The 57,671-nt window shown below is 40.5% G+C and carries 47 protein-coding genes and 1 pseudogene (2 of these 48 only partly in view); 28 read left to right on the forward strand and 20 right to left on the reverse strand.

What is annotated here, in order from left to right:
• On the forward strand, positions 1-532 hold the final stretch of the coding sequence (locus DY109_RS11865) for a type ISP restriction/modification enzyme (RefSeq protein ID WP_244916629.1). It extends 3,617 nt beyond the left edge of the window; only the last 532 of its 4,149 coding nucleotides appear in the window; the start codon falls outside the window, past its left edge; its stop codon occupies positions 530-532.
• Positions 533-714: 182 nt separating this feature from the next.
• Here DY109_RS11865 and DY109_RS03340 read toward each other — a convergent pair whose 3' ends face one another.
• From DY109_RS03340 to DY109_RS03365, 6 genes are all read right to left on the reverse strand, one after another.
• Positions 715-1,812 (reverse strand): DUF354 domain-containing protein, encoded by a 1,098-nt coding sequence (locus tag DY109_RS03340; RefSeq protein WP_023949276.1) that lies wholly within the window; start codon positions 1,810-1,812, stop codon positions 715-717.
• Positions 1,813-1,848: 36 nt separating this feature from the next.
• Positions 1,849-2,925, reverse strand: coding sequence for a type I glyceraldehyde-3-phosphate dehydrogenase (gene gap, locus DY109_RS03345; protein ID WP_023949274.1), 1,077 nt, complete (start codon positions 2,923-2,925; stop codon positions 1,849-1,851).
• 220 nt (positions 2,926-3,145) lie between these two features.
• Positions 3,146-4,294 carry a cbb3-type cytochrome oxidase assembly protein CcoS gene (ccoS, locus tag DY109_RS03350; RefSeq protein WP_023949271.1) on the reverse strand — a complete coding sequence of 383 codons (1,149 nt, stop codon included), beginning with the start codon at positions 4,292-4,294 and terminating at the stop codon, positions 3,146-3,148.
• Positions 4,291-4,848 carry a septum formation inhibitor Maf gene (gene maf / locus DY109_RS03355; RefSeq protein ID WP_023949270.1) on the reverse strand — a complete coding sequence of 186 codons (558 nt, stop codon included), beginning with the start codon at positions 4,846-4,848 and terminating at the stop codon, positions 4,291-4,293. The genes ccoS and maf overlap by 4 nt, the downstream gene beginning before the upstream one ends.
• Before the next feature lie 21 nt (positions 4,849-4,869).
• Positions 4,870-5,952 carry a 4-hydroxythreonine-4-phosphate dehydrogenase gene (gene pdxA, locus DY109_RS03360; RefSeq protein ID WP_244916630.1) on the reverse strand — a complete coding sequence of 361 codons (1,083 nt, stop codon included), beginning with the start codon at positions 5,950-5,952 and terminating at the stop codon, positions 4,870-4,872.
• Positions 5,952-7,136, reverse strand: coding sequence for a type II secretion system F family protein (locus DY109_RS03365; protein WP_158413031.1), 1,185 nt, complete (start codon positions 7,134-7,136; stop codon positions 5,952-5,954). The genes pdxA and DY109_RS03365 overlap by 1 nt, the downstream gene beginning before the upstream one ends.
• Before the next feature lie 84 nt (positions 7,137-7,220).
• Here DY109_RS03365 and DY109_RS03370 point away from each other — a divergent pair, with 84 nt between their 5' ends.
• Positions 7,221-7,661 carry a hypothetical protein gene (locus tag DY109_RS03370; protein WP_023949267.1) on the forward strand — a complete coding sequence of 147 codons (441 nt, stop codon included), beginning with the start codon at positions 7,221-7,223 and terminating at the stop codon, positions 7,659-7,661.
• A gap of 7 nt (positions 7,662-7,668) precedes the next feature.
• Here the strand turns inward: DY109_RS03370 and DY109_RS03375 are convergent, their stop codons facing one another.
• From DY109_RS03375 to thrC, 8 genes are all read right to left on the reverse strand, one after another.
• The gene (locus DY109_RS03375; RefSeq protein ID WP_023949266.1) at positions 7,669-8,223 is read right to left on the reverse strand and encodes an outer membrane beta-barrel protein; all 555 of its coding nucleotides are present in this window, start codon (positions 8,221-8,223) and stop codon (positions 7,669-7,671) included.
• Complete coding sequence (locus tag DY109_RS03380; protein WP_023949264.1) at positions 8,220-11,291, reverse strand: efflux RND transporter permease subunit; 3,072 nt, start codon at positions 11,289-11,291, stop codon at positions 8,220-8,222. Before DY109_RS03380 ends, DY109_RS03375 begins: the two co-directional genes overlap by 4 nt.
• A gap of 20 nt (positions 11,292-11,311) precedes the next feature.
• Positions 11,312-12,016 (reverse strand): efflux RND transporter periplasmic adaptor subunit, encoded by a 705-nt coding sequence (locus DY109_RS03385; protein WP_023949262.1) that lies wholly within the window; start codon positions 12,014-12,016, stop codon positions 11,312-11,314.
• A 10-nt stretch (positions 12,017-12,026) separates the two neighbouring features.
• On the reverse strand, positions 12,027-13,463 hold the full coding sequence (locus DY109_RS03390) for a TolC family protein (RefSeq protein ID WP_023949260.1): 1,437 nt from the start codon (positions 13,461-13,463) through the stop codon (positions 12,027-12,029).
• A gap of 209 nt (positions 13,464-13,672) precedes the next feature.
• Positions 13,673-14,902, reverse strand: a complete 1,230-nt coding sequence (locus DY109_RS03395) for an ATP-binding protein (RefSeq protein ID WP_034550177.1) — start codon at positions 14,900-14,902, stop codon at positions 13,673-13,675.
• Entirely contained in the window at positions 14,902-15,570 is a 669-nt protein-coding gene (locus DY109_RS03400; protein WP_023949253.1) for a response regulator transcription factor, read from the reverse strand. Before DY109_RS03400 ends, DY109_RS03395 begins: the two co-directional genes overlap by 1 nt.
• Before the next feature lie 87 nt (positions 15,571-15,657).
• On the reverse strand, positions 15,658-16,398 hold the full coding sequence (locus DY109_RS03405) for a glycosyltransferase family 25 protein (protein ID WP_023949252.1): 741 nt from the start codon (positions 16,396-16,398) through the stop codon (positions 15,658-15,660).
• Between the two features lie 44 nt (positions 16,399-16,442).
• Positions 16,443-17,960 carry a threonine synthase gene (thrC, locus tag DY109_RS03410; RefSeq protein WP_023949251.1) on the reverse strand — a complete coding sequence of 506 codons (1,518 nt, stop codon included), beginning with the start codon at positions 17,958-17,960 and terminating at the stop codon, positions 16,443-16,445.
• A 178-nt stretch (positions 17,961-18,138) separates the two neighbouring features.
• Between thrC and DY109_RS03415 the strand changes: the two genes are divergently transcribed.
• From DY109_RS03415 to DY109_RS03425, 3 genes are all read left to right on the forward strand, one after another.
• On the forward strand, positions 18,139-18,351 hold the full coding sequence (locus tag DY109_RS03415) for a hypothetical protein (protein ID WP_023949249.1): 213 nt from the start codon (positions 18,139-18,141) through the stop codon (positions 18,349-18,351).
• 410 nt (positions 18,352-18,761) lie between these two features.
• Positions 18,762-20,198: a type I glutamate--ammonia ligase gene (gene glnA / locus DY109_RS03420; RefSeq protein ID WP_023949248.1), complete on the forward strand. Its 1,437-nt coding sequence runs from the start codon at positions 18,762-18,764 to the stop codon at positions 20,196-20,198.
• 64 nt (positions 20,199-20,262) lie between these two features.
• A complete protein-coding gene (locus DY109_RS03425; protein WP_023949247.1) occupies positions 20,263-22,698 on the forward strand; it encodes a DNA methyltransferase in 2,436 nt (811 codons plus the stop codon).
• Positions 22,699-22,950: 252 nt separating this feature from the next.
• Here the strand turns inward: DY109_RS03425 and DY109_RS03430 are convergent, their stop codons facing one another.
• Positions 22,951-23,541: a flavin reductase family protein gene (locus DY109_RS03430; RefSeq protein WP_023949245.1), complete on the reverse strand. Its 591-nt coding sequence runs from the start codon at positions 23,539-23,541 to the stop codon at positions 22,951-22,953.
• Between the two features lie 212 nt (positions 23,542-23,753).
• Between DY109_RS03430 and hisS the strand changes: the two genes are divergently transcribed.
• From hisS to DY109_RS03455, 5 genes are all read left to right on the forward strand, one after another.
• On the forward strand, positions 23,754-25,073 hold the full coding sequence (gene hisS / locus DY109_RS03435; RefSeq protein WP_034550218.1) for a histidine--tRNA ligase: 1,320 nt from the start codon (positions 23,754-23,756) through the stop codon (positions 25,071-25,073).
• Between the two features lie 3 nt (positions 25,074-25,076).
• The gene (locus DY109_RS03440) at positions 25,077-26,660 is read left to right on the forward strand and encodes a CapA family protein (RefSeq protein ID WP_081714929.1); all 1,584 of its coding nucleotides are present in this window, start codon (positions 25,077-25,079) and stop codon (positions 26,658-26,660) included.
• A gap of 107 nt (positions 26,661-26,767) precedes the next feature.
• The gene (locus DY109_RS03445) at positions 26,768-27,478 is read left to right on the forward strand and encodes a cytochrome c biogenesis CcdA family protein (RefSeq protein WP_023949241.1); all 711 of its coding nucleotides are present in this window, start codon (positions 26,768-26,770) and stop codon (positions 27,476-27,478) included.
• A 29-nt stretch (positions 27,479-27,507) separates the two neighbouring features.
• Positions 27,508-28,731 carry an amidohydrolase family protein gene (locus tag DY109_RS03450; RefSeq protein WP_023949240.1) on the forward strand — a complete coding sequence of 408 codons (1,224 nt, stop codon included), beginning with the start codon at positions 27,508-27,510 and terminating at the stop codon, positions 28,729-28,731.
• 146 nt (positions 28,732-28,877) lie between these two features.
• Positions 28,878-29,693, forward strand: a complete 816-nt coding sequence (locus tag DY109_RS03455) for a mechanosensitive ion channel family protein (RefSeq protein WP_023949239.1) — start codon at positions 28,878-28,880, stop codon at positions 29,691-29,693.
• A 267-nt stretch (positions 29,694-29,960) separates the two neighbouring features.
• Here DY109_RS03455 and DY109_RS03460 read toward each other — a convergent pair whose 3' ends face one another.
• Complete coding sequence (locus DY109_RS03460) at positions 29,961-30,755, reverse strand: DUF815 domain-containing protein (protein ID WP_023949236.1); 795 nt, start codon at positions 30,753-30,755, stop codon at positions 29,961-29,963.
• Positions 30,756-30,810: 55 nt separating this feature from the next.
• Positions 30,811-32,985 (reverse strand): M99 family carboxypeptidase catalytic domain-containing protein, encoded by a 2,175-nt coding sequence (locus tag DY109_RS03465; RefSeq protein WP_115737765.1) that lies wholly within the window; start codon positions 32,983-32,985, stop codon positions 30,811-30,813.
• 100 nt (positions 32,986-33,085) lie between these two features.
• On the opposite strand from DY109_RS03465, the gene DY109_RS03470 reads away from it, so the two are divergent.
• Positions 33,086-33,682: a flagellar FLiS export co-chaperone gene (locus DY109_RS03470; RefSeq protein ID WP_023949232.1), complete on the forward strand. Its 597-nt coding sequence runs from the start codon at positions 33,086-33,088 to the stop codon at positions 33,680-33,682.
• Positions 33,683-33,950: 268 nt separating this feature from the next.
• On the opposite strand, the gene lpxD is transcribed toward DY109_RS03470, so the two are convergent.
• Both lpxD and DY109_RS03480 read right to left on the reverse strand, forming a co-directional pair.
• Positions 33,951-34,940 carry a UDP-3-O-(3-hydroxymyristoyl)glucosamine N-acyltransferase gene (gene lpxD, locus DY109_RS03475; protein ID WP_023949230.1) on the reverse strand — a complete coding sequence of 330 codons (990 nt, stop codon included), beginning with the start codon at positions 34,938-34,940 and terminating at the stop codon, positions 33,951-33,953.
• A gap of 19 nt (positions 34,941-34,959) precedes the next feature.
• Complete coding sequence (locus DY109_RS03480) at positions 34,960-35,670, reverse strand: triose-phosphate isomerase (RefSeq protein ID WP_023949228.1); 711 nt, start codon at positions 35,668-35,670, stop codon at positions 34,960-34,962.
• Positions 35,671-35,929: 259 nt separating this feature from the next.
• Between DY109_RS03480 and cmoA the strand changes: the two genes are divergently transcribed.
• The 10 genes from cmoA to DY109_RS03530 all read left to right on the forward strand — a co-directional run bounded on the left by cmoA (position 35,930) and on the right by DY109_RS03530 (position 46,599).
• The gene (cmoA, locus tag DY109_RS03485) at positions 35,930-36,673 is read left to right on the forward strand and encodes a carboxy-S-adenosyl-L-methionine synthase CmoA (protein ID WP_023949224.1); all 744 of its coding nucleotides are present in this window, start codon (positions 35,930-35,932) and stop codon (positions 36,671-36,673) included.
• Between the two features lie 82 nt (positions 36,674-36,755).
• Positions 36,756-38,210 carry an MBOAT family O-acyltransferase gene (locus DY109_RS03490; RefSeq protein ID WP_023949222.1) on the forward strand — a complete coding sequence of 485 codons (1,455 nt, stop codon included), beginning with the start codon at positions 36,756-36,758 and terminating at the stop codon, positions 38,208-38,210.
• Positions 38,211-39,581 (forward strand): SGNH/GDSL hydrolase family protein, encoded by a 1,371-nt coding sequence (locus tag DY109_RS03495; protein WP_023949220.1) that lies wholly within the window; start codon positions 38,211-38,213, stop codon positions 39,579-39,581.
• A gap of 9 nt (positions 39,582-39,590) precedes the next feature.
• Positions 39,591-41,297, forward strand: a complete 1,707-nt coding sequence (locus DY109_RS03500; protein WP_023949218.1) for a GDSL-type esterase/lipase family protein — start codon at positions 39,591-39,593, stop codon at positions 41,295-41,297.
• Between the two features lie 106 nt (positions 41,298-41,403).
• Positions 41,404-42,126 carry a hydrogenase nickel incorporation protein HypB gene (gene hypB, locus DY109_RS03505; protein ID WP_023949216.1) on the forward strand — a complete coding sequence of 241 codons (723 nt, stop codon included), beginning with the start codon at positions 41,404-41,406 and terminating at the stop codon, positions 42,124-42,126.
• 9 nt (positions 42,127-42,135) lie between these two features.
• Entirely contained in the window at positions 42,136-42,393 is a 258-nt protein-coding gene (locus DY109_RS03510; RefSeq protein ID WP_023949215.1) for a HypC/HybG/HupF family hydrogenase formation chaperone, read from the forward strand.
• Positions 42,390-42,905, forward strand: a complete 516-nt coding sequence (locus DY109_RS03515) for a DUF2147 domain-containing protein (RefSeq protein ID WP_023949214.1) — start codon at positions 42,390-42,392, stop codon at positions 42,903-42,905. The genes DY109_RS03510 and DY109_RS03515 overlap by 4 nt, the downstream gene beginning before the upstream one ends.
• Positions 42,906-43,056: 151 nt before the next feature.
• Positions 43,057-44,232: a hydrogenase formation protein HypD gene (gene hypD / locus DY109_RS03520; protein ID WP_023949213.1), complete on the forward strand. Its 1,176-nt coding sequence runs from the start codon at positions 43,057-43,059 to the stop codon at positions 44,230-44,232.
• Between the two features lie 331 nt (positions 44,233-44,563).
• A complete protein-coding gene (locus DY109_RS03525) occupies positions 44,564-45,571 on the forward strand; it encodes a glycosyltransferase family 4 protein (protein ID WP_023949212.1) in 1,008 nt (335 codons plus the stop codon).
• Positions 45,572-45,672: 101 nt separating this feature from the next.
• Complete coding sequence (locus tag DY109_RS03530; protein ID WP_023949211.1) at positions 45,673-46,599, forward strand: AEC family transporter; 927 nt, start codon at positions 45,673-45,675, stop codon at positions 46,597-46,599.
• Between the two features lie 163 nt (positions 46,600-46,762).
• Here the strand turns inward: DY109_RS03530 and DY109_RS03535 are convergent, their stop codons facing one another.
• The gene (locus tag DY109_RS03535; RefSeq protein WP_023949209.1) at positions 46,763-47,974 is read right to left on the reverse strand and encodes a 2,3,4,5-tetrahydropyridine-2,6-carboxylate N-succinyltransferase; all 1,212 of its coding nucleotides are present in this window, start codon (positions 47,972-47,974) and stop codon (positions 46,763-46,765) included.
• Positions 47,975-48,279: 305 nt separating this feature from the next.
• Here DY109_RS03535 and gltB point away from each other — a divergent pair, with 305 nt between their 5' ends.
• From gltB to recA, 7 genes and pseudogenes are all read left to right on the forward strand, one after another.
• A complete protein-coding gene (gltB, locus tag DY109_RS03540; RefSeq protein ID WP_023949207.1) occupies positions 48,280-52,899 on the forward strand; it encodes a glutamate synthase large subunit in 4,620 nt (1,539 codons plus the stop codon).
• Between the two features lie 2 nt (positions 52,900-52,901).
• Positions 52,902-53,102, forward strand: a pseudogene (locus DY109_RS03545) (DNA modification methylase); the annotation flags it as partial.
• A gap of 2 nt (positions 53,103-53,104) precedes the next feature.
• Complete coding sequence (locus DY109_RS03550; RefSeq protein WP_023949202.1) at positions 53,105-54,247, forward strand: N-6 DNA methylase; 1,143 nt, start codon at positions 53,105-53,107, stop codon at positions 54,245-54,247.
• Entirely contained in the window at positions 54,237-54,479 is a 243-nt protein-coding gene (locus DY109_RS03555) for a R.Pab1 family restriction endonuclease (RefSeq protein ID WP_023949200.1), read from the forward strand. Before DY109_RS03550 ends, DY109_RS03555 begins: the two co-directional genes overlap by 11 nt.
• On the forward strand, positions 54,479-56,026 hold the full coding sequence (locus DY109_RS03560; RefSeq protein WP_023949198.1) for a glutamate synthase subunit beta: 1,548 nt from the start codon (positions 54,479-54,481) through the stop codon (positions 56,024-56,026). The genes DY109_RS03555 and DY109_RS03560 overlap by 1 nt, the downstream gene beginning before the upstream one ends.
• A 225-nt stretch (positions 56,027-56,251) precedes the next feature.
• The gene (locus DY109_RS03565) at positions 56,252-56,614 is read left to right on the forward strand and encodes a hypothetical protein (RefSeq protein ID WP_023949195.1); all 363 of its coding nucleotides are present in this window, start codon (positions 56,252-56,254) and stop codon (positions 56,612-56,614) included.
• 109 nt (positions 56,615-56,723) lie between these two features.
• A protein-coding gene (gene recA, locus DY109_RS03570) for a recombinase RecA (RefSeq protein ID WP_023949193.1) crosses the window boundary here: on the forward strand, positions 56,724-57,671 show its 5' portion. It continues 93 nt past the right edge of the window; the window shows 948 of its 1,041 coding nt (coding positions 1-948); the start codon lies at positions 56,724-56,726; its stop codon lies beyond the right edge, outside the window.

The following is a 57,671-nucleotide window of genomic DNA, read 5'->3' on the forward strand; positions in this document are numbered from 1 at the left end:
AGCAGGTAGAGAGCTAGCAGAGCTTCATCTTAATTATGAAAGCTATGTGGCAGAATCTAGCGCGATTTTGACACTGCGAAGCGAGATAGATAATATCGAGCAAGCGCTCAAGGGCAGTTTATTTGAGAGAGATTCTCTCTTTAGAGTAAAAGCACAGATAGAAGCACTCAGTGATGAGGATTTCTATATCAAAAAGCTTGCCTTTGGCAAAGATGGCAAAAAAGTGCAAAAAAATAGAATCTATCTCAATGAAAAGCTTGCTATCATCAATATCCCACAAAGCGCACACGAATACATCGTAAATGGCAGAAGTGCTATCGAATGGATAATTGATAGGTATCAAATCAAAATCTACACAAACAGCCAGATTGAAAATAATCCAAATGAATATGAAGCTGAGAATGGCGCATTAAAAGGGCTTAAAGGTGGGCGATATGTGGCTTCGCTCCTCCTTAGCGTGATAGAAATGAGTGCGCGCACAATGGAGATTTTAGACGCCATGCCAGAATATAAGAGCTTAGATTCTCACTGATTTTCACTCGATTCTCATTTGTGGATTCTAGAATAGATTCTGGTTTGATTCCCTCTGAATTCTTCGGCAAGCCTAAATATGACGAGGGTGGCAAAATATTTTGTCCTAGATTCTAGAATCTAAGCTTTTTTGCTTATTTACAAAATCTAAACAAACTAAAATAAAATGCGCAAGAATCACTCTTAATAATAAAATCTTTTTTTGATTTCATTGATAATTGTTGTGATGTTTGGGGTTTTGTGATGTTTGCGATATTTGTGAAAGAAAAATTTTTTATTATCTGTGCGTTTGAAATTCTTTTTTTCAAATTCCAAAAACGTTTGCATAACCTCATCTACGCTCACACAATGTTTCATAAGGTGATTGTCAATGAGGTATTTATCATGATAGAGCCACAAAGAGCGCGTAGAAATCGTAGGAATCCCCAAAAAGCAAGCCTCTAAATTCATCGTGCCACCGCCACCAATAAGCATATCAATATATGGATAAAACTCCTCGACAAAAAGCTTTTCTTTGAGGATAGTGATACGATGAAAGTGATGAAATCTTTGTATATCGCTTTCATAGCGCGGAATGATAATAATATTTGCCTTATTGTTTGTCGCTAAACTCTCAAGCGCATCATAGAGCACACTAAGATGTTGCTTGACATAATGCGCTTTGTATTCTTCCTCTCTAGCAAGGATTATGGGTTTTTCATCAAAGCCAAACTTTAGTCGCAGAGGGTTTTTGGATTCTGTCTTTGGTGGAATTTGCGTAAGCCACAACGCGACATCGATAAAATCATACGAGATGATATTTTTAGATTCTATGCCAAATGCTTTATAGACAGATTTTGGCACTACAAAAGGGTGAAAAATAAGCGTCGAGAGCGGAAGTGTTAGTCTTGAGAGAATAGTTATATCGCTTGGCTTAAATCGATATGAAGCAATCGGCGTATCAGAAAAATGCACGATTGGGATACCAAGCCCAAAGGCACTTTGCGCCCCATCAGCACTTGCACCTGTGATAAACAACTTTGGCAATCCAATTTTTTCAAAAAGCTTTAAAAACTCCTCTTGGCGCGCAAGTCGTGCTTTGAATTTATCTTTGATGTCCTTTCCGCCATATCCGCCGATACACAATGCTTTGATATTAAATTTTTGTAATAAAATCGCGCATTCTTCATAGCCTTGACTTTTGCGGGTTGTGATGATGAGAGAATCTAGGGTTTTGAGATGAGGAATGAGCTCACGAAAAAATAGCGCGTATTTTGGGTCGGTGATGTCAATCCAAATCATTTCTACTCTTTTTGTTTTGTATTGTCTTATTTTGGTTTATTCTTGCGAGAGGATAAATTGCGCCATTTCGACAATGCGGTTTGAATACCCCCATTCATTATCATACCAAGCCATAATTTTTGCCATATTATCTAGGCTAAATGTCAAATCTTTGGCGACAATTGCACTTCGGCTATCGCCCACAAAATCACTACTCACGCCAAATTCCTCATCAATGCCTAAGATTCCTTTGAGTGCGCCTTTGGATTCTGCGATAAAGAGATCATTGAGTGTTTTTGCATCGACACTTTTAGCAAGATAAGCATTTAAATCCACCATAGAAACATCGGCTATGGGGACTCTAAGGCTGTGTCCGTGGATTTTATCTTTGAGTGAGGGGATAACCTTATAAAGTGCTTTTGCCACGCCTGTGCTTGTAGGTATGATATTAATCGCTGCGGCACGTGATCGTCGTTTGTCGCTATGATGAGGGACATCTAAGAGATTCTGATCGTTTGTGTAGCTGTGAATCGTGCTTAAAGTGGCTTTTTGGATTCCAAATTCTCGCTCCAAAATCATAGCAATTGGCGCAAGGCAGTTTGTCGTGCAGGAGGCATTGGAGATGATACGCTCACCTTTATAATCCTGCGCATTCACGCCAAGCACAAATGTTTTGGTATCATCAATAGCTGGGGCTGATATGATAACTTTTTTGACGCCTTTTTGGAGATGATGCGCACTTGAAGCAGAATCTAAAAATTTACCACTTGATTCTATCACGACATCAGCTCCCAAACTTCCAAAATCAAGCTCATTTGGATTGGCGCACGCAAATAAAGGAATGCGCTGCGGTTGCAGTTGTGATTGTGCGCGTGAGTGTGTATGATGCGTATGATGTAGATTCTGCGGATTTGGCGATGTGATCGGTGTATTTGGCGCGATATGAAGCATTTGTCCCTCGCACCAGACTTTGGCATCAAGTGCTCCATGCATAGAATCTTTTTGAAAAAGATAGGCTAGATTCTGATGATTAGCAATGTCATTAATGCCGACAATCTCAATGCCTTCTTTTTGAAGAATCACACGCGCTATACATCTGCCTAATCTTCCAAATCCATTGATAGCGACTTTCATTCTTTAGACTCCTTGCCCTTGCGTTCAAAATATCGCAAAAGTATCAAAAATTTGTGGCATTTTACATTATTTATACACAAAAAGCGCGCCATATACAAAAACCTTTCACATTGCTTTGTTGCTTGTATTGATTTAATGCTCGGCTCAATACAAACGTAATCACAACGCAATCCTTAAAGCCACACAAAACCATAATAGCAGATTTGTGCGGATTTGTGATTTATTTGATTGACTTGATGTATTGGATAATTTTATGAGTTTGTGCAATCGCTGTGGCAATCGATGCGCCGGATTTAAATAAAATATCTCCAGCTACAAAAATACCTTGTATTGAGGTTTCAAAGTTTTCATTGACTATTGGAATGCTGTTTTCATCAGTTTGGATATTGCATTTTTTCAAAAAATCAACCGGCGAAGAACCGCCAATAGCATAAATCGCGCGATCAAAAACTTCACTTGTCCCATCAGTAAAATGAACTTTTATCCTGCCATTTTCATCGCTAAGCTCGGTGATGTCAATCCCTAATTTTGCTTTGAGCTTGCCACTTTCAAGCTGTTTTTTGAGCTCAATATCATTGGTTTCGTTGATTCTGCTAAAGCTCTCGCGACGATAGTTTAGTGTTGTATCATGCGTGTTGGCTAATTCGCATGCGTATTCCACAGCGGAGTTTCCACCACCTACAACGAGAATCTTTTCGCCCTCTTGCAAGCTTGAGAGATTATAATTGACTTTGCGTAAAAGCGTTGAGGGTATTTTGTAGATTGGTTTATTTGGCTGACCCATTTTGCCTATGGTAACGATCACAAAGCGCGCATAATATGTGCGATTACCCCCTGTTTGTATCAAAAACTCACCATTTGCTTCTTTTTTGATACTCTCAACATCACTTTCATACGCGACATCAATCTTATGCTCTGTAAGGAGATTCTCAAACAATTCAAGCGTGAGTTCTTTATTGCTATCTTGAAACTCAATCGTGCCTTCTAGCTCTACGCGCGTCCCTTTGTAATCCCTATCCACGCGCTTTCCATCTTTATAAAACTTTCGCAAAGTCGCATTGTGTTGTGCGGTTTTTTCAAACAAAATAATATTGTCAATTCCTCCCACCTTTGCCTCCACACAAGCTCCTATACCACCCGGACCAGCTCCTATAATTGCAACATCGTAAATATGTTTCATTTCTTCTCCTTTTAATGACATTTTGTATGCAAAATTGAGATCTTCCTCATTATCAAAAAGTGCCCCATGTGTCATTTTGACAGCATCGTCAAATTGCCCACTTTTAAGTCCCCATAAAAACACAACCAACCCTATAAGCCCGATAATAATCGAAACAATTAGCATAATGGTTAGAATTGGCGTATTCATATTATTCCTAAAAATGGTAAAAATTTTTCGATACTTAAGCCTAGCGCGCTAGATTCTAGCCCTTTTTGAAAAAGAATATATTTTTTATGGAATCCCTCAACCATAACACAACCAGCTTTTCCTTGCCATTGCATAGAATCTAAATAAGCTTGCATATCATTTTTGTCAAAATGTTTAAGTTTGAAACTTGTCTCACTCAAGTCATAAAACTCACCCTTATGGCTTTTGTATCCCATAGCTGTAAAAATATATAGAATCTTTCCGCTTTGAAATTCTAGCATATCTTTGGCAAGCTTGAGATTTTTAGCTTTGCGCTGCATCACTCCATCGACACATACCACACTATCAGCAGCCATGATCCCTCGCGCAAGCCCTGCTTGCCCCAGATTCTCACAAGCACACAAAAGCTTTCCTATGCACGCCTGCCAGACAAATGATTTGGGCTTATCACAAATGATAGAATCCTCATCAAATCCGCTTTCGACTTGTTTAAATTCTATATGATGCTGTCGCAAAATCTCTGCGCGCACGCTTGAAGTGCTTGCTAAAATCATTTCTTTATGCCTTTTTTGTGTCTATTTTTTTTCTTTTTTGGAATTGCTTTTTGTCGCCTTATTTTTGGCTTGCTTTTGTATAAGCTCTAAAGCCATACACACTGCATTTTTGTAGCTTTGGGTATTGCAAATGCCTTTATATGCCAAATCATACGCAACCCCATGATCGACTGATGTGCGAATAATTGGAAGATTGAGGCTGATATTAATACTAGAATCAAAATAAAGTGCTTTGAGTGTAGCAAGCCCAATGTCATGATATGGCGCGACAAATACCTTAAACTCATTCCGTAAATGCGGTATAAAAGCAGTATCTGGCGGATATGGACCGACAAATATTTCTTGTGCTGTTTTGGCGCGTGTTTTTTGTGCGTTTGTTTTTTGGATTTTTTGTTTTTGGGCTTCTTGTGTGAGGCGAGCATTGACTTTTTGAATGGCTTTTTTGATCACGCTATCTTCTTTGCCGCCAATTGCGCCATTATCTCCACAATGCGGATTAAACCCAAGCACTAAAGCTTTTTCACACTGCAAGCTCTGAAAAAGTAGCAGTAAAAATTTTTCATAAGCACTTGCTGTGATTTTTTGGCTTACTTTTTTGAGCGGAATATGATCGCTAAAAAGCCCAACAAGCATTTTTTGATTGCCAAGTGCCATTATGGCTTTTTTGTCATAGCGAGCAGAGAGCACTTCTGTGTGCCCGACAAAATCAATGCCTGCTTTTTTCCAAGCGGCTTTGTGTATGGGTAGAGTAATGATTGCTTGAGCTTGCGCGCTATCAAGCAAATCAAGCCCCGTGATAAAACTCTCAAAACTATATGCACCACTTTTTTTTGAGATTTTGGCGATGTGGATTGTCGGGATTTTGGCTTTTGGTGGGGCAAATACCATATCATTTGGGAATGCAACACCAAGCAGTTGCGCGGCATTTTGCATAAGCTCTTTATGGACGCAATACAAAGGCTCACACAATGTTTTGATAAAGCTATGCTCCCTTAATGCAATTTCTGCCCCAACGCCATTAATATCGCCTATGGAGATAGCGACATGAGGCTTTGTGTGGGGTTTTTTGCGTGAATGCATACCGCGTAAATTTGATTTTTTCATCACAAACTCATACCTCCAAGCTCCCAAATAGGCAAAAATATACCAAACGCAAGCCATGCCACCACAACTGCCATAAGAATCGTAGCCATCGGCTCTGTGAGGGCTAGAATCTTATCCATAAGGTGCTGATAGGCTACATAATAATGCTTTGCGCAAAGTGTAAGCATTTGATCGAGATTGCCACCTTTTTGGGCTGTGGAGATAAAGTTTTTGATATTAAGATCAAAAAAATCAATCTCATCAAACGCAGAATCTAAAGGCACACCTTGCTGTATGGAGGATTGGATTTTGGCGATTTCTTTGTGTAAGATAGGATTTGAGATACTTTGTGCGGCTGTGCGTAGTGTAATGTCAAAATCAATTCCTGATTCATACAGATAAGCAAACGAAGTAAAATACGCCCAAAAATCTTTATACATAACCAACTGCGAAACAAGAGGCATATACAAAGCGAGTGTATGCAATGTCTTATACGCAAAGCCTCTTTTGATATAACTCCACACAATAACGCCACCACATACAATCACACTAAACAACATTATCAAACCATAATCCACAACCACATCTGAAATAAATATAAGGCTTTGTGTGCTTAGAGGCAAGGCGACATCAAATGAACTAAAAAGCTCTATAAATTGTGGAATCACAAACCACGCGATCAATACAAATGCTGCAATTACGCTTACAATGATAAAAATCGGATAAAACAATGCCTTAAAAAATTTTGCCCTCAAACTCGCACTTGACTCAAAATAATCACTCAAAACACAAAGAATCTGCGCTAATTTACCGCTTTGCACCCCACAATCAATCAGTGCCATACCCATTGGCGTAAAGATTTTGGCAAATGGCATCAACGCTGTGCTAAGGCTTTTGCCTTGATGAATAGAATCTAAAATCTCGCCATACATTTTGCGTAGATACGCATTTGCGCTTGCGATTTTGAGGCTCTCTAAGATGTCATTTATCGGAAGTGCAGATTCTAGCATAATTGAGAATTGACGCAGATCTTGAGCAAGTTCAATGGGTTTTGGGGATTTAAGATAGGTGCTAAAGTCTTCTTTGATATGTGTAATGGCTATGCCAAGAAGTTTGGCTTTTGTTTGGGCTTGTGCGAAAGATTTGGCATTGAGTTTGATTTGGATCTGTTTGGCGTTTTGGATACCTGTGATAATAAATCTCACAATTCTTTTTCCTTTGAGTAGAAAATCACTTCTGTTTTTTGGCATAATTGCAAGCATTATCTTAGCAAATTACAAAGGTAAGTTATGTATTTTATAGCAAAAACGATACATATTTTAAGCGCGTGTGTTGTTATTGGATATTTGGTGTATGATGTTTTTATCCTTTCTACACTTAAAAAAACTCGCTCGCCTCAAGAATTTAGAGAGCTAAAACTACAAATGCTTCAATCAAGCGCGCTTATTATGGGGATTGGATTCTTGTTGCTTATAAGTAGTGGAATCTATCTAGGGAGCTATTATTTGGGCGGGGATTTAGGGTTTTTGCAAAACACATTTCAAAAAATGCTCTGGATAAAAATCGCCCTTGTCGCAAGCCTTTTTATTCTTACGCCATTTTCTTTGTATTTTGTCCTTGTGCTTAAAAAGCCTGATCCATTCAGGCAATATTATCATCATATCGCCCTTGTGATTTGTATCTTAGCTGTAATTGTGATAAATTTTGCGCTTAGCGGAAATTTTGTTTGATTTGGGGCTAAAACATATAATCATATAGCACAAACGAATACCAATCCGTATAAACTGAAGAAGGGTATTGTAGCGTGTATGTGGGAATCTTTAATCCTAGCTCAATGCGGTGATTTTGCATAATCAAACTTGAGAATCCAAAATTTAAAAGCGTGTGAAAACTTTGCAAAGATGGCGGATCATCAGATGAAGTCATCGCTACCTTAGAGTGTTCATTATAGCCTAGCCCAACCCCCAAAAATCCACCGAGTTTAAAATGCTCTATGATAGAAAAAAGCACGACAATATCTGCATTTAGCGCAAGCTGTGAGGTCGTAGCTGTCTCAAGTCCGACAGGGCGGATACTCATCGCATAATCCAAATACCCCCGCACACTGCTAAAAAATTTAGGCATACTATATTCATACCCAGCACGGACAATATAATCAAACGCGCCTTTGAGTTCAGTTGGCGTCTCATGCATAGCGATTCCAAATCCACCACCTGCAAAAATATGCGATTGGGCGCATAGGGGATTGCTCCAAAATAACGCAAAACAAAGACTACAAAGAGCTACCCTCAAGAGAGTCGCTCGCTTTTTGCTACTCTATAAAATCTCTTGATGCGATCATCAATAGGAGCTAAGAATCTATAAAAAATAGGCACGATAAGCAAACTCAAAAACATCGACACAATAAGCCCGCCGATCATACAAATTCCGATAGCTGACTTCATCGCTGAACCTTGCCCTGTGGCTATGGCTAAAGGAAGCATTCCAAACACCATAGCAATGGTTGTCATCAAAATAGGGCGCAATCGTAGCTCCCCAGCAAGTAAAATCGCCTCTGATATACTAAACCCTTCTTCACGTTTTTCATTTGCCACATCAATAAGCAAGGTCGCGTTTTTGCCGACCATTCCTATCAATAATATCAGCCCCATAAGCGAGAACATACTAAGTGGCTGCCCTGCTAGCCCAAGCCCAAAAAACGCCCCAGAGAAGCTTAGAGGCATGGTTACCATAATGATGATTGGCTCAAGGATTGACTCATACAATGCCGCTAAGATTAAATATATCAGCACAAATGCCGTTGCCACTGCGATTCCGAAGGCTTCTTGCGTTTCTGTGAGGTTATCAGCCTCTCCGGAGAATGTATATCCTGCACCCTCGACAAGCCATTGTGATTTGTTTTCTTCGATTGTGCGCAGAATCTGATCAAGTGCCATACCGCCTGATTTGTCAGGATTTGCATAAATCGTAACGCTTCGTTGTCTGTTGTAGCGGTTGATGGTTGATGGGGTTTGTGTTTGCTCGATTTCAATAAGCCCGTCAATAAACATCATATCGCCATTTTTGTTTTTGATTTGGATTTTTTTGATGTCATCAACAGAGATTCTTTTGTCATCAGGCACGCGGAGTGTGATTTTGTATTCTTTGCCGACTTCTTTGTAGTAGGCGACTTGTGTCTCACCAGAAAATGCAGCACTAATGGCATTTCCTATATCTTGCGCGGTAATTCCGTATTGATTAGCGTTTTGGCGCAAAATATTTAAGCGGTATTCAGGCTGCATATCAGATACAGAAGTGTGATAATCCGTAACCTTGCCTTTTAGTGTGCCCTCAAGCAAAAAATGCTTTAAGTTTGCCATGCTTTCATCGACAAGCTCTTGTTGTGGTGAGTAGATATAGACTTGAAGTGCTGAATTATCCCCACCACCAATGAGTGGCACTTCAGCAGGAATGATGACTAAGCCTTTAGATTCTGGAATAGCATAAAGCTTTTTTGTCATTTCTTTCATCCATTCAAACTGCCCGATATTGCGATCCTTTCTTTCTTTGAGCTTTACATAGATTTTGGATTTATTTGTGTTTTGGGTTTTGCCATAGGCAACTTGCATGGAAACATAATCCACGCTAGGATCTGCTTTGATCGCACTTTGCAAGACTTCGGTTTTTTTACGCATTTCATAAATGCTAATTCCGGGCTGTGTTTGCACCCAAAAATACGCTTGAGAGCGATCCTCTTGAAGCATAAATTCCATTCCGATTCTGCCAAGCACAAAAACGGAGCCGATAAATACGCCAAATACAAGAATCGAGACGATTATTTTTTGATTGAGCACGACAGTGAGCGTTTTTGCATACGCAGTTTGTAGCTTTTGAAAAAACGGCTCACTCCAATGGTAGAATCTTGATTGCTTAGGATTGACAATAAGTGAGCTCACCATAGGAATAACCGTCATCACCACGATATATGAAACGCCAATCGCAAGAGCAACTGTAATCCCAAAACTTTGAAAAAATTTACCAATGATTCCTGTCATATTTCCCACAGGAATAAACACAGACAATAGCATCGCAGAAATCGCAAAAATCGCAAACGCAATCTCACGCACGCCTTCATACGCTGCTTCTCGCTTGCCAAGCCCAGCTTCAAGCTTTTTATGGATATTTTCTATCACGACAATCGCATCATCGATGATAATCCCAATCGAAAGCGTAATCGCCATCATCGTAAGCATATTGAGCGTATAGCCCATCATCTGCACGAGCGCAAAAGTCCCTAGCACAGAAATCGGAATCGAAATCGCTGAGACAAGCGTAATGGTTACATTGCGTAAAAACACAAACACAATCGACACAGCCAAGATTCCGCCTAGAATCAAGTCAAACTCAATATCATGCAAGGATTCTCGGATATAATCAGTCGTATCCAAAAATGTACGCACATTATATCCCGGGCTTACAGCTTTGATCGTTGGCAGAGCTTCATACACGCCATCAGCGATAGTTATATCATTTGCTCCGGCGATTTTTTGCACCTCAAAAATCACACCCGGCTCATTATCAAAAGACGCAAAGGTTTTGTATTCTTCAAGTCCATCTTCAATCACAGCAATATCGCCTAAGCGGATATTTGAAGTGAGCTGAATATCAGCGGTATCTTTGAGGCTCTTTGAGTTTGCGTCAGTGGTTATCCAAAAAACCTGCGTGCTATTGACGATTCTACCGCCATCAATCTCGGTATTTTCCTGTCCTAGCATATTTGAGATTTGGTTATATGTGATGCCATATTTATTCATCAAAGTCGGATCGGGATAGATTCTGATTTGTCGCTCTCGATAGCCATTAAGCTGGACATTTCCTACGCCTGAGATTTTTTGTAAAAGTGGCTTGACAATGTTTTCTGAATGCTTCATAAGCTCAGATTCTGGAATCGTATCGCTACTTAAGAAAAGCGAAATAATAGCCTGTCCGTTTGTATCAAACTTATCGATAGAGGGTTTGTAGATATTTGGATCAGTAAATGTTACACCAGAGACTTTATTGATGACATCGCTTACAGCCTGATCCATTGGCTTTTCAAGCTGAAACTGCACGATGACAAGGCTGACATTACGCACACTCATTGAGGTTACATTTTTTAGCCCATCAATTCCTAGCACCTTTTCTTCGATTTTGTCAGTCACTTTACTTTCAATAGTAAGCGGGCTTGCTCCCGGATAAGTTGTGCTAACAAGAATGATTGGAAAGTCAATGTTTGGAAACAATGCGGTGGGAAGTTTTTTGAGTCCTAGAACCCCAAAAAAGATGATCCCCAAAGAAAACATAAGGGTTGTTATGGGGCGATTAATTGCAAATTTATACATTTTTTATCCTTAAGAGAATCCTATTTTGTTTTGATGTAGCCATCGCCAAATAATCCGGGCTTCAAAGAGCTTTCAACGGCGGCTTCTGCGGTTACTTTTCTTGTGCTTTCATCAATGGTTGGATAGATTTTGGTGATTGTGGCTGTTTTTTTGGTGCCTGCTCCATCAATGGAGAATTCATACAAATTGCCCACTTGGACTTTGCTAAGATATTTAGAATCAAATTGTAAAACGATTTTTTTATTCTCACTCACAAGTCGAAACAATGTCGTATTATTGGCATTCACACCATCTCCTAGCTCGACTTTTTTCTCGGCAATGACTCCATTAAATGGCGCGCGCAAAATCGTTTTGTCAAGTAACGATTGATAATAATTATAATCAGCCTCTAGCTTTTTGTAGTTTGAGTGGTATTGATCAAGTGTGTTTTTATCGACGACATCACCACTTTTATTGTATCGCTCATATTGTTTTTTGGCGAAGAGATATTGCTCTTTGATCGCCTGAAACTGCGCTTCTTTGTCTTTATTGTAAATCACAAGTAATTGATCGCCTTTTTTGACTACGCTATCAACATCAACAAAGATTTTATCAATGATCCCAGTAGAATCTATCGCGAGGCTAGAATCCTGCACCGCTTTGATATTAAAAATCGCATAAACATCATCGCTCCACGCGATCTCTACCATACCCAAAGTCAAAAGTCCTATTAAAAATTTTTTCATCGTGTCTCCTTTATTGTTTTATGTAGTCTTGGATTTGCTGACCGCTATAAAAAATATAATTTGCTTTTTGTAATTCATAATTATTCAAGCTTTGATTATATGTTGCTTCAGCGTCATACCTTGTGCTTAATGCTCGCAAATAATCCGTGAAATTGACAAGCTGATTTGTGTATTTTTTGTGGATATTTTCAAATGAAATAACCGCGGATTTCAAGCTTGCTTCTGCGGATTGGATTTGGCTTTGTGCGACTTCAAGCCGTTTGCGATAGAGGGCTTCATCTTTTGTTTTTTCTGATTGTTTATAGGCGAGTTGCTTTTCTTGCGCGAGTTGATTGATTTTCATATATTGTTTTTGAAGGCTTAAGCCTATATCATCAAATATCTTCAATGTCGCTGTTACGCTTATGACATTTGTATGTGTTGGAAACATAATCGCATAAAATCCGCCACCGCTTGCGTAGCCGGGCTTTTGGATCTGATATGTGTAAGTATCAGAAAGTGTTATTGTCGGATAATAATTATATTGTTTGTTTTGATAAGAGAGAGATTTTACCTGTTCTTTGAGTGCGACTATATCTTGTCTTTCTATGTCAGTTTTTATTGCTGGGGTCAAAAGCTCTTCGCGTGTAAGCCCGTCAAATTCTAAATTTGTAAGGTATTTGAGCATAAGGATATTTTCCTCTACGCTTAGCTTCATATCAGCGATTTGATATTGGGAATTTGCAGCTTGGGATTTGAGTGATTCAAGATCATCGATTGTAGAAAGTCCGGCATTATAGAGTTTTTCAACGCGCTTTAAATCCGATAGCACTTCTTCGTATTTGCGCTTGAGCGATAAAAGCTGTGAAAGATTGTTAAAAAAACTATAATACTGCTGAATCACTTGAAGATAAATCTGCTGTTTTGTGTATTCTGCGTCTGCTATTGAGGAGCGGTGCGTGGCTTGTCGCTCTTTGATGAGATTGAGCGTGCTAAATCCACTAAACAAATCAAGCGAAAATTTTGCATTTGCAGCTTGCGCTTGATAATTTCCATGCTGTCCAAAAGACATAATATCCACACCCGGCGTCATTGATATGCCATTTAACGCTTTGTAATTGTATTGATACGAATAATCCACATCAAATCGTGGCAAAAAGCTTGCTTTTGCGACAAATACATTTTTCTTATTGGCTTGGACTTCAAGCATTTTTGCTTGCAAAGAATAATTGTTTTGCGCAGCATTGAGTAATTCTTTTAAACCAACTTTATTTTTTGAATCTTTTGTAAGCTCTTCAATTTGAGAAATGAGATCTTGTGATGTCTCTTGAAGGTCAAATTGTGAGGGAGTTTGGGTATTTTGTATTGTATTTTGTGGATTATCTCGTAGTGGCTCCTCTCGTGATAGCGCATAAAGCGAATGTAACGTTGCAAGCCCTATGACAAGCCAAATAGTAAAAAACCTCATAAAATCTCCTACATTGCGATAAATTGTGTATTGCGATAAATTGCGACAAAAAGTAAAACTAAAAAGACCTTATTTGTCAATTTATAAGGCAGAATTGTAGCATAAAAAGTAAATAAATTGTATATACAACTATGTTTTTTAGATTCTGGAATGTAATTTCCATAGAATCCAAACTCCTGCAAAATCGCTTAAAAGCTAGGATTTAGATTCTAATTTTTAAAAATCATAGAAAAATAATGTTTCCCGTCTTTATATTCATACTCAAGGCAAAAATGATGCAGATTCAAAATGTCATTGACAATTGGCAGTCCAAGCCCATGTCCGGGCATTGTTTCGTGATTAGCATCGCGGACAAATGGCTCAAGATAAAACGAAAATGCGCGATTAAGCGGTGGAGATTCTGAAATGACGCAGATTCTGTGTTGCGCGATTGTGATTGTAATAGAATCTGCTTGATTGTATTTGAGCGCGTTGTCTATGAGGTTTTTAAACGCAATGCTAAGAAGCCTCAAATCACCTTGAATCGAGAAATTATCCTTAAAGTCAAGCAGAATCTTATCTTGAGATTTATCAAAGGATTCAAGGGCTTTGAGTGCGAGTGTTTCAGCGGAGAAAGTTTGGAGATTAAGCTTTGTTTTGTCGCTACTTAGCCTTCCGTATTCTAAGAGATTATCAATGAGTTGCTGCAAATCATTTACAAAGTCCAAAAATTTTGATGCTGAAGGGTTGCCGTTTTGTTTTTCTACCTCGACAAAAAGCTTCATTTTTGCAAGCGGGGTTTTGAGCTCATGCCCGATACTACGCAACAAAAGCTGCTTTGTCAAAAGCACATTTGAGACTTTTTGGCTCATTGCGTTAAATGATTGTGCCAAATCGCCAATCTCATCATCGCGCTTGATATGCAGATAAATAGCTTGATTGGCGTGCTGTGAAAAGTTTTTGATAGCATTTTGGATCTGCCTAAGCGGATACAAGAGTCGCAAAACAATCAGCCCTAGCGCAATAATCACAGAGATAAAAAATCCTAGAAAAAACCATAATTGCCCCCTTCCGATAAAGCCATATTCAATCGGTCGTTGCGCGATGATTGAGTATGTTTTGTGCGTGATTTGAAATCCAATGGAATCTTGGGTATTAAAAATCAATATATGAGGCGCGTTTTGGGAGTTTTCGTTGTTTTCATACAGAATCTCATAGCCTTTTGGAAGGGCTGAAATGCGCTCAAACCCAAATTGATCGATTGCAAATTTCACAGAGACAAAATGATTAATGATGATATTTGGCGTAATCGTGCGGACAAGATAGATGATTTCGGATTTGGAGTGGATAATCTCATTTTTACGCATGATTTTATCGACTTGATACGAAAAAAAAGTCGCAAAACAGATCGCCAAACAAAATAAAAAAACAACCTTTGCTTGCAGGCTTTTAAAAGGCATTAGAGACAAAATTTATATCCTATGCCCCAGACAGATTGCAAAAACTTCGGCTCTTTGGCGTTATCATTAAGCTTTATGCGGAGATTATGCATATGTGTATCAATACTTCGCAGTGAGCTATCATCATGAATGGCTGAAATTGTGTTTGCGATCGCTTCTCGCGAAATCGGGTGGAGGCGGTTTTCTATCAAAAGCGCGAGTATATCAAACTCTGCATTTGTCAAATCCACAAGTGCATTATCAAGATACACTTCTCGTTTTTGGGTATTGATGACAAGATTATCAAAAGTTGTTTCTTTGGGCTTGAGTCTGCGTAGCATTGCCTCAAGCCTTGCGATAAGCTCAACAGGCTCATACGGCTTTGCAAGGTAATCATCAGCACCTTTGTCAAAGCCTTGGATTTTGTTGTAAATATCACCACGCGCGCTTGAGATGATGATAGGGATTTTAGTGAGTTGTCGGATTTTTTTGCAAAGCTCTAAGCCGTCCATTTCAGGTAATCCAAGATCAAGGATAATCAAATCAATGCGATTTTTTTGATCTTTGAGAATCTCAAGTGCTTGAGTCGGTGAATGCGTGGTTACAACCTCAAATTTCGCTTGCTCAAGATATACTTTGATGAGTCCTTGCATTTCCAAATCATCTTCGATTAAAAGTAGCTTTACCATTGCTTATCCTTTTGGTAGAGTTTGATAGATTGTAAGTGAGTATTGTAGCTTATTTTATGCGTTTAGTTGCCATAGATTCTGATTTGCTTATAAGCAATGAAGCAATCGCCTAAGTTTGCGCCATAATCGAAAGCACTCGCGCGTTATTTTAAACACAGAAAAAGGCTGTTTGATACGCCCAGAAATTGTGGATTCTAGCTCTGCTGGTGCGATGAGATAGGGCTTATAGAGGATATTTCCAACCTTATGTATAAAAAAACAATCCATATAATCATCAACAGGCATACAGAAGCTATGGAGTTTGGCGATAAATTTTTTGGCAGCATTTGGCGTGAGATAATAGCCTTGTGTTCCTGCGATTTGATCGGTTGTTTTGAAAAAATGTTGCGTCTTGGTGGTGGATTCTGCGAGTTTGGATTCTGCGGATTTTGTCTTTATTGGTTCTATTTTGACATCAAAAAGCCCCATAAGCCGCACATACTCAAAGCCACTTTGATCTATTTCTTGCAAGCCTTGCATAAAAAATGACTCTAATTTCACATCATCTTCAAGCACTATGATTGGGGCATTGAGCTCAATACATTTCTCCCACAAACTATAATGCGACCCAAAGCACCCAAGCTCACTTATGCTTAGCTCTCTTCCCCAATAGATTCTATTCCATAGTGGCTTGATTTTGGAGTTTAGCGCAGGGTATGCATTTGTCCGAAAATCTATCGCATCAAAAAAATGCACCTGACATATACCTCTATCTAAATGCGTGCATTGCTCCTGCATAAATGCCCTTCTTGGCGAGTTTTGAAGTGAGATGATAAAAATATGAAACATTGTTTAGCCTTTTTGGATTCTAGCTTATATTTTTTGTATTGCTTTTACTTTTTATCGCTTTGAATCCAGCGTAAAATCTCATGTTTTATCTCGCTAGAATGTATGACTTGTTTGTGAATGATTGGCTTGTCAAACAATGCCATGATAGCAGGAGAGATTTTTGCGCCATTTTCACACATTTTGGCAATCGCTTGCGTGTCATTTAGCTTTTTATCAGAGATAGATTCTGCGACACTTGGGGCAAATTTACTCCATTCTGCCGTTGAGGCGATCAATGCTTTTGGGTTATTTGAGTTAGCACAAAGCTCTTGATACGCGCCATAGGCGATCGCAGTGTGCGGATCGATGATGTAGCCTTTGGCAAATGTGCTTTTGATTATGGATTGTGTGCGACAATCATCACACCACCACGCCAAAAAATCCTGCTGAAGCAATGCGAGCTCATCTTTGGTGAGGACATATTTGCTTTGTTGCTGCAAGGAGTTTAGTAATTCTTTTGTGCGCACATCGCCAAATAACGCAAACAAAATGCGCTCGACATTTGAGCTTTTGAGAATATCCATAGCAGGCGAGAGCGTTTTTTGCAAAGTTCGCGTAGAAATATCATAGATTCCGCTTTGGATAAATTCTGTAAGGATATTATTTTTATTGCTTGCGATGATGATTTTTTCAATTGGAAGCCCTGTTTTTTTGGCAAAAAACGCGCCCAAAGCATTGCCAAAATTACCACTTGGAATCACACTATAAATCTTTTCGCCATACTTGATAGAGCCATTTTTTACGAGTTGCAAATATCCCCAAATGTGATACACAATCTGAAATGCTATGCGCCCGAAATTTACGGAATTTGCCACAGAGAGCGAAAAATTATGAGAATCTAGATTCTGCAAAAACTCCTTATCATTGAGAAGATTTTTGAGCGCGCTTTGCGCATCATCAAAGTTTCCATCAATGCCAAATACTTTGATATTTTGCGCTGGATTTGTAATCATTTGCAATGCCTGCACTTCGCTTGTGCCACCTTTTGGGTAGAGGCAGACAACTTTAATATTTGGCTGATTAGCAAAGCTCTCAAGAGTCGCTGGTCCTGTATCACCGCTCGTGGCAGTGAGGATAAGGAATTGCTTATTTTGATCCTTAGCCACAGAGGCAAAAATCGCTCCAAATGGGCTTAATGCCATATCTTTAAAAGCGCGCGTTGGTCCATGATAAAGCTCCAAAAAATACGCATTGCCAAGCTTATGCAAGGGTGCTGGATTTGTAGGATCATCAAAGCGTTTATACAGCTTGAGCGCATGTGTGAGTGCGTCTGCAAAAGTGTTCGCGTTGGCATAAGAGTTAGTATGGGAGTTTGCTAAAGACTGAGGTGGCATAATGTGTAGATTCTCAAATACTGCCTTGCAAAGCTCATCATAGCCTAAATCCAAATACGCACTCCAATCTATATGCGGTAGGTGTTGAAGTGTCCAAAGCCCATTATCTGGGGCTTGCGGATAAAGGATTGCGTGTATAAAATCACTTTGTTTGGCACTTGCATTTCTTGTCGATACAAAAGGAAGCATTGTTATTTCCTTACATTTTTAGTTAGATTTTGGTTTGGATTCTGCTAAAAGTCCTCAAAAACTCATCATAACTCTTTTTCAAAAGTTTTCCAAATTTGGCGAGAGCAATTGTAGCAAATATTGCAATTTTTTGGTTATAGTGCCCGTAATTGTATCTAAAATATATCAAGGAGAAGTCGTGGAATTTGAATACAAATTAGTGATGTTTGGCTTTCCGGCATTGTGTGAAGATCTATCCGAAGTGCAAAGCAGAATCCGCCAAATCCCAATCGAGCGCGCACAGGTTGAGACACTTGAGCAATGCTATCTCATCGAGCTAAAAACAGGCAAAAATTTTGCAATCAAATGCGATGAAAAGGGATATTTTATCGAGGAGTGCGAGGGGTATTAGATGGTTTGATGAGGGTTTAATCTGGCTAGATTCTCACTTATTCTTAATTTATTCTTATTTATTCTCGCTTGGATTTTGGAGGATTTATAGAATCTAGATTGAAGTCTCTTAGGGCTTTAGGATTAGATTCTAAGCATATCAAGTCAAATATAAATATTTAAAAACATTTGATTGCAAAGTTTTTGCCTGTAAATCTCAAGTGCATTAAAATTTTTGTCTAAAAAATTATCAAAAATCCTTTAAATCTTAACAAATCTAACATTTCTAACATTGCTTTAAGTCATAAATAATTATAATCTCTACGCATTTTAAATAGATAAGCTTAAGATAATCTTGGAGAGAATCTCATAAGCAAAGCTATATTAAATGCTATCTATCCGCAAACTACAAGGAATATGGAAGGAATAACAATGAATAAGGTTCAAATTGACAAACAAGCAGTGGCAAAGTTTTTTGAGTTTTGCAAAGCAAATGAAGTGGAGTTTATCGACTTTCGATTCACAGACATTAAGGGCGTGTGGCATCATTTGGCGTTTTCTGCAAGCTCAATTGATGAGGGGAGCTTTGAAGGTATTCCATTTGATGGTAGCTCAATCCCTGCATGGCAGCCTGTCAATAAATCCGACATGGTGCTAATCCCCGATCCTGTGCGCTACTTTATCGATCCATTCACTGCAGATACCACAGCAGTGGTGTTTTGCGATGTGTGGGATATCTACAAAAACGAGCCTTATGAGAAATGCCCGCGCTCGATTGTAAAGCGCGCGATGAAGCATTTGCAAGAGAGCGGAATCGGCGATGTGGCGTATTTCGGTCCTGAGAATGAATTTTTTGTGTTTGATTCTATCAAGGTGAAAGATTCTGTAAATTGCCAATACTACGAGATTGACACAGAAGAGGGTGAATGGAATCGCGACAGGGAGTTTGAAGGCGTGAATATCGGGCATCGCCCCGGCACAAAGGGTGGCTACTTCCCCGTGCCTCCGGTAGATTCTATGATGGACTTGCGCGCTGAGATGGTAAAGGTGCTAAACCAAGTGGGCTTAGAAACCTTTGTCGTGCATCATGAAGTCGCTCAAGGGCAAGGTGAGATTGGCGTAAAGTTTGGCAATATGCTAGAGGCTGCAGATAATGTGCAAAAGCTCAAATATGTGGTGAAGATGGTCGCTCATCTTAATGGCAAGAGCGCGACATTTATGCCAAAGCCGCTTTATAGCGATAATGGCAGCGGAATGCATGTGCATACAAGCATTTGGAAAAATGGTAAAAATCTCTTTGCTGGCGATGCGTATGAGGGACTAAGTGAGATGGCACTGCATTATCTAGGTGGCGTGCTAAAACATGCGCGCGCGCTTGCAGCCTTTACAAATCCTAGCACAAACTCCTATAAGCGCCTTATTCCGGGCTTTGAAGCACCAAGCATTCTTACATATTCTGCGCAAAACCGCTCTGCAAGTATCCGCGTGCCTTATAATAGCGGCGAAAAGGCTAAGAGAATGGAATTTAGATTCCCCGATAGCTCAAGCAATCCTTACCTTGCGTTTGCCTCAATGCTTATGGCTGGGCTTGATGGGATTAAAAATAAAATAAATCCGGGCAAGCCAATGGAAGTGAATCTCTTTGAGCTTACCCTTGATGAGATCCGCGAGAAGGGCATTAAGCAGCTACCACACACACTGCGCCACGCGATAGAGGAAATGCTCGTAGATAAGGATTATTTGAAAGAAGGCAAGGTCTTTAGCGAGGAGTTTATCCAAACCTACAAGCAGTATAAGTTTGAGACAGAGATCTGGCCATGGGAAGGACGCCCGCATCCATTTGAGTTTATTACAACTTATAGTTGCTAGATTCTGTTTCATTGTCTCTAGCCGAAGCTAGAGACAGGCCTTATAACAACACAATGAGGAAGCTATGCTAGAGATTAATTTTTCGGCAATTGCAAACGAAGCCAATGTGCGAGAATTTGTGCTTACGCCACTTTTATATGCGCTTGGGTTTAGCCAAGAGGGCGAGAAGTCCATAAAGCATGAAGTGCCACTAAAAAGCGACACAATTCTAGGCTCAAATACAAAGATAAAGGCTAGCACCCTGCATTGTGATTATATGCTTTATCTTGATTCTAAAGCACATTGTGCGCTAGATGCAAAAGCCCCTGATAAAAATATAGCTTCTCAAAGCGATAGTGAAAGACAGGTTTTTTATTATGCGATTAATAAAGATATAAAAGCCCCTTTTTATGCGCTATGTAATGGTTTAGAATTTACCCTTTTTCAGACAGCTACACAAGAGTTGCTTTTAAGTATTGATTTGCAAAATGAGTTAGATTCTAAATTTGCGCTTTTAAAGCAATACTTAACAACGCCACTAGAATCTTTAAAACAAACAATAGGCAAAAATAGCAAAAAACCAAAAAAAAGTGATGAATGGTATCTCAGCAGAGAGCTACCACAAGCTATACTTAATCCTAAAAAACAAAACAAACAAAGATATTTTGGCTGCACGGCATATTTTACAAGGCAGAGTTGGGATATAGTCGCTCAACATATCTGTAATTTTAGCGATGAAGGCGATGTTGTGTTAGATCCTTTTGGTGGAAGTGGAGTAACAGCAATAGAAGCGATGATAAACGGCAGGATAGGAATCCACACAGATTTGAATCCTCTCAGTATCTTTATGACAAAAGCCCTAACTTCAAAGCTTAATCTAAGTCAATTTCATGAAGCGAGCGAGGAGATTTTAGCCGAATTTGAAACTCTGCGCCCAAAAGATGAAAAAGAAGCAAAAAAAATTCTAAAGACAGCAAAATATTACCCAAATGCTATAAGCGAGGAATTTGGAGAGATTGCAAGCCAAAAAGAGCAAGATTCTACGCTGTGGATTCCAAAAGATGAAATGTTGCCAAAAGGTAGTGATGTAGATTCTGTGCTTGGGCTTTTTTCGCCTATGCAGCTTGCAGAGCTTGCTATTTTACGCAAGCTAATCTTTAAAAAAACCACACCAAGCGGAACTAAAGAGTATAGAATCTATAAGAGAAGCTTAAGATATTCGCTTTTGTTGGCGTTTTATAACACTTTAAAGTCTATCAACTTAACTTTTCATAAGTCAGGAGGTGGTGGCGGAGATTCGTCTGCTTTTAGATATTATCGATATAGAATTGCAAAAGAACCAACATTTTTAGATACCGCGGAAACCTTCAAAGATAAAACTCGACGAGTTTTTAAAGGTAAAGCCGAGCTAGAAAATGAAAAAGGTGGAAATTTTTATGAAAGCTATTTTACGCCTATTAACCGAGTGATTAAAGACTTTAGCGGTGCTATGCTTGAGAATAGAGGAGATTTGGAGCGGATAGATTCTATCCTTGAGAAAACCAATGGAGAAAAATTCTTTCAAGCTGATGCGACAAAGCTAAAAGAAATCGAAACGCAAAGTATTGACTTTATCTATACTGATCCGCCTTATGAAGGCAAGATTCCTTATTTGGATTTAAGCACTCTGTGGAATGCGTGGCTTGATTTACCCGTAGATGAGAGCTTAAAAGAACTAGAATGTATCGAAAAAGGAAGCTTAGAAAAAAGCAAGGACGAATACATAAGCCTAATGAGTGAAAGCCTAAAGCAAATGTATAGAGTGCTAAAACCTAATCGCTGGCTTGCCTTTGTATTTCAAAGCAAAAATTCAACACTTTGGGAAACTTTGGTGCAAGAAGCTGAAAGAATAGGCTTTGAATATGTGGGTAGCGTGAGGCAGAGCAATGGACAAAGCTCTTTTAAAAAGAGACAAATGCCACTCAAAGTGCTAAGAGGACAACTCATTGTGTATTTCAAAAAAGTGCAGAGCCCAAAAGCTAGAATGAAGGTTGATTTTGGCGATGATGTGCATGATTTGGTGCTTAATAATATAGAGGCTATCATCGTGCAATATGATGGGGCAACGATTGAGGAAATTTATGATGAGATACAAATTCGTGGAATGGAGCTTGGCTTTTTAACTGATATTGGCAATGATTTTGCAAGCTTAGACCCCATAATAGAAACTAACTTTGACTATGATGAAGAAAGCAAAAAATATCATATCAAACAAGGGCAGAAATTTAAAAGCCATAAAATTCCGCTTGAAACAAGAACAAGATATTTTCTTATCTCATATCTTAATAAGGCCAAAAGGCAAGGCAAAAAAGCAACTTTTGATGATATTTGTTTGGAAATTATCCCTTTACTCAAAAATGGAGTAAGCCCCAGCAAAGAAAGCATTTATAAGATATTGCAGCAAATCGCAATAGGAGACAAAGAAAGTGGCGAATGGCGCTTAAAAGAGAAAGGCGAAGAAAGGAGTTTGTTTGATGAATAATACAAGAATTCTAGTATTAGAGTCCCAAAAATCCATATCTCCAAAATCTCACATCATAGAATCCTAAACAGAATCTAGCATTAATCTAAAGTCCAAATCCACAGAATCTAAAAACCCCGCTAAATCTGCTTGATATTATCTATATTTGCCCTATTGCCTATATCGCTCTGCTTTTGCTTCTTGTTTGCTAATATCCTACTTACCTAGAGTTTGCCCAGTTTGCCTAATTTGCCAAATTTACGATTTTTATATTTATTTTTTATTATGGCTAGATTCTATCACTTGATTTTTGCAGACAAAAAACTTTCCGACCCGCCCTAAATGCCAAGGCGTGAAGCTAAGATCTTGAGTGTATATTTCATCATCAATATAGCAGGCTTTGGCTTGCAAAAGCAGGGTTTTATCGTAAGTTCCAAACTCAAGCACCTCAAGCAAATCGCAAAAATACGCCGTATCTATGCCTTTGAGAATCGGCGGATATGATGGATACAGAGCCTCTATGGGGATATGAAATACACTTGCTTCGCTGAGGTTAGATTCTAGCTCTTGTGAGGTTTTTTGGATACATTCTACAAAGTCTTGATTTGGGAGATTGAGTGTGAGCTTTTTGGTAGAGATGGCGTTTTGAAAGGTATCTTTTGGCATGCCATCGGATTTGGGGCTAAGGCAGAGTGAGAAAACAATGGGATTTGAGCTTACTACGCCCAAAAAACTAAATGGCGCGATATTAATAACTCCATTTGCATTGACGCTGACAGCAAGAGTGATTGGGCGCGGAGTGAGTGTGTTATTAAGGAGTCGGTATTTGACAAGTGTGCTTTGAGAAGCAAAATCTAAAATCATAAATGTGCCTTTTGAAGCAAAGTGTGTGTGGCATTTATAGCTTGCTTTGAAGAGGCAGGCAATATGTCAAAACAATATGGGTAATAGAGATAATGGTTTAGCATTTAGATTCTCTTGCTTGGATTCTTTGGTCTTTATCTTTTTAATTTTAGCAACTTTGTTGTAATATCACATAATTTTTTATTTTGGAGTATAAAATGGCAGAAGATAGCTTGATTGTTCCGCGCACTTTGAGTGGCTTTAGAGATAGATTACCCAAAGAAGCAATGGCAAAGGAAAAACTCATTGAATGTCTTATCGGGGTGTTTGAGAGTTTTGGATTTGTGCCTATTGAAACCCCACATCTTGAATACGCAGATATTCTTATCAAACAAGGAAGTGAGGAGATCCAAAAAGAGCTTTATCGCTTCAAAGATCATGGAGGCAGAGATGTGGTGCTACGATTTGATCAGACCGTCCCGCTTGCTCGATTTATCACACAATACAAAAATGAGCTTGATTTGCCATTTAAGCGGTTTGCTGTGGGTAATGTATTTCGTGGTGAGCGCGCACAAAAGGGACGATATAGAGAATTTACACAATGTGATTTTGACTTTATCGGAAGCGATAGCATTGCCTGTGATGCAGAGATTATCCAAGTGATTTATACTTCTTTAGCCAAACTCGGCATAGAAGAATTCACCATTTGGGTTAATCACCGAAGTATTTTGAATGGTATTTGCAATCACTTTGGGATAATCGAGCAAAAAGCGATTCAAAATGTGCTGCGAATCATCGATAAAATCGACAAAATAGGTGCTCAAGCAGTTGGTGATGAGCTTAGCGAAACCTTAGGGCTTCAAAAGCACATCATCACCGCTCTGCTTGAAGCTATTAGCATTAAGCAAGTCGAAGCAAGCGATGAGTTTTTTAAATCTATCGCATATATGAAAAAATGGAATCAAGAGCTAGATATTGGCATAAGCGAGCTTGAAGAGATGTTTGAGATTCTCAAGGATTTGGAAATGGATAAATCAGTGTATCGTGTGAATTTCTCTATTGCGCGCGGGCTTGGCTATTATACTGGAATCGTGTATGAGACAACGCTCAATCGCCTCAAAACTCTAGGAAGCGTATGCTCTGGCGGGCGATATGATAATCTTACTCGGACTTTTTCAAATGAGCGATTAAGCGGTGTGGGCGCAAGTATCGGGCTTGATAGGTTATTGGTAGCTTTAGGGGAGCTAGGGATTTTGGAGGGGCGATCAACAAGTGCGCGCGTGCTTGTGGTGTGTATGGAGAAGCGGTTTTTTCCTTATGCGCACAAAATCGCTCAATCGCTCCGATCGAGCGGAATCTACACAGAAGTCTATCCTCAAGCCGCAAAACTCAAAAAACAACTCTCTTATGCGGACAACAAAGGACATGAATATTGCCTTATCATCGGTGAGAGCGAATTTGAAACCCATACAATGACGCTCAAAAATATGACAACAGGCATTCAATTTGAAAGCCTAAGCTTACTCAAAACATTAGAAATCGTAGAAGTATAGCGTATGGGATTTGTATCGATGGCATTTCAGAGGGCATTTTGGCGGGCTTTTGACTGCGTATTATGCTGTTTGTGTGTGGTTTGGGTAGCTACTTTGAGTATTGCAGGCTGTGCGAAAATAGATTCTGGTGTAGATTCTAGCGTGAATTCTAGTATGGATTCTAGTATGGATTCTTATGTAGATTCTGCGCTAGAATCTAGCAGACACAATACCCAAAGCACCGAGCCAATTATGCACGATACGCCCACTTCTCAAGATACACTCACGCAAGAAGATATGCAAATTAATGACAATCAAATCATCATCACAGAATCTGGTCAGACACAATGTGAGGCAATCACTCTGCATAAAGCAAAGCTTAGCTTTGTGGGCGATATTGTTTTGGGGGATTATAAAGGCGCAAGCGGGGCGACTTTTAATGCGAAATTTAAAGAAGTAGGCGGGGATTATGACTACTTCACAAAAGGCATTGTCTCTGTGCTTGAAAATGATGATTTGAGTATTGGCAATATGGAAGGCGTGCTGAGCGATAAAAATCTCAAAAACGCCTTTGATAAGCCATTTTCATTTAAGGGGCAATCTATTTTCACGCAGATTCTAAAGTCCGCACATATCCAAGCACTCAATATTGCTAATAATCATTCAAGGGATTATGGCAGGCAGGGATTTCTTGATACGATAGAGCATTTGCAGCAGGCAGATTTGGCTGTATTTGGCGAGGGGATTTTGCATATTTATGAAGCAAATGGCATAAAATTTGGGCTTGCTGGACACAGAGGGTGGAATCTTGGCATAAAATCGCAAGTCAAAAAAGAGATAAAAGCCCTGCGCGATCAAGGAGCAGATATTGTTATTTTTACATTTCATTGGGGCGAGGAGCGCAAATATTATCCAAATGCCACGCAAAGAGAGTTAGCACACTTTAGCATAGATTCTGGTGCGGATATGGTGATAGGACATCACCCGCATGTCTTGCAAGGCATAGAAACTTACAAGGGCAAAAAAATCATTTATAGTTTGGGGAATTTTATCTATGGAGGCGCGAAAAACCCTAAAGATAAAGATTCTATGATTTATCAGACATTGTTTTTAGAATTTGCCTCCGCCAAAGAAGCAGAGCAGCAAGCCAAAGAAATCGCCACATATCTTCAGCCAATGCAAAATCCTAATCAAACACATCAAGCAAATAAGCCAAACAACACAACAAGCAATACGACAGATACAATAGATAAAACAGATATGATACATAAAGCCAAAAAAGATGTGGCAGAATCCGAGGCAGCAGAATCAGATGTAGCAAAATCAGCAGAAAATGAAAGAGAAAATGAAGCAGAAAGCCTCGCACAAGAAGCAAAAAGCAAATGCTTCAAAGAGATTTATTTACAAGGGAGGTTTATCACTTCTCAACCGCGCATTGATGTATTTGATCAATTTGTGCTAATCCACAATATCGTGCCTGTGAGTATCTCTTCTACATCAGCATATAATGATTACGTGCCAATGGTGTATGAGGAGGATTCAAGCGGATTTACAAGGATTTTTAGACGACTTGAGGAATACTCACAATCGCTCAATCAAAAGAGATAACTCTATAAGTTACTACTTTCTTTCAAGCCCTTTAGCTCATAGATTAGATTTTATAGAGAGATTATCAAAACTAAGCTACAATTCTATACCCCAATAAAAGAGACACAATGCAAATAGATACAACCCTGCTTGAGCTGTTTTTCAAAGCCCCACTTATCGCCTCATTTTTGGCTGGAATCCTCTCTTTTCTCTCGCCTTGTATCCTGCCTTTGATTCCTGCGTATATGTCTTATATTTCTGGTGCGACACTTGATGAGCTCAAAAATGGCAAACTCAATCGCTCGATTATTTTTGCAAAATCATTGGCATTTGTGCTTGGGTTTAGCATGGTATTTATGGTGGTGGGTATGGCACTTCAAAGTGTGATACATCTTGTGCGTTCACCCATTGTGCAGTATATTTGCGGAGGCGTGGTGATTGTGTTTGGATTGCATTTTTTGGGAGTTTTTAGGCTTAAATGGCTCTATACTACAAAGCGATTTGACTTTGAATGGAAGGCATTTAAATGTATTGCACCATTTGTGCTTGGTATGAGTTTTGCTCTGGGCTGGACGCCTTGCACGGGACCTGTATTTGGAGCGATCGTGCTAGCTGGCGGAGCCAACGCGCAATATGGCTCTTTTTTGCTAGGGCTTTATACATTTGGGTTAGCATTGCCATTTCTTATCCTCTCTTTTGTTTTGGAGCGCGGGCTTGAAGTGCTTGGGAGATTTAGAAAATATATGCGAGTTATTGAGATTATCTCTGGGATTTTGCTTATCATTATAGGTGTGCTCATAGCGTGTGGAAGCCTTGATGCACTGAATTTATCATCATAATCCAAACTATCCAGACTTAAGGAGAGGCTATGCTATTACAAAATGGCACAATTTGCGATCACAAACAGCACAAAAAAGCAGACATCAGAATCCAAAATGGCATAATCACAGAGATTCAGACGCATTTAGCACCACATAACAACGAAGAAATATATGATTGTCATCATAAAGTCATCTTGCCTGCGCTCATTGATATGGCATACCCCAAAAACAAAACCCTCTCACTTAAAACCCTCCAAACACTCGGGCAAAAAGCCCTAAGTGGCGGGATAGGCACGATTATTTTGCGTCCTGATACAACGCCCAAAATAGATTCTGAAGCGATGATTGAATTTATCCATAGCTTTAATTCCACCTCAAATATACAATTTATACCCTGCGTTTCGCCAATCAAAGACAATGCCCTAAATACGCTCTCTACGCTTGTCTCAAATGGTGCGCGCGCGATTGTCGTGCGTAGAGAAATGGATAATTACACACTCTATAAAATCTCTCAATACGCCTCTATGCTTGAGATTCCGCTCATCGCCTCGCCTCAAGATCTTAGCCTAAGCGATGGCGTGATTGATGAGAGTGAGCTAAGTTTTGAGTTGGGGCTTCCCGGAGTGCTAGGGATCGCGCAGACAATAGAAGTAGCGACTTTTAGCGAATTAGCGCGATTTAGTCGGATAGAGCTTGTATTTGATGCGATTACAGAGAGGCAGTCATTTTGCATTATTGAGGAGTTTAAAAAAATGGGCGCAAAGCTCATCACCCAAACCCCAATCCATCATCTTTTATTTACACATAAGCATTGCAGCGATTATGATACGAGATTTAAGCTTTTTCCACCACTCAAAGATGAGGACACAAGGGCATTTCTTATCCAGAATCTCAATAGCTCCATTGATATGCTAACAAGTTTGCAAAGTGATACTTACAAATCCGCAAAAGATCAAGTATTTGAAAACGCAAGCTTTGGAATCAATGCTTTTGCGTTTTATTTTGCTTTGGGGTATGAATTTTTGGTCAAGCCAAAAATCATTGATCTTTCTCGCTTTAGCTATCTCACCTCGTATGCGCAAGCTAAGCTTTTTGGTCTTAATAAAGGCGAGATAAGCGAAGGCAGGGACGCGGATTTAATTATTGTGGATTTAGATTCTCATACATTTGTCAAAGACGCGTTTAATCCTTATGATAATCAAACACTCCAAAGTCAAATCACAGGTATTTTTCTCAATGGCGTATCTATCAATCCAAACAATCCGCTTTAGCTAAAACTAAAAACTTAGATAAGAGAGCAAAAAGCAAGAGCAATGAGAGGGGAGTAAGAACAAAAGCGAGGCTAAAAGATACGACAAAAGACAAACAAAAGCCAAAAGGCAGAAAATAAATAATAAAAGTAGAGAAAAGGGAGAAAATGAGCGCAAAGATTCTAGCGTTTTTGGAGCAAAGCTTGCCGACTTTGAAGCAGGTTGGATTAATTGGATTAAAGGTGCTTGTGATTTTGGTTGTGAGCTATTATTGTGCGCTTTTTGCATCAAAAAAGCTCCATAAAATCCTGCAACGCTATGATGAGACTTTGGCAAATTTTGTCCATCAAGTGGTGTTTGTTTGTGTGATGATTATTGGCGTGATTATGACGCTTAGCAATATCGGTGTGCAGACAACCTCCATACTTGCCGTGCTTGGCGCAGCAGGCGTGGCGATAGCTCTCGCACTCAAAGATTCTCTCTCATCGATTGCAAGCGGGATTTTGCTGATTGTGCTGCGTCCATTTATCAAGGGTGATAATATCGAGATAGGCGCGATTAGTGGCAAAGTAGAATCTATCAATATTTTTAATACAACCCTGCTTACAGGCGATGGAAAAGTCGTGATTTTGCCAAATAAAAATATCGCCAATTCAAATATCATTAATCAAAGCAAAAACCCAAACCAACGCATAGAAATCCAAATCCAAATCGCCAACAATCACAATGCCGCACATATCAAAGAAATTATCCAAAAAGTGCTTCAGACACATACCACAATCAAAAAATCACCCAAAGCATTTGTAGGCGTGATAGATTTTGATACACAAAAAGTCGTGCTATGTATCCGCGCGTGGATCTCAAAGACGCAAAGTGTGTTTGATACAAAAAGCGAAATAATCGAGAAGATCAATGCTGAGCTATATAAAAAGGGGTTGTTTGAAGTAAGTGTGCTTGAAGTGAGGGTAGATTCTAGAATTTAATTTCCATGAGAGCTAAATCCTCTATTTTTTGCTATGCAACTTTAGGGTTTTGCTTGAGAAGTCATGTTTCAGGAAGTTTGAATTTTTAGCCTGCGATGAACTTTTATGTTGCACTTTTTGTGTTTTTGCTTGTCTAAAATTTCTACACAACCCTAAAATCTGCCTAAAAATAGAGGATTTCTTTATGCTCTTTTATCCCCATAGAATCCACTTTTAGATTTTAGATTCTATAAAAACACAAAAGAACATAAAAAGAGGATTTAGCTCTCATGTAAAATAGAATCTAGCCACAAAATCCCTCGCCGTGCGCGCACTTCTATTACCCACTTGTGTGGCAAACGCAAGGGCTTGAAGTCGGATTGGATTCTCTGGCTCTAGGAGCGCATCAAGGCTTAGATGTGAAGAAATATCGCTCAAAAAACTAGCAACTATCGCGAGGTATTCATCAGTGCCTAGATCATAAAACCCAATCTGCAATCCAAATCTATCGCTAAAAGAGAGCGTCTCATGAGCTATGGAATGCTGGGGTGAGAGATCAGTGCTTTGGTCTTCTAAGATTCTGCGAATATTTGAAGTCGCGTAAATTAAGACATTATCTGCCCATTTTTCAAATGAGCCTTCAAGCACGGATTTTATGCTTTTGTAGCTCTTTTCCTCCGCATAAAACGACAAATCATCGCAAAAAATAATGAATTTATACTCACGCTTTTGGCGCACCATATCAAGCAATAATGGCAGAATCAAAATGTCTTTTGTATCAAGCTCGATCACGCGCAATGGCGATGTAAATAAATGCTTCAAAATCACTGCTTTGACAACAGAGCTTTTGCCACAACCTCTAGCTCCCCACAATAGCGCATTGAGCGCGGGCTTTCCACTCAAAAACGCTTGTGTATTAGACTCAAGCGCGTGCATCTGCTCATCTACGCCAACAAGCCTCTGGCAAGTCGTATCAAAATCGCTAATTGGGTGCATATAGTAATGCTGCTCAAATCGGCGAAAAACCCACGCATAATGCGTAGCACAATCAATATGCAAACACTCATTTAATGCTTCTGTCATAATCCACCTCCACAATCTCTGCAATCTTTATATTTCATCAATCACTTTTTATAGCTTATTTGGAGAAGTCAAGCACGATCATTCCGCTAAAGCTTTGGATTTTGGGACGAGAATCTACATTAGATTCTAAATTGGAATCCACAGAATCTAGGCGAGATTTTGTGCTAGATTCCACACTAGATTCTGCTTTATCGGCATATTGCGGGCTTTGGTATTGTAATAATCGCTCTAAAATAAAGCCATTGATTTGTCTATCTTTAAATTGATAAGTGATTTTCGCCCAATTATCTTTGACATCAAGTACAAACATTTCGCGTCCTTTTGGGCTTTTGGCGATGATTTGGCTTTGTGTGTTTGGCTCTGCTCTGATGTGTGCGAGATTGACTTTGACTTGTGCTTTTTGGCGAGAATCTACTTTAGATTCTGTGTTTGATTTCACAGAATCTAGGCGAGATTTTGTGCTAGATTCCACACTAGATTCTGCTTTATCGGCATATTGCGGGCTTTGGTATTGTAATAATCGCTCTAAAATAAAGCCATTGATTTGTCTATCTTTAAATTGATAAGTGATTTTCGCCCAATTATCTTTGACATCAAGTACAAACATTTCGCGTCCTTTTGGGCTTTTGGCGATGATTTGGCTTTGTGTGTTTGGCTCTGCTCTGATGTGTGCGAGATTGACTTTGACTTGTGCTTTTTGGCGAGAATCTACTTTAGATTCTGTGTTTGATTTCACAGAATCTAGGCGAGATTTTGTGCTAGATTCCACACTAGATTCTAGTTTGGATTCTGCGTTTTGAGTCTCTTTTGTTGTGCTTATGTGTGTTTGTATTTCTTTATCTATGTTTTTAAGTGTTTGGAGTTCTTGTTGTGTTTTGTCTTGCATTTTGTCTTGGTCTGGCTCTTTGGGCTCTTGGGTTTTGTAAAACTCCACGCGATAGAGTGTGGCGTCTTTGTCAAGGCTAGCATTGTGCGCGAGATTGTGTTGTGAGATTGATGTGCTTTGCGTGATGAATGATGTGCCTTTTAGCCCTACTACTTTGATTGCATAGCCTTCAATCGGCGCTAATGTGATAGAATCTTTGATTTTAATTGTCGAATTCATCGCTATGGCTTGATCTTTTGAGTCGATTGTAGCTTGGATATGGCTAAGTGATGGAGCAAAATCCACATAATAAGGCACAAGCTTTGTCAAAACCCGATTGCCATATTTAAGCGCAAGGATAAGGCTTTTATTGTTCTTGCTAACTCCATTTTTTTTGGCATTATTTGCGCTATTTTGTGGCACTAATCCCAAAATCCTAGCACTTGAGCCAAGCTCTATCTCATCAAATGCCTTGCCTTTAGGCAATGGAAAGTTGTTTTGCATTTCTCGTAGCCCAAAAAACGGCAAAGCAGGTAAATCCTGTATTGAGACACTAAGATTTTGGTCATTGATGACTTTATACACGTCACTTGGCGAAAGCTCAAAGTCGCGCTCAAACTTGATCCCAATCTTTTGCAATAACGCCTCAATCGCAAGCAAATGATAATACACTCGCTCTTGGACATTAAGCTCTTTGCTTGCTTCGTTGGCATAGGCTGGCTTATTGCGCGAGAGAGCGTAAAGCGTGAGTGCTTCTTTCATCTCGACATCGTTTTTTTCTAGTGTGCGGGTATTGTGTATGTGGTATTTGTGGATAGGCTTTAGGAGGTTGGCATTGATATGATCTATCATAAATGTCGCGTTTTCTAGGAGATTGCCATAGGGAATATTGGCGAGATTTTCTTGATCGATAACCGTGCAATTTCCCCAGCGATTAGGATTAAGCAATGCGCTTTGATAGCTCTCGCGCCAGAATCCACTTCCATCATGGAGATGAAGCACAAGGCTTACTTGCGGATCATTGATAAGGTTTTTGATATGCTCGATAATGAAAAATTCCGGATCATTAGGGCTTAGATCGGCAAATTTGCGATTCATATCGCCATAGATTCCGCGATCATTAAGAAGCATTGAGTGTTTATTAATCACAGGCACGATCCACACACTTCCATTGAAAATCTTATAATGCGCGTTAAATACATTTGTCGCATTGAATCCGCCCGGCTCATCTCCTTGGATTCCGCCGATGAGAAGAAGCGTGGGGCTAGTATCGACTTCTTTTTTGATCACTTCAAAATCAACAGGCTTCAAACTCGCACTAAACACACACATAGCACTACAAAAAATTATAAATATTGTTTTCATATCTGTCCTCTTAGGCTTTGTATTAGATTCTCTCCAAATATTCAAATAAAGGAATAAAAAATGCTTACCTTATACTATATATTCTGTAAGGATAGAAACCATGCACGAAAAAGACATTATAGCAACTTTTAAAAAACATATAGGCGAGGTTGATTTAGGTGAAATCGATTTGGGTGGAGCTGATTTCACAGCAAGCACAAAAAATCTAAAAGAGGCTTTTAAAATCCCGCTTTGCAAAAACCTCAAAATCACGCATTTTGGCGAAGACATAAAAAGTGTCAATGAGCTTACAGGCGCGCTTCAGACACTCCAAATAGTTTTTCGCAAAATCACTGATCTTGCGCAATCAATAGGGCAAGATCCAATCCAAGATGCTTTGCTTGAATGCCAAATCAAAGACAAAATCGCAGAGTGTAGATTCTTAGGTAATGCACTTTTTGATGTAACATTAAGCGCAAAAATCGGACAAAAGCAATTACAGCTAGAAAACCCTTCTCCCCTGCCATTGCTCCAAAATGGCAACCCTTCGCTTTTGATAGACTATATCCAAGACAAAAATACAGAAATCACTCAAACCCTCACTGCTCTATCACAAGCCATAGCCAGCCAAAGCCCATTCTCATCAGCCCAGCCAAATGCAGACATTCCGAATCTAGAACATTTTGATAAGGATATGCTATTTAAAAAGCTACGATAGGTTTGGGTAACTTAAGTTTGGTAATTGTGTTTTGATAGAAAATCTAAAATAATTTAATAAATGTGGCGCGCAAGCACAAAGAATCTAGAATATATTTTAGATTCTAAGACAAATAATCTAAGACACAAAATAAATAGCAGAATCTAAAATTTTAGATTGATTTGTTTTTGGATTGATTTGCGCGTGTGCTTGATAATTGGATTCTGCAGATATGCCTTGTATAAAGCTCTAGCTTAATGACTTGATAATAAGCCAGAATCTAAACTCTTTACTTCGCGTCTTTTTCTTGTTTTTTGACTATGCGACGCAATGAGACAAAAAACTTCATCCACTCATCAAGCTGCATTAATGGATGTCCGCCCCATTTTGTGTGTGGTGGGAGATTTTTGCCTACTGCACCTCTTCCGGCGATTTGCGTAAAATCACCGATATGGATATGCCCGCCTGTTCCTGCCTGTCCGCCAAAAACGACATTTCTGCCTGTTGTCGTCGAGCCAGCCAAGCCTACTTGCGCGACAAGGATACTATTTTGCCCAATGATACAATTATGCCCGATTTGCACGAGGTTATCGATTTTTGCTCCTTGCTTGATGATTGTTTTGCCAAACACTGCTCTATCAATTGTCGTATTTGCGCCGATTTCTACATAATTTTCAATTTCTACGATTCCATTATGTTCGATTTTGACATGCTCGCCTAGCTTAGTATGCGCATATCCAAAGCCATCGCTACCGATCACGCTTCCTGCGTGGATATTCACACCATTTCCGATTCTGCTTTCACGATAGATGACAACATTTGGGTAGATTTTGCAGTCATCGCCGATACGCACATGATCGCTTATCACTACACCGGGCATAATGATTGTCCTATCGCCGATACGCACATTTTTGCCGATAAATACATTTGGCATAATCACCGCACTTCCGCTAATTCCTACATTTTGATTGTTGATGTAGTTTGTATGCATATCGCTAAATTCACTTTTGCGAAAATATTCTGAAAGAAACGCAAAAGCTAAGTGTGGATTTTCAACGATGAGTGGCTGTATATGAGGTGGGACAGAGCTTGCGTGTTCTTCTTTGATAAGCACCGCGCCGACTTTAGAATCTTTGAGTTTTTGGAGGTATTGGTTTTGATCGATATAGCTTACATCATTAGCCCCGCCGTATTCTAATGGAGCTAAGGAATGGATAAAAAAATCATGTGTAATATCATTGCGGATTCCGATTTTGTGTTTGATTTTGCTAAGACGCATATATATCCTTTTGCTTGGGTTATGGTATGGATTGGGTTATGGTGTAGAAATGCTGTGGATCAAGGCTTGCAGAGCCGACCAAAAGCCCAGATACATGATCTATTGCCAGAATCTCTTTTGCATTGTCTTTATTCACACTTCCGCCATAGAGTATAGGCTGTGGAGAGAGTGTGCTAAGAAATGAATGCACGCATTCTATATCTTTTGCCTTAGCACTCACGCCCGTGCCGATAGCCCAGATAGGCTCATACGCGATGATGAGATTTTGGTATTGTGTGTCTATGCCACGAAATTGAGAGAGCAAAAACTCTTGCGTAGCCTCTCTGCCTTGCTCCCTTACCTCCAAACTCTCACCCACGCAATACACAATCTTAAAGTGATGTTTGGCAAAAAAATCAAATTTCATCGCGCAGATTTCTTGCGACTCTTTGAGTAGCACCCTTCGCTCGCTATGCCCGATCAAAACCATATCAATCCCCATAGATTCTAATGCCTCAAGCCCGATTTCACCTGTAAATGCGCCATTTTTTACAGGATAGGCGTTTTGTGCCCCGATTTGCTCAAATGAACTCAACTCTTTTGCTGTTTGCAATCCCAAAAATGACGGAAAAAACAAAATCTGATTTTGGCTTAAAAATGATTGGCAGAATCTAAAAGTATTCCACTTTGAAAAATAATCAGCGACTGCCTTTTGGGGTAGATTGCATTTGAAATTTGCAGCAAAAATCATCTTTGTCCTTTCATTTTGGTGTGTTGTGTATATTATTGATTGAAGTGGCACTTTATAACATTATTATAGATTTGCGCTCAATTTGGCACTCATAAATGTAACTTCTCAATCTAGCACATAATTATAAACAAAATTAAGCTATAATTGCCAACTCAAGCTAAAAATGGCTTTATCAATAGCAAAAAATAAGTGGATTTATGGCAAACAGCAATGGCAAATAACACAAACGCAATTATAATCACAAACACAAAACACAAAAATGGCACAGCATAATTCTAAAGATACATTATTTACCGCTCCCACGCATAAGCAATTTGAATTTGATGAGCGCGTTGCAAGCGTGTTTGATGATATGCTAACGCGCTCAATCCCTTTTTATCGCGAGAATCTCAAACTTTGCGTGGATTTTTTGGCTCTGAATGCACCTTGTGGCAGAATCTATGATTTGGGTTGCTCTACGGGCAATATGCTTTTTGAGCTTTATGAACGACTTAAAGATTCTCATAGAGATTCTTATAAGAATTCTTACACGCTTATTGGCATTGACTCCTCAAGCGCGATGATAGAAAACGCCAAGCTCAAAGCACAAGCCTATAATGCAGATATTACCTTTATCAATGCGGATTGTATGGAGGTGGAGTTTTTAGATTCTCGTGCGTTTATTGCAAATTACACAATGCAATTTATCCGCCCTATCAATCGCTTACATCTCATCAAAAAGCTTTATAATGCGCTTGAATTTGGCGGGGTGCTATTAATGAGTGAAAAAATGTCAAGCACAGATAGTGTATTTGATAAGCAAATGATTGAATATTATCATGCCTACAAAGCCAAAAATGGCTATACCCAAAGCGAAATAACGCGCAAAAGAGAGGCATTAGAAAATGTGCTTGTGCCTTATAGTTTGGAAGAGAATCTAGCCCTTTTGAAAGACGCAGGATTTAAAGGTATTGAGGTGTTGTTTAAATGGGTGAATTTTGGCACACTCATCGCCAAAAAATAACACATATTAAAAAAGATTATTGTAGCATTACATCTTTGAAATACAAGCTCATCATTTACGAGCCAATAAAGTTAGGAAGTTTATGTTTTTTTCAATCGAATTTGGAATTATTTTTTTCGTGTTTTTCCTTGTGTATTGGACATTGCGTAATCACCATTCCCTCCAAAATCACACATTACTTCTTTTTAATTATATTATTCTTTGCTCTTTTGGCGGGGTTTATGTCGCTTTGGTTTTGGCGTGTTATACGCTTTTTATTTATGCTGCTTCACATCTCATCGCCAAAACAGAATCTAAAAGCGTCTTTCTTACAATGGTCGCATTTGCGATTTTGAATCTAAGCTTTTTTAAATATTATCCAAGTTTTAAAGATGATTTTGAAGCATTGTTGCGCTTTTTTGGGCTTGATGTGGCAAGTGTTGATATATTACTACCTTTAGGGATTAGCTTTTATACTTTTGCTTCGATTACATATTTGCGCGCTGTGTATGAAGCGCGCCAAAGCCCACAAGATTCTACTACAACCCCAAGCGCGCTGACTTCCACTACACTGACTTCAAGCACGTCCAATCCAAAACTACAAGGATTTTTGCCACTTGCGACTTATTTGTCGTTTTTTCCTACGATTATTGCTGGTCCTATTATGCGGAGTGATTTTTTCTTTTCTCAATTTAACGCCACGCGACTTTGGAGGCGCAAAAACGCAAATCTCATCATCATGCTTTTGCTATTTGGAATTGTCAAAAAAGTTTTGATTGCAAATTATGTTCAAATCTACGCAAGCCCGATTCTTGCAAACCCATCAAATTTCAATACAATCGAGCTACTTTTAGGCATAGGCGGATATAGCATTCAGATTTATTGCGATTTTAGCGGATATGTAAATCTTGTATGTGCGTTTGCGCTTATGCTTGGATTTACTTTACCGCCAAATTTTGATATGCCCTATGTTGCTAAAAATCTCAAAGAATTTTGGGCGCGCTGGCATATCTCGCTCTCAACTTTTATTCGCGATTATATTTACATTCCGCTTGGTGGCTCCAAAAAGGGCTTTTTCTTGACGCAGGTTTTTGTGCTGATTTCATTTGGCTTATCTGGAATCTGGCATGGCAATACGATTAATTTTATGATTTGGGGCTTGCTGCATGGATTTGGGCTTGTGATTGTCAATATCGCCAAAAAGTGCAATTTCTCACTCGCCCAAATCCCGCTTCTTAGCTCATTTATCACTTTTAGCTTTGTGAGCTTTGCGTGGGTGTTTTTTTGTTATAGCGATTTTTCAGATTCGCTTTTGTTTTTTACTGCCCTCTATCAGAATCTCTCGCAGCCTATCGGGCTCAAAGAGATTCTGCTTTTATGCGGAGGACTTTTGGTGTTTTTTGCGTATCCATTGAGTAAAAATTGGCAACGTTCTTGTGTGTTTTATCTCTATGACGTTCCGACTTTTATCAAGCCTATCGTGCTTGCGATAGTATTTATCATCATCTTTTGTCTTATGCCTGATGGTATCCCAAATTTCATTTATGCGACTTTTTAGATGAGACTCAAAACCTTTATATTTACAATCTTTATCGCATTTGCGCTCACAGCCCTTGTGATGAATAAAAGTATCAATACACTCATCGAGCAAAAATACCATATCACACTTTTTAATGTCGAGAATCCATTGCTAAAAACCCTCTCCTTGCCTAGAATCTGGCTTGATAACTTGCGAGCATATATCTTTCCTAGCCAAGAAGATCTCGCCCTAGAAGAATCCCTCCAATCCCAAACCAAAATAGAGCCAGAGCCAGAAATTCCAGAATTTACAGAAAAACTAGAAGAGGAAATCTATTATCCGCTTATCGATGAAAATGGCACAATCATTCTTGAGCCACATTCAACCTTTTTGCTAATTGGTGACTCTATGATGCAGGGCGTGGGTATGACGCTTGTGCGCGAGCTTCAAAAAAGAGATTTTAATGTGATAAATCTTGCCAAGCAAAGCACAGGGCTTACCTATCCGCATTTTTTTGATTGGCAGCAAAGCCTCAAAGACGCTTTTGCTAAAAATCCAAACATCAATGTCGTCGTGATGATGGTCGGCGCAAATGATCCTTATAATATGCCTAAAATCAAATTCCAATCGCCAGAATGGGTAGAGATATACACACAAAGAATCCAAGATATTATCCAAACCACACTAAGCCACAAAGCGATTATTATATGGTATCAAGTGCCATTTGTCAAAAAAGAGCCACTCAATCAAAAACTCATTTTCTTAAATACCTTGTATAAAGAAAATGTCGAGTCTGCAAAGCAAGTGTTTTTGGACTCAAATGCGATCCTATCGCCTGATAATGCTTATACCGCATACATCAAAGCCCCAAATGGCAAAAGCATAAGGCTACGAAACTCTGATGGAATCCACTTTAGCACGGAAGGATCAAAGTTGCTTAGTCAGATTCTGCTTGATCGGCTTGAGGTGCTACAAGAGCCACACGAACTACAAGAGCAAACACAAGAGCAAGAAAATCAAGCAAAATCACAAGTCCAATCAACAAAGCCAGCCAAGCCCATAAACACGCGCAATAGAGAATCTAATATGGAATCTAGCACAGAATCTAATGTAGAATCCAATCCAGAATCTAACTCCGCCCCAGATTCTGTGGAATCTTTGGATTCTGCGGATTCTACAAATTCTTTAGATTATTTAGATTCTCATGCAATGCCAAACACAAAATCCACAGAATCTAGCGATACGCACAATACGCAAGAATCAAACAATTCACACGATTCACGCGACTTTATATATCAAGATTTTAATACAGATTCTGCGCGAGACAAAAGCCAAAGCACAAGCCAAGATAAAAATATAGACAGAGATAAAGATTCTGCTTTATTTCAGCATTTATACAAGCAAGATTAGGGTGGCATTATGATATATAGATTCTTGCTTTTGGCACTTGTGATACTGATGACAAACTCTTGTGCAGCAACAGCAAAAAAGAAATCCCCAAAAATAAATATCCAACTCCAAAAGCCTATAATCCCATCAGCCACGACTTTAGAAAATATCGCTAAAAATGGCGTGGTGCAGGATTTTGGTGAGCGCAATCTCTCATCTTTAATCGAAAAATTCCGCAGTGCAAATGATATGAGAATCCACATTTTTGGAGATTCGCATATAGCGGGTGATTTTATCCCTCAGCGATGGCGCGCGCAATTTATGCAACCAAATGCTATCGGCTTTGCGTATCCGATTTTTCCAGCCTATCATCAAAATCTCTTAATCAATTACAAATCTCAATTTTTTGAGCTTTATAACTCGCGGATAAACATCTATCCAGACTATCCAATGGGTGGCGTGGTGGCGCGTGCGAAGAGCGAAAAAGCATTTGTAAAAATCGCGCTTAATTTTGTGCGCGAGAATCAGCAATTCACCACGCGCATTGTGTTTAAATCCCCAAGCCTTTTGGGTGCATTTGTCGTAACAGATGCCAAAGGACAAAGCTATCGGCTTGGTGCAAGCGTGCCAAATACATGGGAGATCTCAAAACCGCTCACGCTTACATTTCCAATCACAATCAAAGCTCTTTTGCCAAATGCGGCATTAGGCGGGTATTTTATCTACAATCAAGGCGCAAATACTATCATCTCGCATTCCGGCGCAAATGGCGCACGAAGCGATATTTGGCTCAAGTGGAATCAGCCTCTTTTTAGGCAATCACTCCAAATTATCACTTATGATTTATTTGTGCTGTGCTATGGCTCAAATGACGCAATGCTCGCAACTTTTGATAAAAATACTTTTATCAAAAATTACAAAAATCTAATCGCTACATTGCGCCAGACAAATCCTAATGCAAGCATTTTGCTTATCGCCCCGCCAAAAACCCTCATCAAGCGCGCAAAATCTAGCACCTACACGTTTGCTCCAAGCTTTAAAGCCGTGCAAAGCGCGATTTTAGAAATCGCCAAAAGCGAAAAAGTGCTGTATTTTGATATGTTTAACCTTATGGAAAAAACCGGTGGCAAAGACGAATGGATAAAGCTTGGGCTCTCAAAGCAAGATGTGCATTTAAGCCCTTATGGGTATAGGGCGGTGGCTGATGCGATAGAGTTTGGGCTAAGAGGGCTATTTGAGACATCACAAGCGCAATCTCAAATGCAATCCCAAACAAAGACAGAATCTCTGGATTCTCCACAAACAACAGAATCTAAAAACCCCGCAGAATCTAAAAACCCCGCAGAATCCACAGAATCCGCAAAATCTATGGAATCTATGGAATCCGCGCAATCAATAGATTCTACGCCAAATCCCACAAACACTACAACTACGAGCGCAAATGATTCTAAAACTGCTGATTCTACAACTGCGCCCAATTCCTCGATAGATTCTGCAAATGCCACAACTTCTGCTAACTCTTTGACAGAATCTTCCCCAAGCACTTCTGCAAATCCGCAAACAAATCAAGCAACTAGCAATTCTGCCACTAATAATTCCACCAATAATCCTCCCACTAATAATCCCTCTGCCAATCCTCCTGCCAATAACTCCGCAACTCCAAACAACAACATCACAAATGATGCTGCTGATGAGATTTGGCAGGATTTACAGATCAAAGATTTTAGCGCACCATGATATATTTGCTCTCATGATATATTTGCTCTAATGTAGTAAAACTCTAAACACAAAACCCAACACAAGATTAAAGAAAAAATCAAAGAAAAAACCAAAGGAAGCCCAAATGACAAGAGAACAAACCCTTAAGCAGAATCCAAACCTCAACACAAAATCAGTCCAAATCGTGCAAAAAATCCTTAGCAAAAACGACAAAAAAGCAATGCAGCTCAAAGAGCAATACGAAAAAGACAATGTGTATGTGGTAAATTTCATGTCCTCGCCCGGAAGTGGCAAAACGACTTTGCTTGAAGGGCTTGCGATGTGTGAGGACTTTAGATTTGCAGTGATTGAGGGTGATTTACAAACAGAGCGCGACGCAAAGCGTCTGCAAGAGAAAGGTATCAAAGCATATCAAATCATAACCGGGCAAGCCTGCCACCTTGAAGCAGAAATGATCGAAAAAGCGTATTTACACCTCAAACAAAAAGGCGATCTCAATGGCGCAGAATATGTGATAATCGAGAATGTCGGCAATCTTGTCTGCCCTGCGAGCTATAATTTGGGCGCGGATTTAAATATCGTGCTACTCTCAACGCCAGAAGGCGATGATAAAATCCTCAAATACCCGACAATGTTTTTGTGTGCTGATGCGCTTATTATTAGCAAAAGCGATTTGATTCAGCATTTTGAGTTTGATTTGAAGCGCATACAAGAGGATTTGCATAAGCTCAAAGCCAATGTTCCTATTTTTTTGGTGAGTAAGACAGACAAAAATAGCATTGAAAAAGTCAAAACTTTTATCCAAGATAAAAGAGCAAAAGGCTATCATTCTAATCATTCTTTTTGAGGAGTTTATATGTGTTTGGCTATTCCGTCAAAAGTTATCAGCATAGACAAAGACAAAAATACCGCGATAATTGAGACTTTGGGCGTGTGTCGAGAAGCTAGCCTTGATCTTATGCAAGAAGAGGTGGCAGTTGGCGAATATGTGCTCCTGCATATCGGATATATTATGAGCAAAATCGATACGCAATCAGCCCTAGAATCTATCGCGTTATATGAGCAAATCGTAGAAGATATGGAAGATGAATACATAGATGAGGAGTATAAATGATACGAGCATTAGTATTAAGCGGAATCTGTGGCGTTTTGGCATTATTTGCTGAAGGACTCAATGGCTATTATATCACACATATCGGTGATAGCGGGCGTCAAAGCATTGTTGAGTTTTTTGAAAAAAATGGAAAATTTTATGCGTATGGGTTCGCTAATGTCGATGGAAGCGGTCCCAAAAAAGACATAAACAACCAGAATCCAGCATTAAGAGAGCGGTTTGACAAAGGCGCGGTATTTGTATATGGACTCAAACAAACCAAAGCAGATGTCTTTAGTGGCGGTGAAGTGTATAACTATGATGATGGCAAAACCTACAGTCTCAAAATCACAAAAGAAAAAAACGGCAACCTTACCTTGCGTGCAAGTATCGACAAAATGGGAATGATGGGCAAAACGCTTGAGTGGATTCCGCTTACACAAGAGCAAATCAATCACTATCTACCAGAGAAGCCGGATTTTAATGTCGTGCTAGAATCATTAAAAAACGACATTCCAAAAGAATTCCAATAATCCAACACATAAAGTGCGCTTTGGGCTTGATTGTTTGATTAAGTTTATTTAATCGCATAATCACCAAATCGCGCAAACGCCCCCAAAAAAAAATAGAAAAATAGAAAAAGAAAGCCCAAAAAACAAACAACATAAAGAGATCACAAAAGCGATGAAACAACCAAATACTAATCTTAGCAACAACCTTAGCACCAATCTTTTACTCAATGGATTCCGCAACAAAGATGTAATCCTAGCACTCTCAAAGCAAATACACACTGCCTCAAAGCATTTAGCAGCCCCGCTTAAAATCATGGAGGTATGCGGAGGGCATACGCATACGCTTATGCGCTATGGGCTTTTGCCTTTGCTTCCGCCAAATGTCGAATTTATCCATGGACCGGGCTGTCCTGTGTGTATCATGCCAAAAGCTAGAATCAACCAAGCCTTTGACATTGCGATGCAAAAAGATGTGATTTTGATTACTTTAGGCGATATGCTCAAAGTCCCCGGAAGCAAAGGAAGCTTGCAAAATGCGCGATCACTTGGTGCTGATGTGCGGTTTGTGTATTCGCCAATGCAGATTCTAGAAATCGCCAAGCAGAATCCAGACAAAAAAATCGTGTATTTTGCGATAGGATTTGAGACGACTACGCCAATGAGTGCGGCAATCCTTAAGCATTGTATAGATCAAAACATCAAAAATGTGTTTTTTCATATCAATCATGTGCTTGTCCCGCCACCACTTGAAGCGATTCTATCAAGCAAAGACTGCCAGATAAACGCCCTTATCGCGCCCTCCCATGTGAGCGTGATCGCAGGCGCGAAAATCTATCAGCCAATTTTGCAAAAATATACCATTCCTATCGTTGTGTCCGGGTTTGAGCCTGTGGATATGATGCAAAGTATTTTGATGATTATAAATCAAGCGATCCACAATGACCCCAAGCTTGAAATCCAATATTCACGCGTGGTGAGCTTTGAGGGCAATACAAAAGCCCAAGAGATTGTAGAGCGATTTTTTGAGCCAAGCAATAGTTTTGAGTGGCGAGGATTAGGCGAGATACCGCGCTCTTCGTTACGTTTGAGAGATGAATTTAGTGCCTATGATGCGCAAAAAGTCTTTGCCAATGTATTAAGCCAAGAGAGTGTCAGCGATAATAAAGCCTGTCGCTGCGGCGATATTTTGCGCGGTATTTGTAAGCCATTTGACTGCAAAGTCTTTGGCAAATCCTGCACGCCCGAGCGTCCATTAGGAAGCTGTATGGTAAGCTCAGAAGGTGCTTGTGCGGCGTATTATAAATATGGATTCTCGTTTGCTCCACCTAACTCAAGCGCGACATCATAATCAAATCACGACATCACAACTTATAAAAAGCAAAAGCAGAATCTAACCCCAACCAGAATCCACCAGCCAAATCCGACCGCCCAAATCCACTTGCCAGAATCCGACCGCCACCCGCCAGAACACCTACCAACGCAAAAGCACAAAACGCAAAAAACTTGCCACAACACATCAAGATTTTAAAAGCTAGATTCTGCTAGAATGAATAAAACTTGATAATGTTATCAATCTTTTTGGCAAGAATCTTTTTGATAAGTATGTTTAAGATTTTGGCTTTAACCCCCAAAAGCCCCAAAAGCCAAAGTATAAATACACAAATAAAATGGAGTTGTAAATGAATAGTATCTTGGTTTTGCTGTATATAGGCGTTTTTGCTATATGTTTGCTAAGTCTTTTTGCTGTGATATATGCGAGCAAAAAGTATCACCTCTTTATTGATTCTAATCTCTCTTCAAAGCCACAACGATTTCACTCTACACCCACTGCTAGAGCCGGAGGGCTTGGGATAATGCTAGGAAGTATATTTGGGATCACAGCGATTTTGGGGCTTGATATGTATTGGTGGTTTTTTATGGTTGGGGGGTTTGTGATTTTTCTTAGCGGGTTTGCAGAAGATTGTGGCTATACACTAAGCCCCAAATTAAGACTTATATTGCAGTGTATCGGCGTGTGTATCGCACTAGTTGGTATGGATATTTGGATAAAGAGTTTGGGACTTGGGTTTGAGTTTAGCTATGTCATTGGGCTTATTTTTAGTGTGTTTGCAGTCGTAGGTGTGTGTAATGCGATAAACATCATTGATGGCTTCAATGGCTTAAGTGGCGGGATAGTGCTTATTGTATGTCTTTCGCTTCTTGTCGTTTCATTTCAAGCGGATATCTTAGAGATTTTTTATCTTACACTTATTTTTGGCTGTGCGACTTTGGGATTTTTGGTGCTTAATTTTCCTCGCGGAAGGATATTTTTGGGTGATGGCGGGGCGTATTTTTTGGGATTTGCATTCGGGGTTATATTTATCATTCTCACACAGACAAATAACTCAATCGTAAGCCCTTGGTATGGATTCTGCGTTATGGTGTATCCGATTTGGGAAGTGTTGTTTTCAATCGGACGCAAAAAATTATCCAATAAGCAAGCAATGCAACCTGATGGTTTGCATTTGCATATGCTTTTATACAAAAAACTCCGTAATAACCCGCTCACTTCGCTTATCATCGTTTGCGCAAATATACCCTTTGTCGCTTTGGCGACACTTTTTTATCCAAACACTTTCGTGCTTATCATCACTTCGCTTGTGTTTATTGTGGTGTATAGTTTGATTTATTTCCGACTTTTGAGATAGATTCCATAGAAAATAGATTTAAAAATCTCAAACATTTTAAGTTTGCTACAAACTTGCAAGGGGTATGATTTGACTTTGGATTTATAAATCTAGGAGTTTGTGTGCTTGTAGCGATTTATAGTGTTTTTGTGTTTATATTTTTGGGGTATTTTGCCAAAGTCATGAGAATGCTAGGCAATAGACAAGGCAATATTTTGCTTGGCTTTTTGCTAAATTTCTCACTGCCAGCAGCTATTTTTAATGGCGTATATCATTCAGAGATCACACTCTCGCTCATGCGCACATTTTTGGGTGCGTTTAGCTGTTCGCTTATTGGCGGGGTGTTGATTTTTCTAATCTCTTTTTATCTATGCAAATACCAAAAATCCCTTGCTGTAACAATGGCGTTTTTGGTTATGCTTCATAATACTTTGTTTTTGGGCGTGCCAATTGTTGGTGGTGCATTAGGAGAGGACGTCGCACACAAGGCTATTTTGTTTGATCAATTCTGCACTTCTATTCCGCTTGCAATCCTTACGCCACTTTTGATGAGCTTTTCGGGCAAGGGGGCTTTTACTATCCAAGCTGTGAGTATGAGGCTTTTTAGAAATCCATTATTTCTAGCGATGATTACAGGCTTTGTCCTCAAATCACTTCCATTTAGGATTCCAGATGAGCTTTTTGCGCCTATCAAGGCTTTGGCTATTTGTGCGACTCCTGTTGCGTTATTTGCCATTGGCGTGCAGTTAAGCTTTGCTGATGTGAAGCTTGAGTGGAAAAACTCGCTTTTTGTGCTTGCGTTTGGAATGGGCGTTGTGCCAGTGCTATATCTTAGCTCGCTATTGATTCTTGCGCATGGCTTTGGAAAAATCATAGATATAGATTCTCAAATGGTTTTAATCGAAATTGCTATGCCGCCGCTTATCAGCTCCACAGCGATTATTTTGCGTGCTGGGCTTAATCACAAGCTTGCGATTTCTACGATTGTGATAGGGATTTTTCTCTGTGGAGTTACCACGCCTCTTTGGATGGCTCTGAGTCGTTTATAAAGAAATTCTAGATTTTAAGATGAGTTTGCAAGGGTTTGCAAGGGTTTGATAGATTGTGAAGTTTTGAGCAAGGAGATAAGGCTAATCGCCTATCGACGAAGCGAAAAACAAATCTCCCGTAAAATCGCTTAAAAGCTAGAATTTAGATTCTCTGGAAACTAGATTAATGCAGTGCGACATTTAGCTCGATTGTGCGGTTGCTGCGGAAGGCTATCATGCGTCCGGTTTTAGAATCTTGGCGGAAGTGGATTCCATGTTTGCCTGAGAGCTCGCGCCCTTTGTATAGCTCGCTTGGGTTTATCACAAAGCCCGGATTTATCTCTGCGATTTTCTCAGCTTGTGCTTTTGAGATCTCAAAGATCGTGCCAGCAAGCACCGCGATCCCGCCATCGACTATGCAGCCATCGCCAAGACTTATGCCTGTGGAGCTATTCACGCCTAGCAGGCAGTTTTTGCCAATGCTGATTGGCTCGCTATTTCCGCCGCTAAGCACGCCTAGGATACTCGCACCCCCGCCTACATCGCTACCCTCGCCCACAATCACACTTGAGCTTATGCGCCCTTCATTCATACACGCGCCTAGCGCGCCTGCGTTGAAATTCACATAGCTAGCGCCGGGCATTTGCGTATAACCGCCCTTGCCTAGATACGCACCAAAGCGCGTTTTAGCAGAATCTAGCAGGCGGATATTATCATATTGCGGGATCACCTGCATAAGATAGCGCGGGAATTTATCCACAAAATCAATGCGCGGAAATTTATTTTTAAGCTTTAAGGCTATCTCATTTTTGCGCAAATATTCAAGCTCATAGGGCTTATTGCCGCTCCATGCGACATTGCTTAATAGCCCAAAGATTCCATCAAGCTGCAGACTTCTTAAAGGCGCCTTGCCCAAAGAGAGTGCCAAAAGCTTCATATATGCGCTCTCCACGCTCTCACACACAGAATCTGCATAAAGCACGCAGAATCGATATTTTGCCTCGCCTTTTTTGTTAGTGAGCTTGCCTTTTTTGGCGATTTTGGCAAGCTCTAGGAGCACTTGGATATTTTTATGCACACTCTCATCACTCAATGCTTCACTCAAAAATGGCTCAAAATGTCGCAATGCTTTATGGATAAATACCTCATTAATCGCATAAATCGCTTCATTTTGGCTTGATGAAATCACTTTGCATTCTTTTGCTACGTCGCAAAATACCGCATAACTTCCTAGATTCTCCTGCCAATTTAGCACAGGAAATGTCGCGCAAAGCACAGCATTACTGAGGTTTGCAAAATCTATACGCGCGATTCCAAACGCAAGGGGATTTTTGTAATTTTTTTGGTTTTGAAAATTCTCAACAAAAGCTTGAAACTGCTCACTCCGATCACTCATTTTTGACTCCTTTTGAAATATAAGGGCGTATTATACAATAAGTGTAGCAAGAAAAGTATAGTAAGAAATGCTTCTAGATTCTAACGCACTATGAAGACAAAGTGGTGAAATTATTAAGATATTGAGGATATTTTTAAGAAATTTTTCGTAATAATTACACTTTTATTTGCTAGCTCTTGATTCTTTAGATTTGGGTTTGATTGAAAGTAATTAAGGCTAGTATCCGCGCAAATCGCGCAAAAGATAAGGAAGCAAACAGAAAATGCAAAAGCACCAATAAACAGCAATCATAAAGGACACATCAAATGAATCAGATACAAACAAATAACCACACACAATCTCACACAATCAACACAAACCCACATCAAAACACCCAAAACACTTATCATGATTCAATCAATTCTCACACTACAATCTCTGCAACAACTTCTCAAAGAGCAGAATCTAATCCACTAGAGCTTAAGCAAATAGGCTTATATGAAAGTAGCTTTGAGCATGATGCCTGCGGGATTGGCGCGGTGGCAAGTATTAAGGGCGAGCGCTCTTATCAAGTCATAAGTAGCGCGCTTAATATCCTTATGCAGCTAGAGCATCGCGGTGGTGCGGGTGCTGAGGATAATACAGGCGATGGCGCGGGGATTCTTATCCAAATCCCGCATGAGTTTTTTAAAACCCAAGATCTAGGCTTTGAGCTGGGCGAAGAGGGCGATTACGCCATAGCACAGGTGTTTCTCTCGCCTAATGCAGAGAGCAAGCAAAAGGGCAAGGAGATCTTTTTACAAGTCTTACAAGAGCAAGGGCTAGAGTTTTTAGGACTTCGCGCAGTGCCTATAAACCCAAGCGACATTGGACCCACCGCGCGCAATGCAATGCCCTTTTTCTTGCAAATCTTTGTGAGGCGCCCGCAAACTCTCGCGCGAGGGCTGGACTTTGAGCGCAAGCTCTATGTCGCAAGGCGCATAATTGAGAAGCGCGCAGCAGATGTGCCAAAATTTTATATCTGCTCCTTTTCCTCGCGCACGATAGTCTATAAGGGCATGCTTCTTTCCACGCAGCTAAGCGACTTCTATCTTGACTTTAAAGATGTGAATCTTAAAAGTGCCATTGCGCTGGTGCATTCGCGCTTTTCTACTAATACCTTTCCAAGCTGGGAGCGCGCACACCCAAACCGCTATATGGTGCATAATGGCGAGATAAACACAATTAAGGGCAATGTCGATGGGATCACCGCGCGCGAAGGGCTGTGTGAGAGTGAATATTTTGAGGACTTAAGCCAAGTTTTCCCAATTATCGCTAAGCCTAGCTCAGATTCTGCGATGTTTGATAATACGCTAGAGTTTTTAAGCCTCAATGGGCGCTCGTTAGAGGAAGCATTTATGATGATGATCCCAGAGCCTTGGAGTAAAAACCACAATATGGAACCTAAGCGTCGCGCGTTTTATGAATACCATTCCACGCTCATGGAGCCATGGGACGGACCAGCGTCGATTATCTTCACTGATGGCGTGATAATGGGCGCAAGCCTTGATAGGAATGGCTTTCGCCCAAGTCGTTACTACCTCACAAAAGATAATCTGCTAATTCTAGCCAGCGAAACAGGCGCACTGAAAATCGATGAAAGTAATATTTTAGCCAAAAAGCGCCTGGAGCCAGGCAAAATCCTGCTTGTGGATACTGCGCGCGGGCGCTTGGTGAGCGATAGCGAGCTAAAAGAGCAATACGCTAACGCAAGGCCTTACACAAAATGGCTGCAAAATCTCATCAAGCTTGAAAAGCTAGATTCTAAAGGCTATAAGGAGCGCTTTTTAGAATCTAGCGAGGTTTTACGCTTACAAAAAGCCTTTGGCTGGAGCTATGATGAGCTGAGCTCTAGCGTGCTTACAATGGCGCAAAATGGCAAGGAATCCTTGGCTGCGATGGGGATAGATACGCCACTAGCGGTGCTTGATGACAAGCCTCAGAATCTCTTTAGCTATTTTAAGCAGCTCTTTGCGCAAGTGACTAATCCGCCGCTTGATGCGATCCGCGAAGAGATCGTGACAAGTCAGAGAATCTACCTCGGGCGCGAGGGGAATTTGCTAAAGCCAAGTGAGCAAAACTGCAAGCGCGTAAAGCTCTCCCAGCCAATCATCAGCAATGAGGAACTCTATAAGATTGAAAATCTCAAAGGCTTTAAGGTCGCGCGCTTAAGCCTTACCTACAAATACAAAGAGCAGAGTTTAGAATCTGCGCTTGAGGCGCTTTTCACCCAAGCGCTTGAGAAAATAGAATCTGGCAGCTCGATTTTAATCCTTAGCGATCGGGGCATTGATGAGCACACTTGCGCTATTCCCTCACTCCTGGCTGTTTCAGGGCTGCATAATTTCCTTGTGCGTAGGAATTTCCGCACGCATGCAAGTTTGGTTATAGAATCTGCTGAGCCGCGCGAGATCCACCACCTCGCCTGCTTGCTAGGCTATGGCGCAACCGCGATAAACCCCTATCTTGTGTATGAAAGCCTGAATGTGCTGATTGCTAAAAATGATCTTAAGCTCACCTATGCGCAGGCGGTGCAAAACTATATCCACGCCGCAATGGGCGGGATCGTCAAAATCGCCTCAAAAATGGGAATCTCCACGATGCAGAGCTATAACGGCGCGCAGATTTTTGAAGCCCTAGGTATAGAATCTGGCGTGATTGAGAAGTATTTTACTTCCACGCCAAGTAAGATTGAGGGCATTACCTTAGAGGATATACAAAGTGATTACCTGCGTGTGCATAAGGCTGCCTTTGCCTCAAACACAAATGCGCTAGAATCTAAGGGCTTGCACGCCTGGCGCGCGGAGGGTGAGGAGCATTTGCTCGATCCTATGGTGATTTTTAAGCTCCAAGAATCCTGCAGGCGCGGGGATTATGAGCTCTTTAAAGAATACACTAGCCTTGTAGATTCTAAGCTTGTGAGCCTGCGCGACTGCCTAGAGTTTGACTTTAGTGAGGCGATAAGCATTAATGAAGTGGAGAGTGTAGATTCTATCGTGAAGCGCTTTAAAAGCGGGGCAATGAGCTATGGGAGTATCTCACAAGAGGTGCATGAGTGCCTAGCGATCGCCATGAATCGCCTGCATGCTAAGAGTAACAGCGGTGAAGGCGGCGAAAACGCTGAGCGCTACAAACTTGCGCCAAATGGCGATAACAAATCAAGCGCGATTAAGCAAGTGGCTAGTGGGCGCTTCGGCGTGGATATAGAATATCTTGTGAATGCCAAAGAGCTGCAAATAAAAGTCGCTCAAGGCGCAAAACCGGGCGAAGGCGGGCAGTTGCCGGGCTTTAAAGTCTATCCGTGGGTAGCAAAAGCGCGACATTCCACACCCGGCGTTACGCTCATTTCACCGCCACCACACCATGATATTTATTCAATCGAAGATTTAGCACAGCTCATTTATGACCTTAAAAACGCCAACACAGCGGCGAGTATTTCTGTCAAGCTCGTGAGTGAGGCTGGCATTGGCACCGTGGCTGCGGGCGTGGCAAAGGCTGGCGCGAATATTATCCTTGTATCTGGCTATGATGGTGGTACAGGGGCGAGCCCACGCACAAGTATTGCAAACGCTGGGCTTCCATGGGAGCTAGGACTAGCTGAGACACATCAGACACTAATCTTAAACCGCCTGCGCGATCGCGTGCGCCTTGAGACTGATGGCAAGCTTTTAAGCGGGCGCGATCTGGCGGTAGCTACCTTGCTAGGGGCTGAAGAGTTTGGTTTTGCCACAGCGCCACTTATGGTGCTAGGCTGCACGATGATGCGCGTGTGCCACCTTAATACCTGCCCTTTTGGGATCGCAACGCAAGATGAGACCTTGCGCGATAGATTCAAAGGTAAGCCCGAATATGTGATGAATTTCATGCGCTTCATCGCTCAAGAGCTGCGCGAATATATGGCAAAGCTGGGATTTCGCAGTGTAGATGAGATGGTAGGGCGCGTGGATAAGCTCCGCCAAAAACGCCTGCCGGGCAAGGCTGGCAAAATAAACCTTGATCGTATGATAAAAGATCTAAGCACCTATAATAAGAGCGCGGTGCATTGCACGGGCTTTAAGGGTGCTAACCTTGATCGCACCATAGATTCTAAAATCCTGTTGCCACTGTGTAAGAATGCAATTAAGAAGGGCAGGAATATTAAGCTTTCACTTGAAGTGAGTAACCTCTCGCGCACCTTTGCTACGATCCTTTCAAGCGAAGTAACCAAAATCTATGGCGCGCAGGGGCTAAGAGAGGATTCTATCCAAATCACGGCTATTGGCAGCGCGGGCAATAGCTTTGGCGCGTTTCTCAACCACGGCATCACGCTTGAAATCATAGGTGATAGCAACGACTACTTAGGCAAGGGCTTAAGCGGTGGGAAGATCATCGCTAAGACTTCGCCGCATTTTAGCGCGAGCGCAGAGGAGAACATCATTGTAGGTAATGCCTGCCTCTATGGCGCGAGTGCGGGGGAAGTGTATCTTGATGGGATCGCGGGCGAGCGCTTTTGCGTGCGTAACTCTGGCGTGAGCGCGGTGGTGCTAGGTATGGGCGTGCATGGCTGTGAGTATATGACAGGCGGGCGCGTGCTTGTGCTAGGCGATGTGGGTGAGAACTTCGCCGCGGGCATGAGCGGGGGCTATGTGTATATTTTGGGGCAGCACAATATCCCGCGCGTAAATAGCGAGCTAGTGGATATCCGCGCGCTAGATGAAAGCGATGAGCGCGAGATAAAGCAGTGGCTAGAGCGCCACATCACCTATACAGAATCTAATAAGGCAAAGCAGGTGCTTAAATACTTTGATAAAAACGACTTTTTCAAGGTCCTACCTCGCGACTATGAGCGCGCGCTCAAAGCCCTTGAAGCGTGCAAAAATAAAGAGAATCCAGAGCTCGCAGCGTTTTTGGAGATAGCAAAGGGGTAGATGTGGTAGCAATCAGCAAGTTTTTTACCCCAACTTTTGAGAGCAAAGATTCTCTTTTTGACCTTTATCAAGGCGACTGTAATGATTTTTTGCCAAGATTTAAGGGGCAGTTTGACTTACTCTTTGCCGATCCTCCTTATTTTCTCTCAAATGATGGCTTAAGTATCCAAAGTGGAAAAATCGTAAGTGTAAATAAAGGTGAGTGATGACAGCACCGATTCAAAAACAAAAAGCATATCTCAACAAAATAGAATCCATCAACTTAGGCAGTTTTTATACACCCTTATTTGTCGTAGAAATTGCCCGCAAAATGCTGTCAGATTTTTTACAAAAGACAAAACAAAATCCAAAAGACTTCATCTTGCTTGATAGCTCTTGTGGCTATGGTAGCTTTTTGCAATCAAGAGATTCAGTGGATTTTCAAAAAGTCATTGGGGCTGATATTGATAAAGAAGCCTTAAATGTGGCGCGTGAAAATCTTAAAGAAACTGCCACTTTGTTACTACATAAAAACGCGCTACAAGAAGCCTCTAGGTGGCATTTTGGCATTACAGAATCTAGCAAGCTTATTATCATCGGTAATCCGCCCTATAATGATAAAACTTCCATCGTGCAAAGGCATTTGAAAGATAAAAGTTGTAGTGTAGATTCTGCTTTAAAAGCGCGTGATATTGGCATTAGCTTTTTGCGCTCTTATGCAATGCTAGGGGCTCATTATATTTGCGTGCTGCACCCGCTTTCTTACTTAATTAAAGAATCTAATTTTAAAGCCCTTAAAAGCTTTGCTAGCAATTATCGCCTTTTAGATTCTCTTGTGATTAGTTCGCAGATTTTCTGTCCTAAGTCTAGTGGATATTTTCCCATTCTTATCGCGCTTTATGCAAAAAATCAAGCAGGAATGGATTATCATTTTATCCAAAACTACACCTTTAAAACCTTAGAAAAAAGGCAATTTTGCTTGAAGGATTATGATTTTATCGCAAAATATGTTGATAAATATCCCAAAAAAAGCATAAAAGATTCTCTAATCTCAAGTCAAAAAGTCGCGATGTTTTATACATTGCGCGATATTAATGCGCTTAAGCGAAGCCGCACTTTTTTAGAAAAGCCAAATGCAAATACGATTTATGTAAGCCAAGAAAAATATAGCCTGTATTGCTATATTGATGTATTTAAACAAATGCTTGCGCATATCCCTTATTATTTTGGCAACTGTGATGTTTTTATTGATTATGAAAAATTTAAGCCTTTGGAATCATATTTTGTAGAATCTAGTCAAAATAAGATTCCAAGTCCAGCTATAAAGCAGTATTTTAAAGAGCTTTTGGGGGAGCATTATGAAGATTGACAAAATCGAGCAAGATAAAATTTTTATCCAAATTCCGCTAACCACACAAAGCGGTAAAATAAGAGTGAAAGAGCACAATAGCTTTTATGAATATGGACCTCCTACTTTGATTTTAGATTCTAAACATAAAAATTTTATCTTAGAATGCTTTAAAATCTTTGGAGTCTTAAGCCCAAATCACAATCATGATACAAGGGATTTTAAAAGTTATCACATCACAAAGGAGCAATAATGGGTAACCCACGAGGATTTTTAGACTTTGAGAGAGTTGAGGGCAGTGCGCTAGAGCCAGAGCAGCGGCTAAAAAATTACAAAGAGTTTTACAGCCTGCCAAGCAAAGAGGAGCAGGAGCGTCAAGGCGGGCGCTGTATGAATTGCGGCGTGGCGTTTTGCCACACGGGTATCATCGCGCGCAAAAGCACACCAGTAAGCCTAAAAAGCGCGCTTGGCGTCATTTCCTGCGCTGAGGAGAAGCCAAGCCCCATAAGTGGCGGCGATGTGGGCTGCCCTCTGCATAATCTCATCCCCGAGTGGAACGACCTCATTTATCGCGGGCTGTGGAGCGAGGCATACGATAGACTGAGCCTTACTAATCCCTTCCCAGACTTCACAGGCAAGGTTTGCCCCGCACCCTGTGAGGATTCCTGCGTGTGCGCGATCAATGGAGAATCTGTAACGATCAAGAACAACGAGCTTGCCATCGTTGAGAATGCCTTTAAAAGCGGGCTAGTTAAGCCATTTATCCCAAAGAAGCGTAGTGGCAAAAAGATAGCGATCATTGGCAGCGGACCTGCGGGGCTTGCGTGTGCATGGGAGCTCAATGCACGCGGGCATAAAGTCGTAGTGTATGAGCGCAACGATCGTGCCGGCGGGCTTTTGATGTATGGTATCCCAGATATGAAGCTTGATAAGTCCCTTGTGCAACGGCGGTTGGACATTCTTGCGCGCAGTGAGATTGAATTTAAGACAGGCTATGCGGTGGATTCTAAAAAGAAAGCGGAGGAGATTCTCAAAAGCTATGATGTGCTCGTGCTCGCCACGGGTGCTAGCAAGCCTATTGATCTGCAGATTGAGGGTAGGCAGAGCGAGGGCGTGATGTTTGCGCTTGACTTTCTTACGGCAAGCACAAAGAGCCTGCTAGATTCTGGCAAGGGCGCGCAGATCGCTAAGGGTAAAGATGTGCTGATTATTGGTAGTGGCGATACGAGCGTAGATTGCGTCGCAGTGGCGTTGCGTCAGGGTGCAAAGTCTATTACGCGCTTTGAGCGCTCGCCCAAACGCCCGCAGTCGCGCCCACTCAGCAATCCGTGGCCTCTAAAAAAGCAGACTTTCAGCACGGATTACGGGCTCAAAGAGGCTATAGCGCACTTTGGCAAGGATGTGCGTGAGTATCAAAAGCTCACCAAAGCCTTTGTGAGCAAAAACGGCAAGGTGTGCGGTGCTTTGGCTTGCGAGCTAGAATGGCGCGTGGTAAGTGAGGGCGCAGAGTCTAGGCGTATAAGCAGCGAGGTTAGTGGCTCACAGAAAGAATACAAGGCGGATTTGGTGCTTTTGGCTATGGGCTTTAGCGGTGCGGAGGATGCGCTGGCAGGGAGCTTTGGCATTGAGCTAGATGGGCGCACAAACATTAAAACGCACAACTATCGCGCAAGCAGGGCGAAAGTCTATGCCTGCGGAGATGCGAGAATGGGGCAAAGCCTCGTAGTATGGGCGATAAAAGACGCAATAGAGTGCGCCAAAGCAATAGATAAAGATTTATGCCAAGAGCATAAATCTTAAACTCATGATTAGGTAGTGGTTTGGTTGCGCTAATATAAGAATGATAGTAATCACTTTAAAGTGGTTTCATAGCTATACAAATTAAGCATAATTGCATTTAAAAGCGTGAGTTGTTTATTTTTATGGCATAAATATTTATTGCGAAAAGTTCGATATTTAGGATTGAGGTTATGGGTCAAAGCGATGGCAAAATGCTTCAAAGATTGTTTTGTTTAGTGCTGTATTTTGCGACAAATTTATGGGGATTTAAAGATATTTCAAAACTTTAAACTCATACAAATTATAAGCATTCGTCCAAAAGATAGCACATATTATATTCTTGCTTGTTTTGGCACATTGCTTTATTTAAGCGCGCTTAATTTATTGCCATTTGATTTGTATCATTTGCGCCCTTTTATGCAAGGTGCTATCGTGGCTCTTGTGGTGTTTGTAGTGTATGAATGCGCTATATTTGGCTTTTTGGCGCAGAATCTTAGCTTTTATGAATTTATCATTTGTCCGTATTTGTGGCTTTATAGTGTGGGCAAAAGTATATACCAAATCCTAAAAAGCGCATATAATGGCGTGTGGCTTATGATGAAATCCTAATACAATCATCATGCAAAAAGTTATAAAAAAGTCTCAAAAAATCTACAATCTATATTTAAGAGTTTTTGGCTACAATACTTACTTTACAAACTTGAGATGAAGGATTGGTATGGCGATTGATGAGAATAGAAAAAAGGCTATTGAGCTCGCACTCAAGCAGATTGATAAGGCTTTTGGCAAAGGAGCATTAGTTAGACTTGGCGATAAGCAAGTCGAAAAGATAGATTCTATCGCGACAGGCTCACTTGGGCTTGATATGGCACTTGGTATTGGTGGTGTGCCAAAGGGCAGAATTATTGAGATCTATGGACCAGAATCTAGTGGTAAAACTACGCTTTCATTGCAGATTGTCGCAGAATGCCAAAGAAATGGCGGGATAGCAGCATTTATCGATGCAGAGCACGCGCTTGATGTGTATTATGCGAAGAGATTGGGCGTGGATACAGAAAATCTCCTTGTATCTCAGCCTGATAATGGTGAGCAAGCACTTGAGATTTTAGAGACGCTTACAAGAAGTGGAGCGGTGGATTTAGTCGTGATAGATTCTGTGGCAGCCCTCACGCCAAAGGCAGAAATCGATGGTGATATGGGAGATCAGCATGTAGGGCTTCAAGCACGCCTTATGAGCCACGCGTTACGCAAGATCACAGGCGCACTTCATAAGATGAATACGACATTGATATTTATTAATCAAATTCGTATGAAAATCGGTATGATGGGCTATGGTAGCCCAGAGACTACAACAGGAGGAAATGCGCTTAAATTTTATGCAAGCGTGCGTATCGATATAAGACGTATCGCCTCACTCAAGCAAAACGAGCAGCACATCGGCAATCGCGTCAAAGCAAAAGTCGTCAAAAACAAAGTCGCTCCGCCATTCCGCGAAGCAGAATTTGACATTATGTTTGGCGAGGGGATAAGCAAAGAGGGCGAGATTATTGATTATGGGATCAAGCTTGATATTATCGATAAAAGTGGCGCGTGGATTAGCTACAAAGATAAAAAACTCGGGCAAGGCAGAGAGAATGCAAAGATTTTCTTGAAAGAAAATAAAGCA

The sequence above is a fragment of the Helicobacter fennelliae genome (assembly GCF_900451005.1).
Taxonomy (GTDB): Bacteria; Campylobacterota; Campylobacteria; order Campylobacterales; family Helicobacteraceae; genus Helicobacter_B; species Helicobacter_B fennelliae.

Bases quoted from the DNA above. Each gene is read 5' to 3' on its own strand.
- DY109_RS03465 (WP_115737765.1), bottom strand. From the start codon at position 32,985: ATGAAAACAATATTTATAATTTTTTGTAGTGCTATGTGTGTGTTTAGT.
- DY109_RS03490 (WP_023949222.1), top strand. From the start codon at position 36,756: ATGTTTTTTTCAATCGAATTTGGAATTATTTTTTTCGTGTTTTTCCTT.
- DY109_RS03455 (WP_023949239.1), top strand. From the start codon at position 28,878: ATGAGCGCAAAGATTCTAGCGTTTTTGGAGCAAAGCTTGCCGACTTTG.
- DY109_RS03495 (WP_023949220.1), top strand. From the start codon at position 38,211: ATGAGACTCAAAACCTTTATATTTACAATCTTTATCGCATTTGCGCTC.
- DY109_RS03440 (WP_081714929.1), top strand. From the start codon at position 25,077: ATGGGATTTGTATCGATGGCATTTCAGAGGGCATTTTGGCGGGCTTTT.
- DY109_RS03405 (WP_023949252.1), bottom strand. From the start codon at position 16,398: ATGTTTCATATTTTTATCATCTCACTTCAAAACTCGCCAAGAAGGGCA.
- DY109_RS03480 (WP_023949228.1), bottom strand. From the start codon at position 35,670: ATGATTTTTGCTGCAAATTTCAAATGCAATCTACCCCAAAAGGCAGTC.
- DY109_RS03450 (WP_023949240.1), top strand. From the start codon at position 27,508: ATGCTATTACAAAATGGCACAATTTGCGATCACAAACAGCACAAAAAA.
- DY109_RS03445 (WP_023949241.1), top strand. From the start codon at position 26,768: ATGCAAATAGATACAACCCTGCTTGAGCTGTTTTTCAAAGCCCCACTT.
- DY109_RS03560 (WP_023949198.1), top strand. From the start codon at position 54,479: ATGGGTAACCCACGAGGATTTTTAGACTTTGAGAGAGTTGAGGGCAGT.
- DY109_RS03395 (WP_034550177.1), bottom strand. From the start codon at position 14,902: ATGCCTTTTAAAAGCCTGCAAGCAAAGGTTGTTTTTTTATTTTGTTTG.
- DY109_RS03430 (WP_023949245.1), bottom strand. From the start codon at position 23,541: ATGATTTTAGATTTTGCTTCTCAAAGCACACTTGTCAAATACCGACTC.
- DY109_RS03390 (WP_023949260.1), bottom strand. From the start codon at position 13,463: ATGAGGTTTTTTACTATTTGGCTTGTCATAGGGCTTGCAACGTTACAT.
- DY109_RS03380 (WP_023949264.1), bottom strand. From the start codon at position 11,291: ATGTATAAATTTGCAATTAATCGCCCCATAACAACCCTTATGTTTTCT.
- DY109_RS03385 (WP_023949262.1), bottom strand. From the start codon at position 12,016: ATGAAAAAATTTTTAATAGGACTTTTGACTTTGGGTATGGTAGAGATC.
- DY109_RS03425 (WP_023949247.1), top strand. From the start codon at position 20,263: ATGCTAGAGATTAATTTTTCGGCAATTGCAAACGAAGCCAATGTGCGA.
- lpxD (WP_023949230.1), bottom strand. From the start codon at position 34,940: ATGCGTCTTAGCAAAATCAAACACAAAATCGGAATCCGCAATGATATT.
- DY109_RS03510 (WP_023949215.1), top strand. From the start codon at position 42,136: ATGTGTTTGGCTATTCCGTCAAAAGTTATCAGCATAGACAAAGACAAA.
- DY109_RS03555 (WP_023949200.1), top strand. From the start codon at position 54,237: ATGAAGATTGACAAAATCGAGCAAGATAAAATTTTTATCCAAATTCCG.
- thrC (WP_023949251.1), bottom strand. From the start codon at position 17,960: ATGCTTCCTTTTGTATCGACAAGAAATGCAAGTGCCAAACAAAGTGAT.
- DY109_RS03460 (WP_023949236.1), bottom strand. From the start codon at position 30,755: ATGACAGAAGCATTAAATGAGTGTTTGCATATTGATTGTGCTACGCAT.
- glnA (WP_023949248.1), top strand. From the start codon at position 18,762: ATGAATAAGGTTCAAATTGACAAACAAGCAGTGGCAAAGTTTTTTGAG.
- DY109_RS03500 (WP_023949218.1), top strand. From the start codon at position 39,591: ATGATATATAGATTCTTGCTTTTGGCACTTGTGATACTGATGACAAAC.
- DY109_RS03535 (WP_023949209.1), bottom strand. From the start codon at position 47,974: ATGAGTGATCGGAGTGAGCAGTTTCAAGCTTTTGTTGAGAATTTTCAA.
- cmoA (WP_023949224.1), top strand. From the start codon at position 35,930: ATGGCACAGCATAATTCTAAAGATACATTATTTACCGCTCCCACGCAT.
- hypB (WP_023949216.1), top strand. From the start codon at position 41,404: ATGACAAGAGAACAAACCCTTAAGCAGAATCCAAACCTCAACACAAAA.
- hypD (WP_023949213.1), top strand. From the start codon at position 43,057: ATGAAACAACCAAATACTAATCTTAGCAACAACCTTAGCACCAATCTT.
- DY109_RS03370 (WP_023949267.1), top strand. From the start codon at position 7,221: ATGTATTTTATAGCAAAAACGATACATATTTTAAGCGCGTGTGTTGTT.
- ccoS (WP_023949271.1), bottom strand. From the start codon at position 4,294: ATGAATACGCCAATTCTAACCATTATGCTAATTGTTTCGATTATTATC.
- DY109_RS03525 (WP_023949212.1), top strand. From the start codon at position 44,564: ATGAATAGTATCTTGGTTTTGCTGTATATAGGCGTTTTTGCTATATGT.
- maf (WP_023949270.1), bottom strand. From the start codon at position 4,848: ATGATTTTAGCAAGCACTTCAAGCGTGCGCGCAGAGATTTTGCGACAG.
- gap (WP_023949274.1), bottom strand. From the start codon at position 2,925: ATGAAAGTCGCTATCAATGGATTTGGAAGATTAGGCAGATGTATAGCG.
- DY109_RS03550 (WP_023949202.1), top strand. From the start codon at position 53,105: ATGACAGCACCGATTCAAAAACAAAAAGCATATCTCAACAAAATAGAA.
- DY109_RS03470 (WP_023949232.1), top strand. From the start codon at position 33,086: ATGCACGAAAAAGACATTATAGCAACTTTTAAAAAACATATAGGCGAG.
- DY109_RS03340 (WP_023949276.1), bottom strand. From the start codon at position 1,812: ATGATTTGGATTGACATCACCGACCCAAAATACGCGCTATTTTTTCGT.
- gltB (WP_023949207.1), top strand. From the start codon at position 48,280: ATGAATCAGATACAAACAAATAACCACACACAATCTCACACAATCAAC.
- DY109_RS03400 (WP_023949253.1), bottom strand. From the start codon at position 15,570: ATGGTAAAGCTACTTTTAATCGAAGATGATTTGGAAATGCAAGGACTC.
- pdxA (WP_244916630.1), bottom strand. From the start codon at position 5,952: ATGAAAAAATCAAATTTACGCGGTATGCATTCACGCAAAAAACCCCAC.
- DY109_RS03515 (WP_023949214.1), top strand. From the start codon at position 42,390: ATGATACGAGCATTAGTATTAAGCGGAATCTGTGGCGTTTTGGCATTA.